The organism is Bacillus sp. FSL P2-0069 (assembly GCF_038593315.1).
GTDB lineage: Bacteria > Bacillota > Bacilli > Bacillales > Bacillaceae > Bacillus > Bacillus safensis.
This window is the reverse complement of record NZ_CP151984.1, coordinates 1-57,671: the sequence shown is the minus strand read 5'-3', so window position 1 is coordinate 57,671 and position 57,671 is coordinate 1. Positions and strand designations below refer to the sequence as shown.

Here is a 57,671-nt window from a genome sequence, read left to right as displayed (position 1 = left end):
TAATATCTCCATTGACAAAATCTCCAGCTGGGGTTAATGGAATCTGCCCTGAGCTGTAAAACATGTTATTGACAATAATTCCTTGAGAGTAAGGTCCAATGGCTGCTGGTGCATGTTTGGTTTGAACAACTTTTGTCATATCAATCTCTCCCATTCAAATACATGTTTAATCAAAGCTTACGCTTTCGGATGAAAAAACTCGTGGAAATTGCCTTCATTGATCTCAATGATTTTTTGCTTCATATCAATGGTTGAAAGCTTTAACAATGAGACATATTCATCGACAAGACGTTCATCTACGCCTTCATCTTCTAAAAGAACACCGATCCCTGCAACATTTGCATTAAATTCCTCAAGCAAATTCATCATGCCGTTAATGGTTCCGCCCGCTTTCATAAAGTCATCAATGATCAGCACATTGGAGCCTTTATCTAAGCTGCGCTTTGCAAGGGACATGGTTTGAATTCGGTTAGACGAACCTGACGCATAATTAATACTGACTGTTGATCCTTCGGTTACCTTATTATCTTTTCTAACGATCACAACAGGCACATTTAAATAACCCGCAACAGAATAGGCAATTGGAATACCCTTTGTCGCAACGGTCATGACGACATCAATCGCACGGTCCGCAAAGATGGTCGCAAACAGCTTACCGATTTTCGCAAGAATCGATGGATTGCCTAAAACATCGGTTAAATATAAATAACCGCCAGGAAGTACACGTTCAGGAGTTGATAATGCCTCTCCGATATCGTTTACTACGTCATCTGCTTCTTTTAGGTGAATTTTAGGAATATATTTCACTCCGCCAGCAGCGCCAGGTACAGTAAGCAATGTGCCTATTCCCTGCTGTTCGAAGGTCTGTTTGATAATCGTTAAGTCTTCACTAATGGAGGACTTTGCAGATTGATAACGTTCTGCAAAAAAAGTTAAAGGTACTAGTACGTGCGGGTGGGCTAACAAATAATTTGTTAAGTCCACCAATCTGCCGCTTCGACGAAACTTCATGAACTTACCCCCAGAACCCGAATAATTTATGAATAATATAACTTAATATACGGATTTAATCAAGGGCATTTTGTTCGCCGATCATGCGGACAGCGTATACTTGATCACAAAATCCTCTCAGTCCGTTATATATTCTTTGTACCTTCGATTCATATTGAATCAAGCCAAATACAGTTGGGCCGCTTCCACTCATTAATACAGCATCAGCACCGAAACGCTTCATCTGTCTTTTGATCATATCTACTTCCGGATACATCTTTAATGTCACAGACTCCAGAACGTTACCGAGTGAGCCGCACATCTCTTTATAATCTTTCGCTTCAATGGCTTCAATCATACGCTGTACATTTGGGTGTTCTACTTTGCTTGCGTCATATTGTCTATAAACTTCAGCTGTAGATACCCCAATCACCGGCTTCGCTAAAATCACCCAGCAATGCGGCGGTGTCGCGATATGCTTCAGTTTTTCTCCACGTCCTGTCGCTAGTGCTGTGCCTCCGTGTACACAAAAAGACACATCTGAGCCGATCTCCGCTCCAAGCTCAGCTAGTTCATCTAACGTGAGATTCAACTTCCACAAACGGTTTAAACCGCGAAGCGCTGCTGCAGCATCACTGCTGCCTCCAGCTAAACCTGCTGCAACAGGTATTGTTTTTGTGATGACAATCGATACTCCTTTTTGAATACCGAACCTTGTTTTGAGTAATTTAGCCGCCTGATAAGCCAAGTTACGCTGATCATCTGGCACAAATCGATTATGAGATGATACACGGATTTCGTCTTTGTCCAGCTCCGTCAGCTCAAGTCGATCTGCAAGGTCTATTGTTGTCATCACCATCTCTACTTCGTGATATCCATCCGGTCTTTTTCCATGAACATCAAGTGAGAGATTAATTTTTGCCGGTGCTTTTTCTAAAATACGCAAACATTTCACCTACTTCTCCATCTAAACATAAGTATCAATATTGTATCACATTTGATGGATCTGATGAATATTGGCTTTTACGCCCAGCACACTGACTTTTTCAGCAAAAAAAGCCAGAGACACCTGAGGTATCCCTGACCATTTTTCTATCGTTGATTCTCATCCTGAGCCATGTGCTGCTGAGCTAATTCGATGGCACGTTTGACCATATTACCTGCGTCACGCGCACGAATTTCTCCCCAGCCTCCATTTTTGACGGTATCATAAAATCCAAGATCCTTCGCCAGCTCGTATTTGAACTCATCTGACATAATGCCTCGGCGTCTACCCAAACGAAACAGCCCCTTTAGTCGAGAATTCGAATCAGTGCCACTGCTTTTGTGGCTTTCTTATTTTGTATCGAATCCTTTCTTTTACCCCTTTCAAAAAATGGACAGACTCCCATTCAGAAAAAAAGGCAAAACAAAAAGCAGTAAACAAGAAGTTCACTGCCCATTAATAGGCGACTGAGCTAGCGGTATCATCGAACGTTAATTCGACCGTCTCAGTCAGTATATCTGCATAACTGTAAGAAACTCTTTCAAACGAATTCTCATCTTGATCTAATTGAATCACAAATACAGAAGGGTACGTTTCAGCTAAAATGCCCGAACGCTCAATTGTTTTACGGCGGCCTCCGTTAGCCTTTAACGTCAAACGTTTACCTAAGTTACCATCAAGCGATCTTTTGATGTCGGACAAAGTCTTCGCCATTGCATCCACCTCACTGAGATAATTATACAACAACGGCCCATTTTTGTCAAATAAAAATTAAATTATATCAACCAACACGAGCCATTGTCAACAAAATAATTTTGACAAACTTCTACCTTTTCTCCTCCCTATTTTTCTCAAATTCCGGTGAATTATGTATCCGTTTGAAATTTCTTTTTACACATAAAAAAAACCAGACTGAAATCAGTCGGGTTATGTCGATTCATGGTCTTTTTTATATGGCATACCTACCCTTAAAACACCCTTCGTCTCGATGCCTCCGAGACCTTTTTCTCTTGTTAATGTATTACGAAGCACATCCCACACATTGATTCGATCTACAAATGGAGTGAAGCTGATCTTCGCAACGATATAGACGGGATCGAGCGCATGGATGTTCACACGTGAAGGTGAGCTTGCAAAATTGGCACCTGCTTGGATCAATGATTCGAAATGAGATTGACAGGCGCCTGCAAAGATCACAAGCTGATCTAAATGAGGAATTTTCTTTCTTGCTTTTTGAACCGTCTCAACGAAATGACGAGAATGGCGATAGGCACCGATATCATTTACGCCGCCCTTTTGCTTGGAATACGCATCATGCCCTGTAATGACCAAAATATCAGGCCGATATTGATCAAGTAACGAATCGATCACGCTTGGCATTTTCTTCTCATGACAATGCACTCCGTACACAGGTACACCAATTCGTTCATATACATCTAAGCATTTCTTTAAGTATGAAGCATCTCCATCTAAATGAAGGACCTTTCCAGGCATGTGAAAATACTGCTCCTGATGCTGATATTGTCCAGATGTATAATACTCTTGTTTTTCACGCAGCAGCTGATAATCCTGTCTTAGTAAGTCGAGCGATTCGTTAATTTTCCGTTCGTCGTCCTTTTCCCTTGTCAGCTGCTCCTCTTTTTGAATTAAGACGAGATCCGACATCTTAGCATCAGCAATCAGCCTTACTTCATTCCCATGCAATATGGCAGTGGCTTCGTGCTGATCTGTCTCATCAATTCGAATGATTCGAAACATAATATCCATTTGATAGGATGCCCTCGTCACCATATCTCCTATTTGAAATTGCATGCTGTTCACTCCACAATCAGGCTCATATCCTGTTGGTATCGTCTTTCATATATGCTGTTCTTTCTAGCCTATGCCCGAACAGTTGAAGTGGTGAAAAACAAAAGAAAAAAGCCCTTACGATAGGGCTTTTTGTAAAACATTCGACAAACGGGCAAATTCCTCAATGGATAATGATTCTCCGCGGCGCTTTCCATCAATATCTGCTGTTTGAAGTGCTTCTTCGATGATGGCTTTATGTTTTTTTCCATCAGGGAGATTGTTCATCAAATTATTCATCAATGTTTTCCGGCGCTGGCCAAAGCTTGCTCGGATCAATTGAAAGAAAAACGCATCATTTTCTACTGAGACAGCAGGCGTTTCACGAACAGTCAGCTTAATCACAGCCGAATCAACATTGGGCTGAGGAACAAAAACCGTTTTAGGCACAACCATCACCGTTTTTGCTTCGGTATAATATTGAACTGCGATAGACAGTGAATTATATTCCTTTGATGAAGGGGCAGCTGCCATACGATCTGCTACTTCTTTTTGCAGCATGACCACAATCCCTTTCAATGGAAGGTTTTCTTCAAGCAATTTCATAATAATCGGTGTTGTCACGTAATATGGAAGGTTGGCTACGACCATCACTTCTTTACAGTCAGCAAAATTCTCCTCGATGACCTTTCTCACATCGGCTTTTAATACATCTTGATGAATGATCGTGACATTATCATATGGAGAGAGCGTATCGTTTAAAATAGGCAATAAACGCTGATCGATTTCAAAAGCGGTGACTTTCTTTGCACGTTTAGCGAGCTGCTCTGTCAATGCGCCGATACCAGGCCCAATTTCAATGACGCCGGTCTCATCTGTAACCTCTGCGTGATCAACAATGCGATCTAAAATATTTGTATCAATTAAGAAGTTCTGCCCTAAGCTCTTTTTAAAAGAGAAACCGTACTTCTTCAGTATTTCCTTCGTTCTGACGGGTGTCGCAATATCTTTATTCATCGGCTTCCTCCTGCATGACGGTCTTTAAGGCCGCAATAAAATCATGTTTGGTTATTTGGAACATGTGAAGGCGCTTTTGCAGCTGCTTCGCATTGGTATATCCTATATTTAAAAGCACTCCTAGTCGTTCGCGGCGGCGTTTCGATGCTTCGCCTCCGATAAGGCCTGCGTCAAATAAGTCATCTAAAGTAATGTCACTTTCCGTTACTTCCATTTCTTCATGGACATGGGCAAGACATTCCCGAATACTGTCCAAGGAAGCATGCTCGACACCAATTCCTTTATCCCGCTTCGCCTTCGCAAGATGTTTTGGCAAAAAAGCGTGCTTACAGCCAGGAACTGCCTCTGCGATGGTTTTACGGATCTTCTCACCAGGAAAATCAGGATCTGTTAAAATAATGACCCCTCTCGTCTCCTGAGCAAGACGCACTTGTTGAATGACTGTATCGCCAATGGCAGATCCGTTTGTTTCGATCGTATCTGCATCCACTGCCATCTTCACTCTGGCAGTGTCATCACGACCCTCCACCACAATGATTTCTTTGATTTTCATGTATTCCTCCGCTTGCAAAAACAATCTACATTTTTTGGTTAAAAAAACGAAACCTTTCATGCTGCTTTTGCGTCTAATTAATTAGAAAACAGTGCTTCTATTATAACCAAAAAAACAGAGGGTGCGCAAAGCCCTCTGTTCATATAAATGATTTGATGTGTTTATTTGAGTACTCTAATTTTTACTCGTTTATTTCCCCATTGATAAGCTGCCGACTTACTTGGGACGAACACATCAATTTTATTCCCTTTTATAGCAGATCCAGTGTCTGATGCAACGGCATATCCATAGCCTTCCACATACACTTTTGAGCCCAGCGGAATGACACTCGGATCAACTGCTATAACCTTTGCACCTGGATTTGCTTTTAAATTAAAGCCTGTAGACGTTCTGCCCGTACATCCAGCACAGCTCGCTGTATAGGCTGTTGATGCCACATAAAATTCTTTTCCTGACGATTCATTGCTTCGTGAAACCGCAGGGGACGCTGTAGGTTCCTTTTTGGCCACTTGTGTACCAATAGCCACTAATCGGTCCTTACTATCTTTTTCGGTCACTTCTTTAATCAATTCTTTAGACACCACTTTGCCGTTTTCTTTCACAATGGCATAGTGCTTCTTCAATTTACCTTCTTCACCTTTTTTAAGTACCTTCTCTTTCCCTTTTTCAAGAGAATGATCCTTTTTATGTTTGGTATCAAAAGCAATTTTCTCTTCCACTACATCGGTGACCTTTTCCACCCGAGTGATCTTTATATCTGCGCTCTTTTTAGAAAGGTTACTATGTAACGCAGGCTTGATCTTATCGTGCTTCTTGAGCTTTAGCTCTTGTTGCTTTAAAAAGTCAGCGACCGTAGTCGAAGTGGTCCACACTTTTTTATCTTTTCCTCCATCATTTAAGCTGACCTGGAAGGCCTGCTGAACCACAAGATTCATATCCTTTTTTAACTTGTCATTCTTTCCTGGTGTTACTTGATCGTGCTTCCCTATATCTATCTTCTCATTCTTCAATAATGCTCCAACCGTCTGATCTGTAGTCCATATCGTTTTCTCTTTCCCATCTAGGGTCAGATGAACCGGTATAGCCGCATCATACACAATGTTCATATTGTCTTGAATCTTTGTATTTAGACTTGGAGAGATATGATCCTCCGCCTTGGTCCTTATTCCAAGGTCTGAAAGCAGCTGTGCTACTGTCTCTTCATGTGTACGAATTGTCTTCTCTTTACCATTGATTGAAATGGTAATAGACTGCTTAGTGAGCTCATGCGCACCGTAAGCCGTTCCAGTTCCAGCTAAAAGCAAGCAAACCACTAGTAATAAAACCTTGCCTTTTCCTAGCTTCACAGAAAACAGATTTTTCATTTTTTGTACGATGAAAAACGCCTCCTTCTCCTCGGAGAGATTATATAGAGTATCTCAAAACCTGTCAACCCTTCCACCCACTGTACAAAAATGCTCGATTGTAAACCTATTATGGGAGATTTATGGAAGGAAGGGAAGAAAGACTTATCGACAACTTATCCTATGAGGAGGCGCAAACGTGTAGAACTTTTTCGTTATGTTTCACAATTGGACAAGCTTAAACAAGGATTGACATCATATACTGTCAGTTTATACGGAAAACTTTTTTTGCATTTTTTGTTGTCAATTCAGCAAGCTCTTCAAAGCTGATTTCTCTCAGCTCCGCAATCTGTTCCGCGATATATTTGACATAACTTGGCTCATTACGTTTCCCTCTAAATGGCACTGGCGTTAAGTATGGGCAGTCTGTTTCAATCAAAAGCTTGTCACTTGGTATCTCCTTTACAACTTCCTTTGGCTTTTTGGCATTTTTAAATGTCACGGGTCCACCGAATGAAATATAAAAGTTCATCTCCATACACGCTTTTGCAGTTTCCAGACTGCCAGTAAAGCAGTGCATAATACCTCCAACCTCAGCTGCTCCCTCTTCCTTTAAAATCGTCACGACATCTTCCGTTGCGTCACGATTATGAATAACGATTGGAAGCTTCACTTCCTTCGCAAGAGCAATTTGGCGTCTAAATACTTCCTTTTGCACATCTTTTGGCGACTTGTCCCAATAGTAATCCAGACCCATTTCTCCAATTGCAACCACTTTTTCGTGTTGAGATAAATCTTTGATCCAAGCCAAATCCTCATCTGTCATATCAATAGCATCGACTGGATGCCAGCCGATAGCTGCATATATGAAATCATACTCTTCAATTAATTCCATCGCTCTCGTAATTGTCGGGCGGTCAAACCCTACCACCACGATTTTCTCAACTTTTTCGCTTTTCGCTCTTTCGATCACCTGCTCTAAGTCTTCATTGTATTGTTCTGCATTTAAGTGGGCATGTGTATCAAATAACATGGTTGATTGCTCCTTTCGACAATTCTCCTAAAAAACAAAAGGTGTTCGACGAAATGTTACACGTGGAACACCTTTGTTAATTTATAAAATTTTTGTTCCATTTGCTAGAGATTGATCTACTTCAAGAACCTGCAATTTCCCGCCAGTTTCTCCAGTTAAAATCATTCCCTGGGAAATTTCCCCTCGGAGTTTAACTGGTGTAAGATTCGCTACGCAAACAAGCTTCTTCCCTACTAATTCCTCTGGTTGATAGTGCTTGGCAATCCCAGAGACTATTTGTCTTTTTTCAAATCCAAAATCAAGCTGAAGCTTTAAGAGACGATCCGCTTTTTTCACTGGGGCTGCTTCCAATACCTGTGCAACTCGAAGATCAACTTTTGAGAAATCATCAAATGCAATTTCTGCTCCCAGCTCAGGTAATTCCGTTTCTTCGATTTCCACTTTTTCTTCTTCTACCTTAGGTGCACTTCCCTGCATTTTTTCTTTAATGTAGGCTACTTCTTCTTCAACCTCTAAACGCGGGAACAAAGGCTCTCCTTTTTGTACCGTCGCTTGTTGAATCGCACCAAATGATAGGATACTATCCCAGCTTTTGAGCTTCTCTTCTTCAATCCCAAGCTGGAAGAAGATTTTCTCAGGTGTTTTCGTTAGGAATGGCGTTAAGAGTACTGCAGTGATTCGAAGTGATTCTGCTAAATGATACATAACAGAATGCAGTTCTTTTCGTTTTGTTTCATCCTTTGCCAGCACCCATGGAGCTGTTTGATCAATATATTTATTGGTTCTGCTGATTAATGTCCAAACATTTGAAAGAGCCACAGAGAATTCAAGATTTTCCATCGCTTCTTCATAGGCTTTGACTGTTTGTTCAGCTACTGCTTTCAGCTCCTCATCAAACTCATTAACAGGACCCTTATAGCTGCTTAAAGTGCCGTCAAAATATTTTTGCACCATCGCAACTGTACGATTAAGCAAGTTACCTAAATCATTGGCAAGGTCATAGTTTACACGTTCCACGAATCCTTCTGGTGTAAACACACCATCCGCACCAAATGGTACTTCGCGAAGCAGATAATAACGAAGGGCATCGAGGCCATAGCGATCAATTAATGTGACCGGATCTACCACATTCCCTTTTGATTTAGACATTTTGCCATCTTTCATGAGCAGCCAGCCGTGTGCAAAAATTTGTTTCGGCAGAGGCAGATCTAATGCCATCAGCATAATCGGCCAATAAATCGTATGGAAGCGTACAATTTCTTTTCCTACGAGATGAACGTTGGCAGGCCAATATTTTTTATATTTTTCATCTTGATCTGTTCCATAGCCAATCGCAGTTAAATAGTTGAATAATGCATCAATCCATACATAAATGACGTGTTTTGGATTGTTAGGAACTTTAATTCCCCAATCAAAGGTTGTTCTTGATACTGCTAGATCCTCTAAACCTGGTTTAATGAAGTTATTAATCATTTCATTCTTTCTTGATTCAGGCTGAATAAACGATGGATTTTTTTCGTAATAATCGAGCAAACGGTCCGCATACTTACTCATGCGGAAGAAATATGATTCTTCTTTAATTAATTCAACAGGGTGGCCGCTGTCAGGGCTTTTCCCGCCAATGACTTCCCCTTTCTCATTACGCTCAACATCAACAAGCTGTGTTTCTGTATAGAATGTCTCATCAGGAATACTGTACCAGCCCTCATATTGATCTAAATAAATATCTCCTTGATCAAGCAATTTTTGAAAGACTTGCTCAATGATTTTCGTATGTCTTTTTTCCGTTGTACGGATGAAGTCATCATTAGAAATGTCGAGTTTCTTCCATAAAGATTGAATGTCTTCTACGACTGGATCTAAATACTCGATCGGTGTGATATTTTGTTCTTCAGCTTTTTGCTGAATTTTTTGTCCGTGCTCATCTGTACCCGTTAAATACATCACATCATAGCCTTGAAGACGTTTATAACGAGCCATAGCATCTCCTGCTACTGTCGTATAAGCATGTCCAATATGTAATTTTCCGCTCGGATAGTAAATAGGTGTTGTCAGATAAAACGTTTTTTTCTTTTCTGGCATGTCGGAACCTCCTGCGTGTGTGTAAATGTCAAAAACTCCCGCCCAATGGACGAGAGCGGTTATCATCATTACATGAAAATGTGTCAGATCAATTCATTCAATTTTGCACTTGTGCTTTCTCTATGATACCATCTTAGCCTTTAAGATCAAGCATATATACATAGAACAAGATGAAATGATCGAAAAAGATGAGTTTTTCGAAAAAAACGACAAACCCGTCGACATTTTGTCGAATATTGTCGTATGAAATCTATTTCCAGATTTACAATTGGCTAAATTAGGGCAAAAGTCTTGTTAATCTGATCTCGTCATTTCTTATATTTTCATAGAAAAAGCCTACAAAATCCTTATACACCAGTAGTTTCAAGGTCTTTTGACTTTAAGAGTCATATTTTACAAACAATAGTAAACAAAATGATTGACGATTTATGGAAACCTTGTTATGCTAGGAATGTAAGGAATTTGTCGAATAATGACGAAGATAATATTATATTAAGAATAAGTTCTTTTTGGGAGGAGAATGAAGATGAAATCTACAGGTATTGTACGTAAAGTTGACGAATTAGGACGCGTGGTGATTCCAATCGAACTTCGCCGTACGCTAGGAATCGCTGAAAAAGACGCTTTGGAAATTTATGTTGATGATGAAAAAATTATCCTAAAAAAATATAAACCAAACATGACTTGCCAAGTAACAGGTGAAGTATCAGACGATAACCTTAAGCTTGCTAATGGTAAATTAGTTCTTAGCCGTGAAGGTGCAGAGCAAATCATTAACGAAATTCAAAACCAACTTCAATCACAAAAATAAGGTTCATATAAAAAAGGTTCTTGCACCGTTTGCAAGAACCTTTCTTTATTGTTCAATATGAAAGGCATCGTATATCGTGCGCTTTGGCACACCACGTTCGACAGCTGTACGTTTAATGGCTTCCTTCGACGTTAATCCTTCCTCTATGTAATGGATCACATGTTCTTTTTCAGATAAGGACGTCCACCAAGCTTCTTCATTCAGCTCTTCTTCAGCTTGATCATTTCCTTGTACCACAAGACAGAATTCACCTCGGATTTGATTCTCCGCAGCCCATGTCAGCACAGACTCTAAATCTCCACGAATAAACTCTTCGAATTTTTTCGTCAGTTCTCTCGTAATTGCGATGTTCCGATTCCCCCACACTTCCTTCATCAAAGTCAGCGTTTCTTTTAATCGATGGGGTGCTTCATAGAAAATGATCGTTTCTTGGCGTTTCTTCAAGGCTTCAAGCTGCTTTTTCTTTTCTTTTTTTTGACGGTCGAGAAAACCGTAAAAGAAAAATGGCTGAGGCGCGATTCCTGATGCAATGAGTGCCGTTAGTGCAGCATTAGCGCCAGGTAACGGAATGACATAGCCCCCAATGCTAGTAAAATCTCGAACCACTTCGGCCCCTGGATCTGAAATCGTCGGTAAACCGGCATCACTCACGAGTGCGATATTTTTCCCTTCTTTTAGCCATTCGATTAACTTGTGGCCGCTGCTGTCTTTGTTATGCTCATGATAGCTGGTTAAGGGTGTATCAATTTCGTATACATGACAAAGCTTTTTCGTTTGCCTTGTATCTTCTGCGGCAATATAGTCTACATCTTTTAATGTTTGTATCGCTCGGAACGTCATATCTTCTAGATTTCCGATCGGGGTTGGGACAAGATAAAGAATCCCCATACCAGATTGACCATCAAAGCTTTTCTGTGTCTTTTTCATGTGCCGTCTCCTTTTCTATTCGCATTTCTTCTATATAAATGTCTTTCTTTTTCCGCGTCCACGTTTTGAAACGATATTCTTGCTGCATGGCTTCTCTTTTGGTTGCAAAACATTCATGATAAAAAAGCTCAACCGGCCGTCTCGCTCTTGTATACTTTGCTCCCTTTCCACTATTGTGGGTCATCAATCTCTTTTGTAAATCATTTGTATAACCCGCATACAGGCTGCCATCTGCACATTTTAATACATAGAAGTAATGATTATGCTTCTCCATACAGTATCGTCCTGATTTCATCTGTATACTCCTGATCTTCCCCATAAACAAAAAGAGGCGGGAGAATTTTCAGATCTGGTTTTCCATCTTTTATGCCCTCTACCAAGATGGTATTGGCTTCTTTCCCTTGTTTGGGATAAACAAATTGAATTCGTTTTGGCTCAATTCGGTATTTCTTCATTAATTCCACAATCTCAAGCAGCCGTCCTGGTCGATGAACCATCGCCAGTTTTCCCCCTTGCTTTAGCAGCGTGGAAGAAACACGAATAACATCTTCTAATGTACAATGAATTTCGTGCCGTGCAATCGCCAAATATTCATTTTCATTGATTTCATCCTTAAAAAGTGTTTTAAAATATGGCGGGTTACATGTAATCACATCAACTTTATGGTTGCCGTAGCGTTCCGGCATATCATTCAAATCACCATGAATCAATTCAATCTGGTGCGCAAGTTGATTATACTCCACACTTCTTTTTGCCATATCAAACAGCCGTTCTTGAATTTCAACACCCGTAATCGAGGCCTTAGAACGAGTCGAAAGCAGCAATGGCACGATACCGTTTCCGGTACAAAGATCAATGATCTCCCCTTTTTGGATCGGTACATACGCAAATTTAGCTAATAATACTGCGTCCAATGAAAAGGCAAACACAGTTTTACTTTGTATAATCTTCATATCTTCGGCGAGCAGGTAATCTAAACGTTCATCTTCTCTTAACGAAACCATGATGTATCCTTTCTTTTCCTGTGAAAAAGGCTCCCGGTTCAGCGGAAGCCTTTTCTCATTTTTTATTTAAAAATGACAGACAGAACAAACAGTCTCCCTCTTTACGAATGCTTCCATAATGTACATTACAAATATGGAAGCCCTCCTGATATAACCGGGCCAGGTTATCATGACCTTCTCCTATATCAGAATGACTTGGCTTCTGGGCAGAATCATTCTCTGCCTCAGACGATTTGTCTCGATCCGACTGATCCAGACGTTCACGCAAGTGCTGATTCTCCATCTGCAGCTGATGATTTTCTTCAATCACTTCACCGATATGATTTTTCAAATCACCTAACTGGCGATAAAGAGAACCGATTTGTTCTTCTAAATTAATCACCGTATCAAATAGTTCCTTTTTATCCAAGGTGGCACACCTCGTTACTCAGTTGTTTGTGCAGATACAACGCCTTCTTGTAATAATTCTTCCCATGTATATTCTATCACTTTTTCTTGCCCGGTTAATTCAACTTGCAAAATTCGTTCTAAAATATTGAGCCCTACTACCTTGGCAGAGCCATTAGACGTTTGAATCGTTTCGCCGATATCCGGTAATTGTTCCTTCGCTGTTTCATACTCATCATTCTCATATTTCAAGCAGCACATCAAACGGCCGCATAGTCCGGAAATTTTTGTCGGATTTAACGACAGGTTTTGATCCTTTGCCATCTTAATCGACACTGGTTCAAAGTCTCCTAAGAATGTCGAACAGCAAAGCATTCGCCCGCAAGGACCAATGCCGCCAAGCATTTTTGCCTCGTCTCTTACGCCAATCTGGCGAAGTTCAATTCTCGTTTTGAAAATTGATGCAAGATCCTTCACTAGCTCACGGAAATCAACTCTGCCATCTGCTGTGAAGTAGAAGATGACCTTGTTTCGGTCAAATGTAAATTCAACATCGACCAATTTCATTTCCAGCCCATGTTCACTTACCTTCTGAAGACATGTATCAAAGGCTGTCATCGCTGCTTCTTTGTTTTCCTCAACGATGAGCCGGTCTCGTTCGTCTGCTACACGAATGACTTTACGCAGAGGGAGAACCACATCGTGTTCATCTACTTTTTTGTTGGCGATGACCACTTGTCCGTACTCAACCCCTCTGACCGTTTCTACAATGACACAACTATCATTTTCTATATGAAATCCATTAGGATCGAAATAATAGATTTTGCCCGCTTTTTTAAAGCGAACACCAATTACGTTGTACAAGCTTATCCCTCCTGCAACATCAACACCAATTGCTCCATCAGCCCTTGGGCATTCACGTTGGATTGAAGTCTCTTTTTCGCTTCTAATACAGCAAGGATCTGGCTGGTCACCATCTGCTGTGTGGAATGCAGCGCATGCTGCTTCATTGTCTGGAATAAGTCTTGATAAATGACTTTATCTTCATTTCCTATTTGAATCGACAATACATCACGATATATAAATAAAAGCATATCCAGACCTGTTTCTTGAAGGTCTTTCTCTTTGAAAAAAGGCATCCATTGATCCTGTATATAAAAAAATGCATGTTCTTTTCGCTGGTGTAAGACTTCATACAATTTTATCACTTTCGCTCTAGACTCTGCAAACTGATCATTTCGACTTAATTCGAGTGCTTCTGCTAAATTATTGGTTAAATTCGACAAAAGCCTTGCGAGATGCTGAGATACGCCTTCTTGTAAAAGCTGCTGCTCCAAGGATTGCGGCTGCAGCGGCTGAAAGCTGAGCATCTGACATCTTGAAATAATCGTATCCAGCATTTTATGCGATTGCTCAGTGATTAAAACCGCCATCGTTTCCCGATTAGGCTCCTCTAGGAACTTCAATAAACTGTTCGCGGCATTGACCGTCATTTTGTCCGCATGAAGAATAATATACATTTTCCGGTGAGATTCTACACCGGCTTTTGTAAATTCCTCTTGCAGTGCCTGCACTTGCGCCTTCTTAATTGATTGGCCATCAGGCTGCACAAGATGTAAATCGGGATGGTTTCCTGATGCAATCCTTTTGCAGTTTTGACAGGATTCACATGGTTTCACTCCTGATTCCAAGCAAAAAAAGCTTTTAGCCAAAAGTATCGCTGCATCCAGTTTTCCGGTTCCTTTTTTTCCTTCAAATAAGTAGGCGTGCGCAAGTCGGTCTTTATCAATACTATTAAAAATCAGCCGCATGACGCGCGGCTGCAAATCATTCATGTCATCCCAGCTAATTGCCATGTTATCACTCTCTATGTGTAAAGGTTAATCAATAAACCTTTTATTTCTCCAATACGTTCAAGCAAATCAATAGATGGTTTTTCTTGATCCATCATTTCCTCGGTTAATTCAATCAGCTTTTCATCTAAGGCTTTGACCAAAGCAAGTGTACGTGTGTTTCCATAAATGTCAAAGCTCCTTGATGTTTCTATATTTAATCCATTATCGACTGTCTCTTTCACAAAGCGCTTCACCAGACCTTTAAACCTAGCCAAATCCTTTAGGTTTCGTGACTTTGCGAGCTTTTTTCCGAACACTTCGATATCACTCAGCATGACCGTCAGCTGTTCTAAGCGCAGTTTGCCGCTTTGCGTCTCCATCGAAGCTTTAAAGGAGGCAGATGTCTGGCTTCCTTTCATCGCTTGGAGTTCACGCTTTTCTAAACGCAGCCGCATATCTTGATTAATTTTCACAGCAACCCATCCTTAAAATTGATGAAATTGTTCAACTGGCAGAATAAAAACAGTAGCTCCGCCAACTTCAACCTCAACAGGGTATGGTACGTATGAATCTGCATTTCCGCCCATTGGGGAGACAGGCGCGATCATTTGATCACGTTTACGGCAATTTTCTTTTATAAGCTGTAATGCTTTATCCACTCGGACATCATCACAACCAATAATAAAAGTCGTATTCCCAGACTTTAAAAACCCACCAGTTGAAGCTAATTTTGTCACGCCGAAATGATGTTCAGTCAATATTTTCAACAACTTGCTGCTATCTTGGTCCTGTACAACGGCAACAATTAATTTCATTTGATTGGCCTCCTTTATTTTAGGCACAGATGACATGCCGATGTCTTCCTCTATATTATAACAACGATTGGGAATTAGGTCATATTTGATTTTGCTTTAATGTGTCCTGAATCAATTGAAGGACTTCTTTATAGACAGCCTGCATCGGTTGAGACGCATCCACTACACGGAATCGTTCTGGCGATTGTGCAATAAGCAGTTCATAGCCTTCTCTGACAAGCTGGTGGAAATTCAGCGTCTCCATGTCTAATCGATTCTTTTCTCTTCCCTGGTTGGCATCAATTCGCTTTAGCCCTTCCTCAGGTGTAATTGAAAAATAAATGGTCATTTGCGGCATCGTGCCATTGATAGCAAAGTCGTTAATTGACTTTACTTCTTCAATCCCAAGCCCTCTCGCATAGCCTTGATAAGCAAGGGAGCTATCAACAAAACGATCACATAAAACCGTCTGCCCGCGCTGTAATGCCGGTTCTACCTTCTCAGCCAAATGCTGCCTTCTTGCGGCTGCATACAGCAAAGCTTCTGTTTTCGCATCCATTTTTGTGTTTTTTTCATTTAAAATGACTTCACGAATCTGCTCTGCAATGTCAATGCCGCCAGGCTCACGTGTCGCCATCACTGCATATCCTTGGCGTTCCATTTCTTCATACACTTTTCGAATCACTGTCGTTTTTCCAGCACCCTCTGGCCCTTCAAACGTAATAAACATACCGCTCATAGTGTCTCCTCTTCTATATAAACATATAATTTTCTCTGATGAATCACCTGACTGGCTTGAACATGAACCTGATGTCCAAGCAAACGGCTTAAAGCCGCAATCTGATCGATTTCAATACGCTCTCCCTTAACGATCAAAGGAATACCCGGTGGATATGGAATAACCGATTCTGCACTAACCCGTCCTGCTGCACGTTCAAATGGGACGGCTTCTATATCCTGTCTATGCTCCTCGTTGTCATCAGCCAGCGCCTCTCTTTGGAAATGATCTTTTCCTTTGAGCAATGAATTGCTTTGATTAAGAACCTGCTCTATTCGTTTAAAAGGTATATCCTTCTTCTGTTCAAAACCAAAGACAAGTAAAACCTGATGTTCGTCCGCAAGCTCTGGGTGAACCTCCACTGATTCAAAAACTCGTTTTAGTTCATAACCAGTCAGCCCTTTTGTTGATCGAATCACACATTTTAATGGATCGTTAGAAAGCAATTCAGACTCGACCACTTCAAGCTGAGGTATACGGTTGAACTCATTTTTCAGCTCTGCCAGCCCTTTCATGATTCCATCCAAGATCCCTTTTTTCTTGATCTCCTCGACATAAGCTCTTGCCACATCTAATGAGGCCATAATTGGATAGGATGGAGAACTGCTTTGAAGCATCGTGAGGAATGTTTTCAAACGTTTTGCATCCATTCGCTCCCCCTGTAGATGAAGGTAGGATCCCATCGTCATGGCCGGAAGGGTTTTATGTGCTGATTGTACCACCACGTCAGCTCCATAGGAAAGAGCAGATGGGGGAAAAGCGCCGCCTAATACAAAATGTGCACCATGTGCCTCATCAACCAAAACGATCATGCCTGCTTCGTGGCACATGTCAATCAGCTTTGATAAATCAGCTGCATGTCCGTAGTAGTTCGGATAAGTCAAAACGATCGCCCGGCAATTAGGATGTTTGGCTATGGCTTTTTTGACTGTTTCATCCGTCACATGTGTTGGAACATACAGGTGTGGATCTACCTCAGCTTCTATCATAATAGGCGTGGCTCCTGCAAGCTCAATCGCATGGTAAACAGACTTATGACAATTTCGCTGGACGAAAATCTCATCTCCCGCACGACAGGCTGCCATCACCATCGCTAAATTTCCGACAGTTGTCCCATTCACAAGGAAAAAGCTTTGATCTGATCCATATAGCTTTGCCAATAAATGTTCAGCCTCTTGTATCACACCAGTTGGATGATGGAGATCATCTAACCCTTCAAGCTCTGTTACATCCAGCTGAAGAATTGAGTCATAATAAGTCCGTGCCTCATCAAAAAAGACATCTCCATTGTGATGTCCTGGAACGTGGAAAGAATAAGGTTTCTTTTCCGCATGTTGTGCTAATGCTGTATATAAAGGTGTTTTCAAACAAATCGATCCTTTTCACTTTAACGATATCTTATGTCTATTATAACGTTCATACAAGGGAACCGAAAGATGGATTCTCATTCCTTAATTGGCTGGTGATTCGTCAGCTGCTGTTCTGCCTCATACATTCTGTTTTTCAATTGGGCTCGCTCTTGGCTTCCATGCTCTTTCACCTGTAACGTTTCCTGTAAGGTTTCAGCTAATTGGCGTTGAACCTTTTTCAACGTATCTATAGGTGCAAAAGCTGCCTCTTCAAGAAGCTCCCCCTGCTGCTTTGATACCTGTTCATATGTTTTTTTGATTCGATTCTCAAGAGCTGAATTGGCACGCTGCTGAATATGCGTTAACGCAATCGACATTTGGTTGATCCATAGAGGAATAGATGCAGAAACAGTTGATTGAATGTGATTGGCCAATGTATGATTCGTATGCTGGATCATTCGAATTTGGGCATTACATTGCAACGCAATTTGCCGGCTTAGCAGCAAATCATATTTCCGTTCTTTCAACCTCTCCATATATTCTTCTGCATTGACTTCCTGACTCATCAATTGCTCCTCTATAGTCCGATTACCAGTCTGCTCCGTTTCTGATATGATCTGCTTCTCTAAATCTGTCATTTTCGCTTCAACTGCTGCAACCTGCAGCGTCATCTCTTGGAAAAAGGTTTGATTTTCTTCAAATAAACGCTCTAATAACATGTGATCGGAAATTAATCCGCCTTTTGCGTAACGAAGCCTTGCTGATAATCTCTCGATCTGTGATTTTGCATGTTGAAAACGCGATATGATTTCCTGAGTAGAACGCTTCTCCCGCCGAAATAACTTCGAAAAAAAGCCCTGCTTCTTTGGCAGTAAGTCCTCCGGTTCTACTACATGGAGCTGGTGCAAAAAGTCCTCAAGCACGTCTCCTATTTGATCGATATCTTTTTTCTCAACATATTTCATCATTTGTTGTGATTGTTCCAATAATCGTTCCTGAACACGTGTACCATAGAAAAGCAGCTTTTGCGGATTGTCAGGGATTTGCTCAGCACGCTGCAAGGCTTCTTGTTTCTCCTCATCAGATAAGGTATCAAACACTTGAAACTGAAGATCTGTAGTGGCAGCAGATGATGTTGGGATGTGATCTTCTGGTTTCATTACGTTTGACTCCTTTCATTATTTCTTTATCATTTTATCTGCCACTTCAAGCTCAATATGAAGGGCTTCTATGTCTCTTCCTAATACTTGCTGCAAATCATTCGTCAATTGCTTTTGCAGTTCTGTCAGCGTCACCCGAGTTTGGCTCAGTGTCATTTCCAGCTCATGACTGCGTTCAGGCTGGTTATACAATAATGCATATTTTTCAGTTAGTTCAACGACAGAATCCAAGGTTTCGAAATAAAAACGCTGTGCATCATAAAATCGGGTCGGCTCTTTTTTTGTAATCATATAGATTCGTCGTGCAAGTCGGAGAATTTCATAATTATGTTTGATCGTCTGTACGTTCTTCACAGCAAATAAAGCCTTCTTTAAACGTACGAGCTTTTGTCCTGCTTCTTTTAAATGCTGTTTGATATATACATAATCACTACGAGACAGTCCGTGTTTCTTTAAAAACAACTGGAAAGCAACCCATCTGCTCCCTGCAAACATCACGCCCCACCCCATCATCGCATACAGTATCGATAGTCCAACATGATGATGGAAAACCCCAATACTGACGGTTAAAATCACAAGCGAAAAAAAAGTAGAGAGGATGGCCCATATAAATGTATAAAAAATTGATTTCATGTTCATCGACTCCTATGAATAATCAGGCTCTCTGTTTATCTTATTATTAATTACGGATGATGTCCAAACTAAGTTCCAAAAAACAGGCCCAATCCTCCATAGATCATAAAAAAAGACCATCTAATGGTCTATGAATACAAAGGCGGTGTATGAAGATTTTTTAGCTTTCTAACATAATCGGCATAGCTAGGATCCGAGGTCGATGTAGAAATTAACTTTCTCTCACATTCTCGGCACAAAAACTGATGATATAAATAAATTCCCTTTGTTTTTTTCTCTTCACAAATCAAACAAATCGCTTCTCGCTCTTTTTTGCTCATTGTGACACCTCCACTTATAGCTTCAGTATGCCCTAGCGCTTTCAATTGTATACAAAATTAAGAATGTTTTAGATGGTAGTTTAGTATATGTATCCATGTCAGATCGAGTGTTTGTTCCTTTTCTTAAAAAACAAAAAAGACCAGTTCCGACTGGAACTGATCCTTATAGAAGCTTGGCGGCGTCCTACTCTCACAGGGGGAAACCCCCAACTACCATCGGCGCTGAAGAGCTTAACTTCCGTGTTCGGTATGGGAACGGGTGTGACCTCTTCGCTATCGCCACCAAACCTGATGGAGAGAATGTTCTCTCAAAACTAGATAACAATGTTCATGCTTCACATTAGAATATAGGTTAAGTCCTCGATCTATTAGTATCTGTCAGCTCCACGTGTCACCACGCTTCCACCTCAGACCTATCAACCTGATCATCTTTCAGGGATCTTACTTCCTTGCGGAATGGGAAATCTCATCTTGAGGGGGGCTTCATGCTTAGATGCTTTCAGCACTTATCCCGTCCGCACATAGCTACCCAGCGATGCCCTTGGCAGAACAACTGGTACACCAGCGGTGCGTCCATCCCGGTCCTCTCGTACTAAGGACAGCTCCTCTCAAATTTCCTGCGCCCGCGACGGATAGGGACCGAACTGTCTCACGACGTTCTGAACCCAGCTCGCGTACCGCTTTAATGGGCGAACAGCCCAACCCTTGGGACCGACTACAGCCCCAGGATGCGATGAGCCGACATCGAGGTGCCAAACCTCCCCGTCGATGTGGACTCTTGGGGGAGATAAGCCTGTTATCCCCGGGGTAGCTTTTATCCGTTGAGCGATGGCCCTTCCATGCGGAACCACCGGATCACTAAGCCCGACTTTCGTCCCTGCTCGACTTGTAGGTCTCGCAGTCAAGCTCCCTTGTGCCTTTACACTCTGCGAATGATTTCCAACCATTCTGAGGGAACCTTTGGGCGCCTCCGTTACATTTTAGGAGGCGACCGCCCCAGTCAAACTGCCCACCTGACACTGTCTCCCTGCCCGATAAGGGCAGCGGGTTAGAAGGTCAATACAGCCAGGGTAGTATCCCACCGATGCCTCCACCGAAGCTAGCGCTCCGGTTTCCAAGGCTCCTACCTATCCTGTACAAGCTGTACCAACATTCAATATCAGGCTGCAGTAAAGCTCCACGGGGTCTTTCCGTCCTGTCGCGGGTAACCTGCATCTTCACAGGTACTATAATTTCACCGAGTCTCTCGTTGAGACAGTGCCCAGATCGTTGCGCCTTTCGTGCGGGTCGGAACTTACCCGACAAGGAATTTCGCTACCTTAGGACCGTTATAGTTACGGCCGCCGTTTACTGGGGCTTCAATTCGCACCTTCGCTTACGCTAAGCGCTCCTCTTAACCTTCCAGCACCGGGCAGGCGTCAGCCCCTATACTTCGCCTTACGGCTTCGCAGAGACCTGTGTTTTTGCTAAACAGTCGCCTGGGCCTATTCACTGCGGCTTCTCGGGGCTTTAACACCCTAAGAAGCACCCCTTCTCCCGAAGTTACGGGGTCATTTTGCCGAGTTCCTTAACGAGAGTTCTCTCGATCACCTTAGGATTCTCTCCTCGCCTACCTGTGTCGGTTTGCGGTACGGGCACCTCTCACCTCGCTAGAGGCTTTTCTTGGCAGTGTGGAATCAGGAACTTCGCTACTAAATTTCGCTCGCCATCACAGCTCAGCCTTTACGGGAAACGGATTTGCCTATTTCCCAGCCTAACTGCTTGGACGCGGATATCCAATACCGCGCTTACCCTATCCTCCTGCGTCCCCCCATTGCTCAAATGGTGAGGAGGTGGTACAGGAATATCAACCTGTTGTCCATCGCCTACGCCTTTCGGCCTCGGCTTAGGTCCCGACTAACCCTGAGCGGACGAGCCTTCCTCAGGAAACCTTAGGCATTCGGTGGACGGGATTCTCACCCGTCTTTCGCTACTCATACCGGCATTCTCACTTCTAAGCGCTCCACCAGTCCTTCCGGTCTGGCTTCACAGCCCTTAGAACGCTCTCCTACCACTGTTCGTAAGAACAGTCCGCAGCTTCGGTGATACGTTTAGCCCCGGTACATTTTCGGCGCAGAGTCACTCGACCAGTGAGCTATTACGCACTCTTTAAATGGTGGCTGCTTCTAAGCCAACATCCTGGTTGTCTAAGCAACTCCACATCCTTTTCCACTTAACGTATACTTTGGGACCTTAGCTGGCGGTCTGGGCTGTTTCCCTTTCGACTACGGATCTTATCACTCGCAGTCTGACTCCCAAGGATAAGTCATCGGCATTCGGAGTTTGACTGAATTCGGTAACCCGGTAGGGGCCCCTAGTCCAATCAGTGCTCTACCTCCGAGACTCTTACCTTGAGGCTAGCCCTAAAGCTATTTCGGAGAGAACCAGCTATCTCCAGGTTCGATTGGCATTTCACCCCTACCCACACCTCATCCCCGCACTTTTCAACGTGCGTGGGTTCGGGCCTCCATTCAGTGTTACCTGAACTTCACCCTGGACATGGGTAGATCACCTGGTTTCGGGTCTACGACCACGTACTCATGCGCCCTATTCAGACTCGCTTTCGCTGCGGCTCCGCATCTTCTGCTTAACCTTGCACGGGATCGTAACTCGCCGGTTCATTCTACAAAAGGCACGCCATCACCCGTTAACGGGCTCTGACTACTTGTAGGCACACGGTTTCAGGATCTATTTCACTCCCCTTCCGGGGTGCTTTTCACCTTTCCCTCACGGTACTGGTTCACTATCGGTCACTAGGGAGTATTTAGCCTTGGGAGATGGTCCTCCCGGATTCCGACGGAATTTCACGTGTTCCGCCGTACTCAGGATCCACTCTGGAGAGAACAACATTTCAGTTACAGGGCTGTTACCTTCTTTGGCGGGCCTTTCCAGACCTCTTCGCTTATATCGTTCCTTTGTAACTCCGTATAGAGTGTCCTACAACCCCAAGAGGCAAGCCTCTTGGTTTGGGCTGTTCCCGTTTCGCTCGCCGCTACTCAGGGAATCGCATTTGCTTTCTCTTCCTCCGGGTACTTAGATGTTTCAGTTCCCCGGGTATGCCTTCTCATACTCTATGTATTCAAGTATGGATACTACTCCATTACGAGCAGTGGGTTTCCCCATTCGGAAATCTCCGGATCAAAGCTTGCTTACAGCTCCCCGAAGCATATCGGTGTTCGTCCCGTCCTTCATCGGCTCCTAGTGCCAAGGCATCCACCGTGCGCCCTTTCTAACTTAACCATTTCTTACTTTAGAAAGAATCACTATGTGTGATGAACTTTGCATTGCATTCAATGTGAATGTATTACTTATTGTTATCTAGTTTTCAAAGAACACGTTGGTGGAGCCTAGCGGGATCGAACCGCTGACCTCCTGCGTGCAAGGCAGGCGCTCTCCCAGCTGAGCTAAGGCCCCGATTTAATAGAAGATGGTGGGCCTGAGTGGACTCGAACCACCGACCTCACGCTTATCAGGCGTGCGCTCTAACCAGCTGAGCTACAGGCCCATCTTTCATATCGAAGATATGATGTTGTAGGATCTTTTGCAAGTTCCTTCAAAACTAAACAAGACGAAAACGTACGCTGCTCCATATATCCTTAGAAAGGAGGTGATCCAGCCGCACCTTCCGATACGGCTACCTTGTTACGACTTCACCCCAATCATCTGCCCCACCTTCGGCGGCTGGCTCCATAAAGGTTACCTCACCGACTTCGGGTGTTGCAAACTCTCGTGGTGTGACGGGCGGTGTGTACAAGGCCCGGGAACGTATTCACCGCGGCATGCTGATCCGCGATTACTAGCGATTCCAGCTTCACGCAGTCGAGTTGCAGACTGCGATCCGAACTGAGAACAGATTTATGGGATTGGCTAAACCTTGCGGTCTTGCAGCCCTTTGTTCTGTCCATTGTAGCACGTGTGTAGCCCAGGTCATAAGGGGCATGATGATTTGACGTCATCCCCACCTTCCTCCGGTTTGTCACCGGCAGTCACCTTAGAGTGCCCAACTGAATGCTGGCAACTAAGATCAAGGGTTGCGCTCGTTGCGGGACTTAACCCAACATCTCACGACACGAGCTGACGACAACCATGCACCACCTGTCACTCTGTCCCCGAAGGGAAAGCCCTATCTCTAGGGTTGTCAGAGGATGTCAAGACCTGGTAAGGTTCTTCGCGTTGCTTCGAATTAAACCACATGCTCCACCGCTTGTGCGGGCCCCCGTCAATTCCTTTGAGTTTCAGTCTTGCGACCGTACTCCCCAGGCGGAGTGCTTAATGCGTTAGCTGCAGCACTAAGGGGCGGAAACCCCCTAACACTTAGCACTCATCGTTTACGGCGTGGACTACCAGGGTATCTAATCCTGTTCGCTCCCCACGCTTTCGCTCCTCAGCGTCAGTTACAGACCAGAGAGTCGCCTTCGCCACTGGTGTTCCTCCACATCTCTACGCATTTCACCGCTACACGTGGAATTCCACTCTCCTCTTCTGCACTCAAGTTTCCCAGTTTCCAATGACCCTCCCCGGTTGAGCCGGGGGCTTTCACATCAGACTTAAGAAACCGCCTGCGAGCCCTTTACGCCCAATAATTCCGGACAACGCTTGCCACCTACGTATTACCGCGGCTGCTGGCACGTAGTTAGCCGTGGCTTTCTGGTTAGGTACCGTCAAGGTGCGAGCAGTTACTCTCGCACTTGTTCTTCCCTAACAACAGAGCTTTACGATCCGAAAACCTTCATCACTCACGCGGCGTTGCTCCGTCAGACTTTCGTCCATTGCGGAAGATTCCCTACTGCTGCCTCCCGTAGGAGTCTGGGCCGTGTCTCAGTCCCAGTGTGGCCGATCACCCTCTCAGGTCGGCTACGCATCGTCGCCTTGGTGAGCCATTACCCCACCAACTAGCTAATGCGCCGCGGGTCCATCTGTAAGTGACAGCCGAAACCGTCTTTCATCCTTGAACCATGCGGTTCAAGGAACTATCCGGTATTAGCTCCGGTTTCCCGGAGTTATCCCAGTCTTACAGGCAGGTTACCCACGTGTTACTCACCCGTCCGCCGCTAACATCCGGGAGCAAGCTCCCTTCTGTCCGCTCGACTTGCATGTATTAGGCACGCCGCCAGCGTTCGTCCTGAGCCAGGATCAAACTCTCCGAAAAAATACAAAACCGAAGTTTTGCTTTTCGCCAGTTTGACTGACTACCTATGAAGTTTCATAGGATTTTTTTATAAAAACTCGAATTAACAGGTACGTTTTGTCTTGTTTAGTTTTCAAAGAACTTGTTTACCGCTTCAGAAGCGACTAGAACATCTTATCACATCCAAGTTGTTAGTGTCAACAACTTTTTTGTTATTATGTTTTTTCGTTTCTTCGTCATCAGCGACGTATATTAATTTACCACCCTATCCAATCAAAGTCAACAATATTTTTCATTAAATAATAAACTTTTCAATGACGATTAAAGCTGCTACGCCCGGAATACCCAATAAACCACTAATTCCACTCGTTACAGGGTTAATAGAGACATGTAATCCTAGACTCTCGCCAAATAGGTTGAGGCAAAATAAAAAAAGAGCGCCTGCTACAAACTTCACTCCGATAAGCCCTAACCATTTGAATGGATTCGCCTGCACACCTGACATAAACAACAATAGCACAGCTAGCAAAATTGACCCGATCACAATAACAGGTTCCATAATCCTCTCATCTCCTCTTCATATGAATAGTACAAGCATATGAGAGGACTATGTATAATAGACCTGCTATTTCCAGTTGTTTAAACGTAAATTCCTCTTTTTCGCTTCTCTCAGATAGAAAAAGTACTTCGCTTGAGCAAGCTTTAATTCGAATAGAATGTCCGGTGAAGGCTCAACGCTATTTGCGACAAGCTTTTTTTGTCTGTTCCATTCTTCCTTTTGCTTAAAAAGCTGTTGAATTAATTTCTCATCGAATTCTTTTCGAATTGATTTTCTGCGAAGAAAACCCATGTACCGTACTTCTCCTTCCTACATCTCACGTCTGCCTTCTAGAGCCTTAGACAGTGTAACTTCATCCGCATACTCTAAATCCCCGCCTACTGGAAGTCCGTGAGCAATGCGAGAGAGTTTAATTCCTGATGGTTTTAACAATCTGGAGATATACATGGCTGTTGCTTCTCCTTCAATGTTTGGATTGGTTGCAAGGATCACCTCTGTCACTTGATCGTCTTGCAATCTTTTTAATAGGTCAGGAATTTTAATATCCTCTGGGCCAATTCCGTCCATTGGCGAAATGGCACCATGAAGCACATGATATAAGCCGTTGTATTCTTTCATTTTTTCCATTGCGATTACATCTTTTGGATCCTGCACTACACAGATAACAGATTGATCTCTTCTTGTATCTTCACAAATATAGCAAGGATCTTGGTCTGTGATATGACCGCATACCGAACAATAAGTTAAATTACGCTTTGCATTTACAAGCGCCTTCGCAAAATCTAGTACGACATCTTCTTGCATACTAAGAACAAAAAAAGCCAGACGGACCGCAGTTTTCGGTCCGATTCCTGGCAATTTCATAAAGCTGTCAATCAGCTTTGATATTGGTTCAGGATATTGCATCTTCAGTTATTCCTCCTAGAATAAACCTGGCATGTTCATTCCTTTTGTGAATTGACCCATCGTTTCATTCGTTAGCTCATCGACTTTTTTCAATGCATCGTTTGTCGCAGCAAGTACAAGATCTTGAAGCATATCGATATCTTCTGGATCAACAACTTCTTCATTAATTGCTACATCAACGACTTCTTTTTGTCCATTTACTTTTACAGTGACCATACCGCCACCAGCTGTACCTTCAAGGACTTTTTCTGCAAGCTCTTCTTGAGCCTTCGCCATATCCTTTTGCATTTTTTGCATTTGTTTCATCATTTTTTGCATATTTCCCATTCCACCGCGCATATGAACACCACTCTCTTTCATTTTTATTAATCTTTAATTTCAATTAAATCGGTTCCTACTAATTTCTTTGCTTCCGCAATCAATGGATCCTCTTCAGAAGAAGTTTCCTGACCATCTGCTTGTTCATCCGGCTGATGATCTCTTAAAAATTCTTCTCTTATTTTACCCCATTGAGCGTCAGGAACGCCAACTAATTCCACTCTTTTTCCTAACATAGACTCTAGCAGTTGTTCAAGATTGGTCCGAACACCACTTTTATCTTCAGCAACCATTTTACAATGTATTTCAAATTTGAATTTTAAAACAAAGGCATGCGAAGCAGCCGCAACTGGCTCACTGTCCGTTAATAACGCAGCGTGAGACACCTTATTCTGCTGTTTCAACTGGGCAAGGAGCTCTCCCCATTTGCCTTTAATTTTTTCTAACTCAGGCCGTTTCGCTTCTTTTAGAATCTCATGAATTCGGCCGACAGGAGCACGATAGCCATTTTTGTTACTTGTTTGTGGTCGAGGCGCTTCCTTTTTTTCTTGAGGACTATGAGATGGAGACATTGGTACACCTTCGGCTCTTAGCCTTGATAGTTCCTGTTCCAGCCTGTTTATTTTATCTGTTAGCGCCGTTAAATCAGCGTCAGCATGACCTTGTGTCAATCCTGCTGTTGACTGACACAGCTTTACAACAGCTACCTCAAAGAAAATCCTTGGATGATTTGTCCATTTCATTTCTTGGTGGCTTTTATTCAGGACTTCAATTGTTTCATACAGAAATTGAGGTGTCACACGATCTGACAGCGCCACGAAACTTTCGTCGACCTTTACCTTTTCAAGGACCCCCTCGAGATCTGGTGCCGTTTTATAAAGCAGCATATCTCTAAAGTAAAAAATCATATCCTCTATTAATTTAGCAGCATCTTTCCCCTGCTGGAGCAACTCATTTAATGTATCTAACGCTGTCGCAATATTTTGATCAAAAATTGCTTCAGCAAGCTGACTAATGAAATGCTGAGATACAGCACCTGTAATGAGCAGCGCATCATCAATTGTCAATTGTTCACCACTAAATGAAATCGCTTGATCCAAGAGACTTAGTGCATCACGCATACCGCCATCAGCTGCACTAGCAATAATCTCGAGCGAACCCTCCTGTACGTTAAGGCCTTCTGCATCTACAATTTTCTCCATTCTTCCAACAATATCTTTAGTCGTGATTCGTTTGAAATCAAATCGCTGACAACGAGATATGATGGTAAGAGGAATCTTATGGGGCTCTGTGGTAGCCAAAATAAAGATACAATGAGCAGGCGGTTCTTCCAGCGTTTTAAGGAGGGCATTAAATGCCCCGATAGAGAGCATATGTACTTCATCTATAATATAAACCTTATACGTAACCGCCGAAGGAGCAAATTTCACTTTATCACGTATATCACGGATTTCATCTACCCCGTTATTCGAGGCAGCATCTATTTCAATCACGTCTGAAATTGAACCGTTTGTAATCCCTTTACAGGCATCACATGCATTACACGGCTCACTAACAGGTGACTTTTCACAGTTCACTGCCTTAGCAAAGATTTTGGCAGCACTTGTTTTACCTGTTCCTCTAGGACCTGAAAATAAGTAAGCATGAGAAAACTTTTTCTGCAAAAGGGCATTTTGCAACGTTTTTGTGATGTGTTCTTGTCCAACAACATCCTCAAAAACTTGAGGTCTGAACACTCGATATAAAGCTTGATAACTCACAAATACGCCCTCCTCCATTTATCATCTTTTTCATTATACATGATGCACCGATCAATTCAAAAGCACACCTTTATTTTCTAATATGCCAAAAAGATGATTTCAACTATAGATTTTCTACTTTCCATGCATTAAAAACGTATTTTCTAGCTTTGTAAAAAAACCCGAAACCCCAAACAGAACACCAGTTCTTGTTACGATTAGTGAAAAAAACAAATGGCTCCAAAAAGACTTTTTATCTATTTGTATAACCAAAGCAGTTCAGCTATTCTTTGAACAGCAACAAAAAACTCACCTAGTTAAACTAGATGAGTTACATTTAATATTGATTTACCGTGCACCTTCTGTCGATTCGCTACCCCAAGCGTTACTTAAACAGTTAGCTCGGCCCAGGCAACCCTGCGGCACATGAGAGGTTTCACTTAATGCTGCTTCCTTCCGGACCTGACATGGTTCATGAATTCCCATTGCGCAGGACCCAGACGTCAACACCACTTATTTAAGGCAGACCTTGAAGTAAACGAACCTCGAGAAGGGATTCGGCCTCGCTAGAGCGGATTGCGAGTACAGGGCACCGCTACCTCCCCGCTTAGCACGGCAAAATGAATATTAAATTGTTAGTGACGCAGACATAAGTATACCTTCTTATAGCTCAAATTGCAAACGGCATCCATTCATTTACTTTTGGCTTGTTTCTTTCGCTGACGGAGATTTCGGAAGAACTGACTTAACAGCTCACCACACTCATTTTCAAGTACACCACCGATGACCTCAGACTGATGATTGAACCGTTCATCATCCAGTAAATTCATTAAAGTACCTGCGCATCCACCTTTTGGATCGTATGCACCAAAAACGACCTTTTTCACTCTAGAGAGAACAATAGCACCCGCACACATTGGGCATGGCTCAAGCGTAACGTAAAGCACAGCATCTTCTAAACGCCAGCTCCCTGTCGCTTTACATGCTTCATCAATAGCAAGTAATTCTGCATGTGCAATCGAACGCTGCTCACTTTCCCTTAAATTATGAGCCCGGCTCACAATTTGATCATCAACAACAATGATCGCACCAATCGGCACTTCCCCTATTTGTTCTGCTTTTAAGGCTTCAGAAATGGCTTCTTGCATAAACTGTTCATCTTTCGTCATAGCACGGCTCTCTTTTCATGTTTTTTAAAAGGAAATTGAGGTTAACATATTATCACAATCTTTTAAAGGGGGTCTTATTTTGTCAAAGCACCAAAAGGCGCTACTTATTATCGACATGATTAATGATTTTGATTTTGAAATGGGACATGTGCTTGCAGAAAAAACAGAGCAAATGACCAATAAAATTTTAGCTCTTAAACAACATGCTTTCAAGGAAAATTGGCCAATCATTTATATCAACGATCACTACGGACTTTGGAAGGCTGATATCCAAGCTGTTCTGGAAACATGCAAAAACGAAAGAAGCGCTCCTATTTTAGAGAAAATGACACCATCTAAAGATAATTACTTCTTAATTAAACCTAAGCATTCTGCCTTCTACGGTACTGCACTAGAGACACTCTTAAATGAATTAGGTGTTGAGGACATTATTCTAACTGGAATTGCCGGAAACATTTGCGTTTTGTTCACTGCAAATGACGCATACATGCGAGAATACAATCTAATTGTACCTAAAGATTGTATCGCTTCAAACGACGACAGAGATAACGACTACGCTTTAACAATGATGGAGAACGTTCTTCTAGCCAAAATCACTACCGCTAAGGAAATCACGAATGAAAATCAAACATGATTTAGCCATAACCCTCATAAATTGTTAGCAATAACAAAGGGGGCGTTGACTATTCAAATTTATGTTGTCAAAAGAGGAGATACTTTAAACGACATTGCTATGCGTTTTAAAACGACAGTCAATGAAATCATCCGTACTAACGAAATCGAAACACCAAATCAACTCGTCATTGGACAAACAATTGTCATTCCAATTAGAGGTCAATTTTATGAGGTCAAACAAAATGACACACTATATCAAATTGGTAGACGGTTTCAAATCTCAGTGGAAGAATTGGCACGCGTGAACAGAATTCGGCCTGAAGCAATACTGCCTGTTCGTTTCTTGCTCTATATTCCACAAAGACCGAAAAGGAACATTAATTCCAATGCTTATATTGAACCACGGGGAAATCAAGTCAGTGAAAACTTAAAGCAGGCAGCTAGAGAGGCCTCCCCATACTTAACCCATTTAGACATCTTTAGTTTTCAAGCACAAAGAGATGGGACACTGCGAGAACCACCGTTAGACCAACTACCCCAGATTGCCGCTCAGAACAGAACTGTATTAACCATGGTGGTGACAAATCTAGAGAATGAAAAATTCAGTGATGAACTTGGGCGTATTCTTTTAACTAACCAATCTGTCAAAACGGCATTTTTAGATGAAATTGTTCGTGTTGCCAAAAAGTATCAATTCAAGGAAATCCATTTTGATTTTGAATATTTACGCCCTGTTGATAAAGATGCTTATATTCAATTTTTAAGAGAAGCAACAGCCCGTTTCCATCAAGAAAGATGGACAATATCTGTTGCACTTGCACCAAAAACAAGTAGTCAGCAAAAGGGCAAATGGTATGAAGCCCATGACTATGAAGCGATCGGTAAGATCGTCGATCATGTTGTGCTGATGACCTATGAATGGGGGTACAGCGGTGGCCCTCCACAAGCTGTCTCTCCAATTGGGCCTGTCCGCCAAGTCATTGAATATGCACTAACTGTCATACCGGCCAATAAAATTGTAATGGGGCAGAATTTATACGGCTATGATTGGACACTTCCTTTCGTCCAGGGCGGCCCCATCGCCAAAGCCGTCAGTCCTCAACAAGCAATTGCACTAGCTAGAGAGCACAATGTCTCTATCTTATACGACGAAACAGCACAAGCACCCCATTTTCGTTATACAGATGCCAACAACAAAGAGCATGAGGTCTGGTTCGAAGACGCTAGATCGATTCAAGCAAAATTCAATCTCATCAAAGAGCTAAAATTGAACGGCATTGCTTATTGGAAATTAGGTCTATCTTTCCCACAAAATTGGCTCTTATTATCAGATCAATTTAATATTGAAAAAAGAACGACATCGTAATCCATTCACTCTATCAATTAGAAGGGGTATGGTACAATATACATTGGTTTGACAACTTTAACTTTATAGATAGAGGAGAACGCCTATGTATCCTGCCCCTTTTATTGCAGTGGAAGGCCCAATTGGAGCCGGAAAAACAACTTTGGCTACAATGCTTGCGAAGGAATTTCAATTTCCTTTAGTAAAAGAGATTGTAGAAGAAAATCCATTCTTAGATAAATTTTATGAAGATATGGAACAATGGAGCTTTCAGCTTGAGATGTTCTTTTTATGCAATCGGTTCAAACAGTTAGAATCAATTGAAGAAAACTATGTGAATAAACAGCAGCCGGTTGTCACTGATTATTACGTCTATAAAAATATGATATTTGCAGAAAGAACCTTATCAAAAAAGCACATGGATAAATACAGAAAGATCTATCACCTGCTAACAGATGATCTTCCTAAACCAAATGCCATGATCTATATAAAAGCCAGCCTTCCCACCTTACTTGAAAGAATACAGATGAGAGGACGCTCTTTTGAAGAAGACATTGACCCAGCTTATTTAAAAACACTCATTGAAGATTACGAGCTGGCCATTGAACATTTAAAACAGACTGAGCCAGGGCTTCCCATCATTACAATTGAAGGAGATCATACAGACTTCGTTTCCTCACAGCAAGATTACCAGCAAATTGTACAGAACATAAAGGAGCAAGTGCTATGAACAATATCAAAATACCAAAGGACGCAGTCATCACAATTGCCGGGACTGTTGGTGTCGGCAAATCAACTATGACCAAAACAATAGCGGACAAGCTAGGGTTTCAAACCTCTCTTGAAAAAGTAGATGATAACCCATATTTAGAGCCTTTTTATTCAGATTTCCAAAGATGGAGCTTCCACTTACAGGTCTATTTCCTAGCTGAGCGTTTTAAGGAGCAAAAGCGGATTTTTGAATCTGGCGGAGGATATGTACAAGATCGTTCCATTTATGAGGACACTGGCATTTTTGCAAAAATGCATGCGGACAAAGGTACGATGTCTGAGGTCGATTATGAAACGTATACAAGCCTATTTGAGGCGATGGTGATGACACCTTACTTCCCTCACCCTGATGTCCTCATCTATCTACACGGAGATTTAGATCATATTTTACATCGTATTGAAGAACGCGGCAGAGAGATGGAAACTCAAACTGACCGGGCTTATTGGGAAGAAATGTACACTCGATACACGGAATGGATCGAACAATTTGATTTATGCCCAGTGATTAAAATTAATATTGAAGATTACGACTTACTTCATGATGAAAGCTCACTTGATCCCATTCTTCATGAAATAGCTTCTGTTATTCAAAAAAATCGCAATAAAACAAAATAAAAAAAACCGCTGCATTCGCGAAATGCAGCGGTTTGACAATTTCCAATTTTTATGCTTGCGTTCAATTCAACTAAGGTAAAAAATCAATATGGCGGAGGAAGAGGGATTCGAACCCCCGCGGGCTTTGACACCCCTGTCGGTTTTCAAGACCGATCCCTTCAGCCGGACTTGGGTATTCCTCCGTATCGACAAGAATTAATATACCATATCATTTTATTTGAAGTCAACACCTTTTCGTAAAAAAATTTCAATATGTGATTTTTGCATGATGTTTGCCTATAAAAAAGCAGCCATTGACGGCTGCTCTTGATCTATTTCGTATCCTGTCTAATTTCTTCAATAAACTGATTCATCTCTACTTTAAACTCATTTAATGACTCGATAATCTTCGTAAAGTCTGTCACTTGTTTGGCTTGTTCATTTGTTGAGCTGCTGATTTGTGAGATGTTTTCAGACAAAGTGCCAATGCTGTCTTGGATTTCTTTTAAAAATGTATTAATGGTTTCAGCCGCTTCCTTCGAGCCATCTGATAATTTGCGAACTTCATCAGCAACGACAGCAAACCCTTTTCCGTTCTCACCTGCTCTTGCCGCTTCAATTGCAGCATTTAAACCAAGCAGATTTGTTTGTCTAGCAATTCCGCCAATGGTTTTGACGACTTCTTCAATATTCGCAGATTTCTCTTCCGCTCTTCCTGCCTGTTCGCTTATTTCTAAACTTGTGGCAGCCAGTTCTTGTGAATGTGCAGCAATTTGCTCAATTCCACCTTGGAGTTCTTTCGCTACTTTATTGATTTGCTCCATATAACCGCTTAATTTCTTTTCGCGATGATGTGAATATGCCACTAAAAAAGAGCCGATTACTTTTCTATCTTCATCAAAAATCGGGTAACCTTTTACGGCAATTTCATAACCATATAAATGCTCTGGTAAATGACCGTCATATTCTTGTCCTCTTAATGTCGTCGCCACATTTTGGTCTTCTGGGTTCAATGGGTCTCCAACTTTCATACCAAAATCTATTGTGTTAGACGGGTAATAACAAAGTATCTTCTCTGTATCTGTGATGCCGAAAAGAATACTTTCATCTAGTACCTTTCTAAGTAAATGAGCCATTTCAACATAATAGTCAAGCCTATTCAAGGTTATTCCTTCTTTCCTAGAAGCTTTTAATTTTTTTATCGGCTAAATTCAGGAAAACTGTAGGACTTTTGGTAAAAAGAAAAAGATGCCTTGACGGCATCTTATTTCATCACTTCTTTATTTCCCATATAAGGACGCAGTACTTCAGGAATGATTACTGTGCCGTCCTCTTGTTGATAGTTTTCTAAAATAGCCGCTACGGTTCTTCCTACCGCTAATCCAGATCCATTTAATGTGTGGACATGTTCTGGCTTCGCTTTAGGTTCTGGACGGAAACGAATGTTTGCACGTCTTGCTTGGAATGCTTCGAAGTTACTGCAAGAAGAAATTTCACGGTACGTATTCTGGCTAGGAATCCACACTTCGATATCGTATTTCTTCGCAGCTGTGAATCCTAAATCTCCCGTACACATGCTCATGACACGGTATGGCAGGTTCAATAGCTGAAGAACTTTTTCTGCTTGATTTGTTAGTTTCTCTAATTCTTCATAAGAATCTTCTGGTCTGACAAATTTAACAAGCTCTACCTTGTTAAATTGATGCTGACGGATGAGTCCGCGTGTATCTCTTCCGGCAGATCCTGCTTCTGATCTAAAGCAAGCACTGAATGCTGCATAGTTGATTGGCAGCTGTTCACCTTCGAGAATTTCGTCACGATGCATGTTCGTAATTGGCACTTCAGCTGTTGGAATGAGGAAGTAATCTTCTTCACGTATTTTAAAGGCATCCTCTTCGAACTTTGGAAGCTGACCAGTTCCTGTCATGCTCGCTCTGTTGACCATATAAGGTGGAAGCACTTCAGTAAAACCAAACTCATCCACATGTAAATCAAGCATAAAGTTATACAATGCGCGCTCTAAACGTGCGCCAAGCCCTTTATAAAAAACGAAACGGCTTCCTGTCACTTTTCCTGCACGTTCAAAATCAAGGATTTTTAGCTCATCAGCTACGTCCCAATGTGGTTTTGGTTCAAATGAGAAGGCTGGCTGTTCGCCCCATTTTCTCACTTCCACGTTGTCGTCTTCTGTTTCACCAACTGGTACAGAGTCATGGGGGATATTTGGAATTGAGAACAGGATGTGCTGCAGGCTTTCTTCTACTGTTCTTAGCTCATCATCCAGCTTCTTGATCTCATCTCCTACCTCACGCATTTCTTGAATAATGTGATCGGCGTCTTTCTTTTCTCTTTTTAGAACGGCCACTTGCTGTGATACTTCATTTCTTCGGCTCTTTAATTCTTCTGTTTTCCCGATTAATTCTCTTCTTTTTTGATCTAGCTCACCAAACTTATCAAAATCCGCTAAATCTTCGCCTCGGTGTGCTAATTTTTCTTTGATTTGATCAAAGTCCGTGCGCAGTTGTTTAATATCCAGCATGTGTAACACTCCTTTTTTTATCGAAAAATAAAAAGAGCCCTCATCCCATGAAAGGGACGAGAGCTCTCGCGTTGCCACCCTGATTGAAAACATGCAAAGGCATGCTTTCCTCTTTCCTCTGTAACGGTATCACCGTAAATGCTTACTTCTCTAGTTTCAGCATTTCGCTCAAGGATGGATTCAGAATGCATCTTTCACCGATTCTCACCAACCATCGGCTCTCTGAGAAAGAGGGGCTTCTTACTATTTCCCGTCAACGCTTTTTCGATCTTTGATTGTGATTTTAATGTACTATAAGTTTTATCTCTTTTCAACCGTTTTATACAGCAAGCTTCGTTTTGTAGGACTTCACCATGTCTACAAACAGCTGTGTTAACCGGTGATCGTCTGTCAGCTCTGGATGAAAGGAGCAGCCTAAGATATTGTTTTCTTTCGCCATCACAATCCTGCCATCATATTCAGCCATGATTTCTACGTCATCATCTGCGCTGATGATATGAGGCGCACGGATGAATACCCCTGTAAACGGCGCATCCAGTCCTTTTACTTCTAAATCTGCTTCAAAGCTGTCTACCTGTCTGCCAAAAGAATTCCGTGCAACAGATACATTTAACAGTCCAAGATGAGCATCTTCTCGATCTTCGATATGCTTTGCCAGCATAATCAAACCGGCACATGTCCCGAAAATCGGTTTCCCTTGAGCAGCGAACGCTTTGATCGGGTCAATGAATTGGTACGTATCCATGAGTCTTCTCATCGTCGTACTTTCTCCACCAGGGATAATCAAACCGTCAACGGATTTTAGCTCTTCTACACGTTTGATGATCTTTCCTTCTGCGCCGCAGGCTTCAATCGATTGAATATGCTCTCTCACCGCTCCTTGAAGCCCTAGTACACCAATTGTCAGCATGTTCGTTTGTGCTCCCTTAATTACCAGCCACGCTCTTGCATACGTTCTTCTGGCAGTAGATTTGAAATTTCAATTCCTTTCATAGCTGTTCCAAGCTCTTTTGAAAGTTCTGCAATGAGACGGTAATCAGTGTAATGAGTCGTTGCTTCAACAATTGCTTTTGCAAATTTAGCTGGATTGTCTGATTTGAAAATACCAGATCCGACAAATACACCGTCTGCTCCAAGCTGCATCATTAATGCAGCATCTGCTGGTGTCGCAACGCCTCCTGCTGCAAAGTTCACAACTGGCAGCTTGCCGTCTCTTTTGATTTGTAGCAATAATTCATAAGGCGCGCCAAGATTCTTGGCTTCTGTCATCAGTTCATCTTCACTCATAGCCGATACTTTACGAATCTGAGCATTGACCTTTCTCATATGACGAACAGCTTCTACGATGTTGCCTGTCCCAGGTTCTCCTTTTGTGCGAAGCATAGAAGCGCCTTCTGCGATACGGCGGGTTGCCTCACCTAAATCGCGGCATCCACAGACAAAAGGTACTGTGTATTCATTTTTATTTAAATGGAATTCCTCATCTGCGGGCGTCAGCACTTCACTCTCATCGATATAATCAACACCAAGTGCTTCAAGAACACGAGCCTCGACGATGTGGCCGATACGTGCTTTTGCCATGACTGGAATCGTTACTGCATTTTGTACTTCCTCTACGATTCTTGGGTCTGCCATACGGGCAACACCGCCTGCAGCACGGATATCAGCTGGTACTCGTTCTAGTGCCATGACTGCCACTGCACCTGCTTCTTCTGCAATTTTTGCCTGCTCCGCATTGACGACATCCATAATGACGCCGCCCTTTTGCATTTCTGCCATTCCACGTTTCACTCGTTCAGTTCCCTTATTGCTCACAATAGTTTCCTCCCATTTGTCTATTCGATTCATTCAACATCTTTATCATACAAGCGAGGAAGTATAACAATAAAGAGAATAGTATAACAATTCAACCAGCCGATAAAAAAGAATAAACCCTTGTATATAAAGGGTTTTCAGCTAAAAACATGTCATTTTCTCTATCAAGTGAGATTTACATGCTATAATGCAACTATAACAATTAAAAATCATGTATAACAATTTTGTTTTCAATGGAGGGGTTTCATGCATATTGATATCCATCGACACTCTGATACATCTCTTTCAAATCAAATTTACTTTTCAATCATCGATCACATTCAATCGGGTTTGCTTCAGCAAGGAGAAAAGCTGCCAACTGTTCGTGATTTAGCTAAACAGCTCAATGTGAGTCTTGTCACGGCAGCTAAGGCATACACCCGATTAAAAGACGACGGGTACTTAACGACGGTGCAAGGTAAAGGAACTTTTGTGAATGAGCAGCAAGAGCAGACAGAGACCCCGGTTCCATCATCTACCTTTTTCGATTGGCAGTTGTCGATTCCAGATTATTTACCACGATCTCAATTCGCTCAGTATCACTATGTCGAAGAAGCCATTAACCTTTCTTCCTCTATGATCGATCCAGGGCTTTTGCCAAACCGGTATTTAGAAAAAGAAATGCAGCATGTACTAGCCAGACATCCTCAAATCATGTCGAAGTATGGAGAAATACAAGGTGATCTTCAGCTGCGACAAGTCATTCAGTCCTTTTTAGAAAAGTTGGATGTGCCCTCTACACCTGAAAATATCCTTGTAACAAGTGGTTCTCAGCAAGGGCTTGATTTGGTGGCACGTACGTTTATTGGTCCGGATGATGTGGTTGTCATGGAAGCACCGACCTATCCTGGGGCCATTGATGTCTTTATGGGCAGAGGAGCAAGAATCATTACCGTCCCTGTCGATCATGAAGGAATGAACATGAAGCAGCTTCAAAGCATTTGTGATAAATATAAACCGAAGCTGATCTATACGATTCCTACTTTCCACAGTCCAACAGGAGCCAGTATGTCGATGAAGCGTAGAAAACAGCTTCTCTTACTGGCTCAAAGCATTGATTGTCTCATTGTAGAAGATGACCCTTATCGTGAGCTTTATTTTGAAAAGAAGCCGCCAGCACCTATTAAAAGCTTGGACCATGATGGACACGTCATTTATTTACGAGGATTAAGTAAAACACTGGCTCCAGGATGCAGAATAGGGATTATCACCGCATCAGGCTCGATATTTAACCGCTTATTAGCTGCAAAGGCCAATAATGACTTAGGCAGCCCTCTCCTCACACAAAAGGCCATATTGCCGTTTCTGACATCGAAGAAAATGATTGATCATACGAAGAAGCTAAGAACCGCCTTGAAGGTGAGACGCGATTTGATGATGGATGTGTTAACGAAGCACGCACCGAAAGATGTAACGTGGCAAATTCCACAGGGCGGTCTCAATTTATGGCTCAGCTTTCCTTCCTGGGTCGATACACGAGCACTGTTACATGAGGCCCGTAAGCAGCAAATTACTTTTCTACCTGGCTCTGTCTGCTATCCTGGAGAGCCGAAACAGAATTATATCCGCCTCAGCTTTTCTTATGTGAATGAAAAAGCACTGGCCGAGGGCGTGGAAAAGTTATGTGGTATTTTTCAGCAAGCCTTGTCCACTCCTCAAAATCAGAAGCAATCGCTCTTCTTTTAACGATAAAAAAACTGCTCTCATGTATAGAGAGCAGTTTTTTTATTAGAACCAGCCTTTTACTGTGTCAACGATTCCACCCCAAATGCCAGCGAAGAATCCACCTACACCACGCATTGCAAGGATGAACCAGTTTGCTTTTTCATCGCTTGTTTTCGTCACAAGCTCAACACCTGATTGGTCTTTATTTAAATAGCCGTAGTCCTTCTCATCACCAGAATAAGAAGTCGTCAGCATGCCAACCTTCGTTCCTTTTTTAATAGGAGCTTCTAGTTTCTTTTTCTCGATATTTACTTTTGCTTTATAGCTCTTTTCATCACCATTTTTTACTGGCACAGAAAATGCTTCTTTCGTCACAACAGGTACTTCTTTATCTTTGCCTTTATCCACTTCGATGTTTTCATGTCCTTTAATTTGTTGACCTTTTTTGTACATTTCTTTCATCGTGAAGTTTTTAAACGCATAGTCGAATAGTTTTTTTGCCACGTCGAAACGTGCTGTATGAAGATTACCTTTTGCATTCAAGATAACTGCGATGACACGCATGTCACCTTGTTTTGCTGTACCTGTGAAGCTAGAACCGGCTGAATCTGTAGATCCTGTTTTCAGCCCGTCTACACCTTTATATTCCTTCACAAGTCCTTTAAGCATGAAGTTCCAGTTAGGCATGTCCATTTCATCGTCAGTGCCTTCTCTGAACTTTGTTTTCGCAATACTTGCTGTTTCAAGAATTTCTGGATGGTCTTTGATGAGATGCTGTGCAAGCAAAGCCATATCTTTTGCAGATACTTCACTTTCTTCATCAGGACCTGTACCTTTTGGCTGTTGGCCATGTAAGTCTTTATTTTCCAGACCAGTTGCATTCACGAATTTGTAGTTTGTTAAACCAAGTTCTTTTGCTTTTGCGTTCATTTTTTCAACAAACTTCGATTCTGATCCAGCGATCACTTCTGCTAAACCAATCGCTGCTGCATTTGCCGAATAAATAGCCGTTGCTTGATAAAGTTCTTTTACTGTATACGAACCATCTTTTCTCAAAGGAACGTTGGATAAGCTGCGGTCCTGAGAAATTTCGTATACATAATCATCTGGCGTATACTTTTGATCCCATTTCACTTTTCCTTCAGCAATTGCCTCTAGTAATAGATACTCTGTCATCATTTTTGCCATACTTGCAATAGGCAGTCTTTGATCTGCGTTTTTACTATAAAGAATTTTACCTGTAGAAGCTTCAATAAGGATCGCTGCTTTCGCATTCACACTGAATGGATCTTCAGCAGCTTTTGCTTTGGACATTGGTGTAAATGCTGTAACAATCAATGCCAATGCAAGGATAGAGACCATAAGCTGTTTCATCATCTTGCTGTTCAATCGTCATACCTCCGTATTCATCTTTTTTCGACGTTTTTCATATATATGTAATCCACAAGGGCTTATCTCAACACAACAGTATAAATTTTATCACAATAAAGACAAAAAAAATAGACAGAGTCATAGACCCTGTCAAATGTAATTTGATTGTCACAATTTATCAAGAAATTGTGTAGTTTGGTGATTCTTTTGTAATTTGTACATCATGTGGATGACTCTCACGAAGTCCTGCACCCGTCATACGAATGAATTGTGCTTCTTCTCTAAGAGTGCGTAAATCTTGCGTTCCACAATAGCCCATACCAGAACGAATACCGCCAACTAGTTGATACACTGTATCAACGACTGGCCCTTTGTATGGTGTACGGCCTTCGATACCTTCAGGAACGAATTTTTTATTATCTTCTTGGAAGTAACGATCTTTACTTCCTTTTTCCATTGCAGCGACAGAACCCATACCACGATAAACTTTGAAACGTCTACCTTGGAAAATTTCTGTTTCTCCTGGGCTTTCAGATGTACCAGCTAGAAGGCTTCCCAGCATAACAGCATGTCCGCCAGATGCTAATGCTTTCACGATATCACCTGAATATTTAATTCCACCATCTGCAATAATAGCTTTACCATGTTTTCTTGCTTCTGTTGCACAGTCATAGATCGCTGTGATTTGTGGTACACCGACACCTGCAACAACACGTGTTGTACAAATAGATCCTGGTCCGATACCAACTTTCACAATATCTGCTCCTGCTTCAAACAATGCTTTAGTTGCTTCAGCTGTTGCAACATTACCAGCAATGATGTTAAGAGAAGGATACGTTTCACGGATTTTCGATACAGTGTTTAGAACACCTTGAGAATGACCGTGTGCTGTATCAATGACAATGACATCCACATTGGCTTCGACTAATTTTTTCACACGTGTCATTGTATCGCCAGTGACACCAACAGCGGCACCAACAATTAAACGGCCATGTGCATCTTTAGAGGAGTTAGGGAATTCAATCACTTTTTCAATATCTTTGATTGTGATAAGTCCTTTTAACGTTCCTTCGTCATCTAAAAGAGGTAATTTTTCAATCTTGTACTGCTGTAGGATTTTTTCAGCTTCTTCTAATGTTGTACCAACAGAAGCTGTCACAAGTTCCTCTTTTGTCATCACGTCGCTAATCTTCATTGAATAATCCGAAATAAAACGAAGGTCACGGTTCGTAATAATACCAACAAGCTTTTGGTCTTGTTCGTTGTTGACAATCGGCACACCTGAAATACGGTATTTACCCATCAAATGCTCTGCATCAAATACTTGATGCTCTGGTGTTAAGAAGAATGGATTTGTAATAACGCCGCGCTCTGAACGTTTTACTTTATCCACCTGTTCTGCTTGCTGTTCAATGGACATGTTCTTATGAATAATACCAAGACCACCTTGACGTGCCATTGCAATCGCCATTTGTGATTCCGTCACTGTGTCCATTCCCGCACTGATAATTGGAATGTTTAGCTTTAATGTGCTTGTTAGCTCCACTGATAAATCGACATCACGCGGAAGTACTTCAGACTTTGCTGGAACAAGCAAAACATCGTCAAACGTCAAACCTTCTTTTGAAAATTTACTTTCCCACATTAGTAAATCCCCCTCTTTTCGGCAAAATATTATATGTAGATTATCAACTAGCAAACAGCATGTCAAGGAAGCAACAAACAGTTGCAATTTTTAGAAAATATAAAGAGAGTTGAGGAAGAAGATGAAAAGTTCAGGATGGAAGGATTTAAAACGTTTTTACTCGCTCGAAACCTCCCAAAAGTTTCTATTTCAACAATATGAGAAACGGAACATTCAAGATGCAAACCAGCAAGCCTATAAAAACTGTGAACGATTTATTTACTTTCTAAAACATGGCCATACGTTCTATGAACAGGCAGCGATCGCGCCTCTAGAACTTAAACCCATTTTATTGTTTTATGGAATGGCACAGCTGCTTAAAGCATGTTTGCTGACAGTTGATCCCCATTATCCTTCTCAAACCTCTGTTTTAGCTCATGGCGTAACATCGAGAAAGAGAAAGAAACAGCATTACCGTTTTAGTGAAGATGAGGTAAAAATCCAAAGAAATGGGCTATGTATGCATGTGTTAAAGCATCTATTTCAATTAAATGGTCTTGAAGATGAACGATTTACGATGATCCATCTCCTGTCTAAAATACCTGAAATGAGTCATATTCTTGAGTTTCAAAAGCAGCCCTCGACATTAGTTAAAGTAGAAAAGGCTAATGGAATGATGATTCAAGATCATATTCCATTACTTTATAACATGTCTGCTGAACGCTTTATTGAATACTTTGAGTTCCATACAAGCTGGAAACTCAAACAGAGAGAGGCTAAAAAACTAACGTTTGATGTATTTCTTGAAGAAAACCCAGCTCTTGCTACTCATCTTCATTATGATTTAGAAATGGATCAATGGTTTATACCGTCAACACGAGATGCTTTTCTAGGGATTCCTGAAATCATCAGCCATTACTTATTGATGTATAACCTTAGTATGATTGCCCGCTACGAAACAGAATGGTGGTACGAGCTGCTGTCTCAATACATTAGCGATGATTACGTCATGATTGAACGCTACATGGAGATTGCAGAAGAGAAGTTCCCAGCATACATCATGATGCTGTTAGAAGAAAAAACAAAAAAGACCAGTTCCGACTGGAACTGATCCTAATAGAAGCTTGGCGGCGTCCTACTCTCACAGGGGGAAACCCCCAACTACCATCGGCGCTGAAGAGCTTAACTTCCGTGTTCGGTATGGGAACGGGTGTGACCTCTTCGCTATCGCCACCAAACCTGATGGAGAGAATGTTCTCTCAAAACTAGATAACAATGTTCATGCTTCACATTAGAATATAGGTTAAGTCCTCGATCTATTAGTATCTGTCAGCTCCACGTGTCACCACGCTTCCACCTCAGACCTATCAACCTGATCATCTTTCAGGGATCTTACTTCCTTGCGGAATGGGAAATCTCATCTTGAGGGGGGCTTCATGCTTAGATGCTTTCAGCACTTATCCCGTCCGCACATAGCTACCCAGCGATGCCCTTGGCAGAACAACTGGTACACCAGCGGTGCGTCCATCCCGGTCCTCTCGTACTAAGGACAGCTCCTCTCAAATTTCCTGCGCCCGCGACGGATAGGGACCGAACTGTCTCACGACGTTCTGAACCCAGCTCGCGTACCGCTTTAATGGGCGAACAGCCCAACCCTTGGGACCGACTACAGCCCCAGGATGCGATGAGCCGACATCGAGGTGCCAAACCTCCCCGTCGATGTGGACTCTTGGGGGAGATAAGCCTGTTATCCCCGGGGTAGCTTTTATCCGTTGAGCGATGGCCCTTCCATGCGGAACCACCGGATCACTAAGCCCGACTTTCGTCCCTGCTCGACTTGTAGGTCTCGCAGTCAAGCTCCCTTGTGCCTTTACACTCTGCGAATGATTTCCAACCATTCTGAGGGAACCTTTGGGCGCCTCCGTTACATTTTAGGAGGCGACCGCCCCAGTCAAACTGCCCACCTGACACTGTCTCCCTGCCCGATAAGGGCAGCGGGTTAGAAGGTCAATACAGCCAGGGTAGTATCCCACCGATGCCTCCACCGAAGCTAGCGCTCCGGTTTCCAAGGCTCCTACCTATCCTGTACAAGCTGTACCAACATTCAATATCAGGCTGCAGTAAAGCTCCACGGGGTCTTTCCGTCCTGTCGCGGGTAACCTGCATCTTCACAGGTACTATAATTTCACCGAGTCTCTCGTTGAGACAGTGCCCAGATCGTTGCGCCTTTCGTGCGGGTCGGAACTTACCCGACAAGGAATTTCGCTACCTTAGGACCGTTATAGTTACGGCCGCCGTTTACTGGGGCTTCAATTCGCACCTTCGCTTACGCTAAGCGCTCCTCTTAACCTTCCAGCACCGGGCAGGCGTCAGCCCCTATACTTCGCCTTACGGCTTCGCAGAGACCTGTGTTTTTGCTAAACAGTCGCCTGGGCCTATTCACTGCGGCTTCTCGGGGCTTTAACACCCTAAGAAGCACCCCTTCTCCCGAAGTTACGGGGTCATTTTGCCGAGTTCCTTAACGAGAGTTCTCTCGATCACCTTAGGATTCTCTCCTCGCCTACCTGTGTCGGTTTGCGGTACGGGCACCTCTCACCTCGCTAGAGGCTTTTCTTGGCAGTGTGGAATCAGGAACTTCGCTACTAAATTTCGCTCGCCATCACAGCTCAGCCTTTACGGGAAACGGATTTGCCTATTTCCCAGCCTAACTGCTTGGACGCGGATATCCAATACCGCGCTTACCCTATCCTCCTGCGTCCCCCCATTGCTCAAATGGTGAGGAGGTGGTACAGGAATATCAACCTGTTGTCCATCGCCTACGCCTTTCGGCCTCGGCTTAGGTCCCGACTAACCCTGAGCGGACGAGCCTTCCTCAGGAAACCTTAGGCATTCGGTGGACGGGATTCTCACCCGTCTTTCGCTACTCATACCGGCATTCTCACTTCTAAGCGCTCCACCAGTCCTTCCGGTCTGGCTTCACAGCCCTTAGAACGCTCTCCTACCACTGTTCGTAAGAACAGTCCGCAGCTTCGGTGATACGTTTAGCCCCGGTACATTTTCGGCGCAGAGTCACTCGACCAGTGAGCTATTACGCACTCTTTAAATGGTGGCTGCTTCTAAGCCAACATCCTGGTTGTCTAAGCAACTCCACATCCTTTTCCACTTAACGTATACTTTGGGACCTTAGCTGGCGGTCTGGGCTGTTTCCCTTTCGACTACGGATCTTATCACTCGCAGTCTGACTCCCAAGGATAAGTCATCGGCATTCGGAGTTTGACTGAATTCGGTAACCCGGTAGGGGCCCCTAGTCCAATCAGTGCTCTACCTCCGAGACTCTTACCTTGAGGCTAGCCCTAAAGCTATTTCGGAGAGAACCAGCTATCTCCAGGTTCGATTGGCATTTCACCCCTACCCACACCTCATCCCCGCACTTTTCAACGTGCGTGGGTTCGGGCCTCCATTCAGTGTTACCTGAACTTCACCCTGGACATGGGTAGATCACCTGGTTTCGGGTCTACGACCACGTACTCATGCGCCCTATTCAGACTCGCTTTCGCTGCGGCTCCGCATCTTCTGCTTAACCTTGCACGGGATCGTAACTCGCCGGTTCATTCTACAAAAGGCACGCCATCACCCGTTAACGGGCTCTGACTACTTGTAGGCACACGGTTTCAGGATCTATTTCACTCCCCTTCCGGGGTGCTTTTCACCTTTCCCTCACGGTACTGGTTCACTATCGGTCACTAGGGAGTATTTAGCCTTGGGAGATGGTCCTCCCGGATTCCGACGGAATTTCACGTGTTCCGCCGTACTCAGGATCCACTCTGGAGAGAACAACATTTCAGTTACAGGGCTGTTACCTTCTTTGGCGGGCCTTTCCAGACCTCTTCGCTTATATCGTTCCTTTGTAACTCCGTATAGAGTGTCCTACAACCCCAAGAGGCAAGCCTCTTGGTTTGGGCTGTTCCCGTTTCGCTCGCCGCTACTCAGGGAATCGCATTTGCTTTCTCTTCCTCCGGGTACTTAGATGTTTCAGTTCCCCGGGTATGCCTTCTCATACTCTATGTATTCAAGTATGGATACTACTCCATTACGAGCAGTGGGTTTCCCCATTCGGAAATCTCCGGATCAAAGCTTGCTTACAGCTCCCCGAAGCATATCGGTGTTCGTCCCGTCCTTCATCGGCTCCTAGTGCCAAGGCATCCACCGTGCGCCCTTTCTAACTTAACCATTTCTTACTTTAGAAAGAATCACTATGTGTGATGAACTTTGCATTGCATTCAATGTGAATGTATTACTTATTGTTATCTAGTTTTCAAAGAACACGTTGGTGGAGCCTAGCGGGATCGAACCGCTGACCTCCTGCGTGCAAGGCAGGCGCTCTCCCAGCTGAGCTAAGGCCCCGATTTAATAGAAGATGGTGGGCCTGAGTGGACTCGAACCACCGACCTCACGCTTATCAGGCGTGCGCTCTAACCAGCTGAGCTACAGGCCCATCTTTCATATCGAAGATATGATGTTGTAGGATCTTTTGCAAGTTCCTTCAAAACTAAACAAGACGAAAACGTACGCTGCTCCATATATCCTTAGAAAGGAGGTGATCCAGCCGCACCTTCCGATACGGCTACCTTGTTACGACTTCACCCCAATCATCTGCCCCACCTTCGGCGGCTGGCTCCATAAAGGTTACCTCACCGACTTCGGGTGTTGCAAACTCTCGTGGTGTGACGGGCGGTGTGTACAAGGCCCGGGAACGTATTCACCGCGGCATGCTGATCCGCGATTACTAGCGATTCCAGCTTCACGCAGTCGAGTTGCAGACTGCGATCCGAACTGAGAACAGATTTATGGGATTGGCTAAACCTTGCGGTCTTGCAGCCCTTTGTTCTGTCCATTGTAGCACGTGTGTAGCCCAGGTCATAAGGGGCATGATGATTTGACGTCATCCCCACCTTCCTCCGGTTTGTCACCGGCAGTCACCTTAGAGTGCCCAACTGAATGCTGGCAACTAAGATCAAGGGTTGCGCTCGTTGCGGGACTTAACCCAACATCTCACGACACGAGCTGACGACAACCATGCACCACCTGTCACTCTGTCCCCGAAGGGAAAGCCCTATCTCTAGGGTTGTCAGAGGATGTCAAGACCTGGTAAGGTTCTTCGCGTTGCTTCGAATTAAACCACATGCTCCACCGCTTGTGCGGGCCCCCGTCAATTCCTTTGAGTTTCAGTCTTGCGACCGTACTCCCCAGGCGGAGTGCTTAATGCGTTAGCTGCAGCACTAAGGGGCGGAAACCCCCTAACACTTAGCACTCATCGTTTACGGCGTGGACTACCAGGGTATCTAATCCTGTTCGCTCCCCACGCTTTCGCTCCTCAGCGTCAGTTACAGACCAGAGAGTCGCCTTCGCCACTGGTGTTCCTCCACATCTCTACGCATTTCACCGCTACACGTGGAATTCCACTCTCCTCTTCTGCACTCAAGTTTCCCAGTTTCCAATGACCCTCCCCGGTTGAGCCGGGGGCTTTCACATCAGACTTAAGAAACCGCCTGCGAGCCCTTTACGCCCAATAATTCCGGACAACGCTTGCCACCTACGTATTACCGCGGCTGCTGGCACGTAGTTAGCCGTGGCTTTCTGGTTAGGTACCGTCAAGGTGCGAGCAGTTACTCTCGCACTTGTTCTTCCCTAACAACAGAGCTTTACGATCCGAAAACCTTCATCACTCACGCGGCGTTGCTCCGTCAGACTTTCGTCCATTGCGGAAGATTCCCTACTGCTGCCTCCCGTAGGAGTCTGGGCCGTGTCTCAGTCCCAGTGTGGCCGATCACCCTCTCAGGTCGGCTACGCATCGTCGCCTTGGTGAGCCATTACCCCACCAACTAGCTAATGCGCCGCGGGTCCATCTGTAAGTGACAGCCGAAACCGTCTTTCATCCTTGAACCATGCGGTTCAAGGAACTATCCGGTATTAGCTCCGGTTTCCCGGAGTTATCCCAGTCTTACAGGCAGGTTACCCACGTGTTACTCACCCGTCCGCCGCTAACATCCGGGAGCAAGCTCCCTTCTGTCCGCTCGACTTGCATGTATTAGGCACGCCGCCAGCGTTCGTCCTGAGCCAGGATCAAACTCTCCGAAAAAATACAAAACCGAAGTTTTGTTTTTCGCCAGTTTGACTGACTACCTATGAAGTTTCATAGGATTTTTTTATAAAAACTCGAATTAACAGGTACGTTTTGTCTTGTTTAGTTTTCAAAGAACTTGTTTGTCACTCTCTTAAAGCGACCACTTAAATATATCATATATCTCTATCAACAGTCAACATTTTTCTTGAAAAACATTTTATTTTTTTAAGAAGTTTCCACTGTAAAAGAGATAAAAAATAGAGCCTCTTTTTGCTCCTTTGAAAGATTAACACATATCTATGAAAAAAGCATTATAAATTTCAAAAAAACATGAGTTTTTTTAGAAAAAAATAAAGCCGGTGAAAAACCGGCTTTATTTTTACTCAGATTGCTCTTGATCTGACTCTATAGTTTCTACGTTTTCTTCACTATTCTCTTCATCATCTTCTTGTGATTGTTCAACTAATGCCACTGTAGCGACATGTTCATCATCACCTAGACGGATCAGGCGGACACCTTGAGTGACTCGGCCTGTTGTTGAAATGTCTGAAACGGCCATACGAATGATCACGCCGCTTCCTGTAATAATCATCAAGTCCTCTTCAGCTTCAGCATTCGTCGCCTTCACTGCGACAAGCGGACCATTGTTGTCAGTGATTTTACATGTTTTAAGACCTTTACCGCCCCGACTTTGAACACGGTATTCTTTTTCAGGTGTTAACTTACCATATCCTTTTTCGGTGACAATCAATACGTTTGCATCTGGCTCAAGGATTTCCATCCCAACGACGATGTCATCTTCAGAAAGCGTAATTCCTTTCACGCCAGCTGCCGTACGCCCCATTTCACGAACATCTGTCTCGTCGAAACGAATCAGCATACCTTTTTTCGTACCAATGATGATTTGTTTTTCTCCATTGGTTAAACGGACAGCCATCAGTTCATCTTCGTCACGAAGACTTAATGCGATAAGTCCATTGTTTCGAATGTTGGCAAACTGAGACAATGAAGTTCGTTTTGATACACCATGTCTTGTTGTAAAGAAGAGATACGAATCTTCATCAAATTCGCTTACTGGAATAATGGCATTAATCCACTCTCCCTTTTCTACTTCAAGCAGGTTAATAATCGGAATCCCTTTCGCTGTCCGTCCGAATTCAGGAATCTCATATCCCTTCGCACGATAGACCTTCCCTTTATTAGAGAAGAAGAGGATCGTATCATGGGTAGATGTTGAAATCAGCTGTTCTACGAAATCATCCTCATTGGTTCCCATTCCCTGAACACCTTTACCGCCTCTTTTTTGACTGCGGTATGTTGATGCAGGCAGACGCTTGATATAACCATTATGAGTCAGCGTAATCACGATGTTCTCAACAGGAATCAAATCTTCGTCTTCAATTGTTTCAATACCTGCTGTCACAATTTCAGTACGGCGCGTATCATTGAAACGTTCTTTGATTTCTGTTAATTCTTCTCTAATGATTTCAAGAACTTTTTCATTGTCTGCTAAAATGGCTTTCAACTCAGCAATCAAATCAACAAGCCCTTTGTATTCTTCTTCTATCTTTTCTCTTTCCAAACCAGTTAAGCGCTGAAGACGCATATCAAGAATGGCCTGTGCTTGTTTTTCGGACAAGCTATAGTTCTCCATTAAGCCATTTCTCGCGATTTCAGCAGTTTGAGAGCTTCTAATTAATGCAATGACTTCATCTAAGTGGTCAAGAGCGATTCTTAAACCTTCTAGAATATGAGCTCTTGCTTCAGCTTTACGAAGTTCATATGCTGTTCTTCTGCGAATAATCACTTTTTGATGCTCTAGATAATATTCAAGACATTGTTTGAGGGACAAGACTTTAGGCTGTCCATCGACAAGTGCCAATAAGTTGATTCCAAATGATGTTTGGAGTGTCGTTTGTTTATAAAGATTGTTTAATAGAACGTGGGCGTTCGCATCTCTTCGCAGTTCAATCACAATCCGCATTCCATTACGATCAGACTCGTCACGCAGATCTGTAATGCCATCGATCTTTTTATCGCGCACAAGATCAGCGATTTTTTCGATCAAACGGGCTTTGTTGACCTGATATGGAATTTCATTGATGACAATCCGCTGCTTACCGCTGGATGTTTCTTCGATGATAGACTTAGCACGTAATGTAATAGAGCCCCGGCCTGTTTCATATGCCTTACGGATTCCGCTTCGGCCAATGATTTGTCCCGCAGTTGGGAAGTCTGGTCCTGGAATGATCTCCATTAGTTCCTGTGTTGTCATTTCTGGACTTTGACTAATTGCCAGTACACCATCAATCACTTCACCTAGCTGGTGAGGCGGAATGTTGGTTGCCATCCCTACAGCGATACCTGTTGCCCCGTTGACTAATAAGTTCGGGAAACGAGCAGGCATGACGATTGGTTCTCTTTCACTGCCATCGTAGTTATCTTGATAATCAATCGTATCCTTGGTGATATCACGAAGGATTTCCATTGAAATTTTAGATAGACGCGCCTCAGTATAACGCATTGCTGCTGCACTGTCTCCATCGACAGAACCAAAGTTTCCGTGTCCTTCAACCAGCATATTTCGATAGTTGAAGTCTTGCGCCATACGAACCATCGCTTCGTATACAGCGCTGTCACCGTGAGGGTGGTACTTACCGATAACTTCTCCAACGATACGTGCAGATTTCTTAAATGGTTTATCACTTGTCATACCTAGGTCATTCATCGCATACAAAATTCTTCGATGCACGGGCTTCAATCCATCTCGCACATCTGGTAATGCACGCGAAACAATAACACTCATTGCATAATCTAAAAAGGACGTACGCATTTCTTGACTAATATTCACTTCGCGTACATTTGGTGTATGTTGTTCACTCACTATAAGAACCTCCCTTTACGTATCACATGAAATAAATTATGTGGGAGTAAAATATGTATTTATCTTCACAAGACTATTCTTCATTATATCAATAATCTCGGCTTTATACACATTAATTTACTAGAAAATCAACGAAAACACGGAAAACCAGGACATTCGTTTCACACCCCTGTTTCTTGAAAAACAACCTTATTCCAAACAAGAAATAAGGTTGTTCTCAGGAGGGATTCATCTAAATATCAAGGTTTTTCACGTATTGTGCATTTTCTTCGATAAAGTTCCGTCTCGGCTCTACTTTATCTCCCATCAGCATTTCAAATGTCTCATCAGCATCGATCGCATCCTCAAGTGTGACTTGAAGAAGTGTTCTCGCATCAGGGTCCATTGTTGTTTCCCAAAGCTGAGTAGCATTCATCTCTCCAAGACCTTTATAACGCTGAAGTCCAGGCTTTGGTGTTTGAGGTAGTGATTTTAACAGCTCATCCAGCTGTTTATCGTTATACACGTACTCCACACGTTTTCCTTGCTGCACTTTATATAAAGGCGGCTGCGCAATATACACATAACCGTTTTCAATGATTTGACGCATGTAACGATAAAAGAATGTTAAGAGAAGCGTTCGGATATGCGCTCCATCTACATCGGCATCTGTCATGATCACAACTTTGTGATAGCGTGCTTTCTCTAAAGTGAAGTCTTCTCCAATTCCAGTTCCTAACGCTGTAATCATTGCACGAACCTCGTTGTTCGATAAAATTTTATCTAAACGAGCTTTTTCTACGTTTAGGATCTTCCCTCTTAACGGTAAGATCGCTTGGAAGTGACGATCACGGCCTTGCTTAGCAGATCCGCCCGCAGAATCTCCCTCTACAATATAGAGCTCAGAGATGGAAGGATCTTTAGAAGAACAGTCCGCCAGTTTCCCAGGTAAGCTGGAGACTTCCAGCGCACTTTTACGTCTTGTCAGCTCACGAGCCTTTTTGGCAGCCATTCTTGCACGAGCTGCCATCAGTCCTTTTTCCACAATTTTTTTCGCAGAATCAGGATTTTCAAGCAAGAATTTCTCAAGTGCTTCTGAGAAAAGGGAGTCTGTGATGGTTCTCGCTTCTGAGTTCCCAAGCTTTGTCTTCGTTTGTCCTTCGAATTGAGGGTCTGGATGTTTGATGGAGATAATGGCTGTTAAGCCTTCTCGCACATCTTCACCACTTAAATTCGCATCCCCATCTTTGAATACGCCATTTTTACGAGCATAGTCATTGATGACACGCGTTAGACCGGTTTTAAAGCCAGCTTCATGTGTTCCGCCTTCATACGTGTTGATATTGTTGGCGAAGGAATAGATATTGCTTGTATAGGAATCGTTATATTGTAATGCTACTTCAACTGTGATTCCGTCTTTCTCACCTTCGATGTACACAGGTTCTTCATGAACGACTTCTTTTGAGCGGTTTAAATGTTCTACATAGCTCTTAATACCGCCTTCGTAGCAGTATTCATTTCTCCGCTCTTTGCCTTCACGCAAGTCTTCTATGATGATGTTTACACCTTTTGTTAAGAAAGCTAACTCACGAACACGGTTAGCAAGTGTATCGTAATCAAATTCAATGGTTTCCGTGAAAATTTCTGGATCTGGCACAAAGTGGGTTGTTGTCCCGGTTACATCTGTTTCACCAATAACCTCTAAATCTCCCACTGGAACACCGCGTTTGAACTGCTGATAATGAATTTTTCCGTCACGGTATACGGTCACGTCTAAGGTAGTAGATAATGCATTTACAACAGATGCCCCTACACCATGCAGACCGCCAGATACTTTATAACCGCTGCCGTCAAATTTACCGCCAGCGTGAAGAACAGTCATAATGACCTCTACGGCAGGACGCCCCATTTTCTCATGAATTCCAACAGGAATCCCGCGGCCATTATCTTTTACTGTAATGCTGTTATCCTTTTCAATTTGCACTGTAATGTCTGTACAATAACCAGCTAATGCCTCATCAATACTGTTGTCGACAATTTCCCATACAAGATGGTGAAGTCCTTTTGCATTGGTTGACCCAATGTACATTCCTGGACGTTTTCTAACAGCTTCTAGTCCTTCAAGCACCTGTATCTGATTTTCATCATAACTATTATGTTGCTGTTCCATTGCCACGTACATTCACCTACACTTTTCTTAAACGATATATTTATATGAATTGAGCTTTTAGACTTCAATTTCAATCACAAACGAAGCACGTTTTTTGAGCGTGCTTGAGGAAAGAGGAGAGTAATAAACAGACTCAGTTGTGACGACAATGGATTTGGGTGTCCCTTGTGATAACGAAATGATATGTTTCTCCTGTTTTTGTAGAAATTCTTCTACAACAGAAGACGACCTCATTTTGTAATCAACAATTGCGACAATCTCTCGTGTAGAAACAACACAATCATCACCTAAATGAATATACAAGACTCACACCTCATTTATCAGTCAATTACTTTTCCACTGGCTACTCTGAAAATTTCCGCTTCTTTCAGGGTGGCGTGATCGATGCCTTCAACACTTGTTGTGGTGACGAAGGTCTGTACTCGCCCCTGAATGGTATGGAGCAAATGAGACTGTCTGTAATCATCAAGTTCAGATAACACATCATCAAGTAGAAGAATAGGATATTCTCCGATTTCTTCATGTATCAGATCAATTTCTGCCAGCTTTAGTGAAAGAGCTGTTGTTCTTTGCTGCCCTTGAGAGCCATATGTCTGAACATCCCGGCCATTCACAAAGAAAAGCAGGTCATCTCTGTGAGGTCCCCACAGTGTCACCCCTCGGTCTATTTCTCTCTCTCTTAGTTTCTGAAACGATTCTTCATAGCTATTCTTTATTTTCGACAAGTCTGACGCTTCTGATACCTCTATTGCCGTCTGGTATTGGAGCGTGAGTGTTTCTAGCTCTCTAGAAATCCCAAAATGCAGCGGCTGCGCCCATTTTTCGAGCTGTTTCGTAAAAGTCAGTCGTCTTTTGACCACTTTCGCTGCCGCATCAATCAACTGCTCTGTTAAAATCTCCAGCATCGCTTGATCCGATTGCTTTCTTGTCTGCAATTGTTTCAAGTAATGATTCCGCTGAGAAAGGATTTTTTGATAGAGCGATAAATCATGCAAGTAGACAGCAGAAACTTGTCCAATCTCCATGTCGAGGAATCTTCTGCGGATTTGCGGGCTGCCCTTCACAAGACTTAAGTCCTCTGGCGCAAACATGATGGTGTTTAATGCACCAACATAATGACTGAGCTTCTGTTGTTCAATGTGATTGACCTTGCCCTTTTTCCCTTTTTTTGAGATCACGAGCTGCATTGGGAGTGGACCATTTTTTTTAATGACTCTACCTTCTATTTTAGCATAGTCTTGGTCCCATCGGATAAGTTCTTTATCATTTGACGTACGATGAGACTTTGCCATCGACAATACATAGATCGCTTCCATCAAGTTCGTTTTACCTTGGGCATTCTCGCCGATCATGACATTCACCTTATTGTCGAATTGAAGCTCGGTGTGTTCATAGTTTCGGTATGAAGTTAACGCCAGACTTTGAATGTACATGTATTGTCACCCGTTTCTAATTCACAACTTGAAATGTGCCGTAACCTTCAATCTCGACAACATCTCCTGGGTATAGTTTGCGTCCCCGTCTATTATCTGGCTCTTGATTAATGAACACCTCATGTTCACTTAAAAACCATTTCGCCATTCCGCCAGATTGGATGACTTCGGCTAATTTCAAAAACTGCCCTAATGTAATCATTTCTGTTTCAATGGTTATAAGATTAGGCATTGTATCGACCTCTTTCAATATCACTAATATCTAATTGTACTAAAAAACAAGACAAGAAGGAAAGGGGGAAAGCCAACTGGGATGAAAGAAAGCATGGAAAACGAGAAGAAAAGCTGCTGTGCACTCACACAGCAGCCATTTTAGATTGAATTAATACGTTCTTACCGGAAGAATCAATTGCAAGATAGAATCATCATTCGGCGTACGCAGCAGGAACGGTCTCATTGCACCAGTAAAGCTTACATGAATATCTGTTCCCTCTAATACTTTTAACGCATCCAGCATATATTTTGGACTGAAGGAGATTTTAAGATCTTCCCCTTTAATGTCATCTGCTTGAACCGTCTCCACCACTTTACCGATCTCAGGTGAATTAGAAGAGATTTCAAGGCTTTGTTCAGGATCAGCTGACAGTTTCACGACATTATTACGTCCTTCTCTTGCCAAAAGTGATGCACGATCAATGGCTTGAAGGAACTCTTTCGTGTTGACCACGACATCCGTTTTACTTTCTTGCGGGATCAGACGAGCTGTATCTGGATAATTTCCATCCAGCAACCTTGAGAAGAACAGCACATTTTGTGCTTTAAAAAGAACTTGGGTTTCTGTAATGACGATGCTCACAAGATCTTGTCCATCATCAAGAATTTTACTTAGCTCTGTTAAACTCTTCCCTGGAATCACGACATTATACGAACTTTCCTCGTTAATATCTAGCTTCGCTTTTCTTAAAGCAAGACGGTGGCTATCCGTCGCCGTGCATATTAATTCACCTTTTTCCACCTTCCAGTTTACACCTGTCAAGATAGGTCGTGTTTCTGAGGTGGACACTGCAAAAACAGTTTGACGAATTAAGTTTTTAAGCAGATCTGTCGGAATTTGAAATGCATGATGCTCTTCAATTTGTGGAAGATGCGGATATTCTTCAGCATCTAAACCGTTTAGGTTAAATTCCGCTGAACCAGAGCGGATGATCGTCAGGTGATTTTGTTCTACTTCAATTTCGACAGTAGACATAGGCAGTTTCTTTACAATTTCACTAAAGAAGCGGGCTTGAAGCACAATACTTCCCGGACGATCAATGGTGATAACCTCTAAATCTCCATCTCTTTGAGGAATGAAAGATTCAATTGAGATATCAGAATCGCTTCCTGTTAGAGAAACCCCTTCATCAGACGCAACAATTTTAATCCCTGTCAAAATAGGAATCGTTGTTCTAGAGGATACAGCCTTTAATACATCTTGGACACTTTGGACAAGACGATCTTTTTGAATCGTGAATTTCATAGTGGTCCTCCTAAATTTTCTTAATGACATGTATATATATTTTATTAATAAAAATCGTAGAAGTAATAGTAGGGCTTGTGAATATGTGGATAAGTCATGAAAAAGAAAGGAAAGACAGCCTATCCACATGTGGACAGACTGTGTATGACTATGCTCTAGTTATTCACATTTTCCCGTACTCATTATATCAGCTTGGTTATTTTAATTGTTCTTTGATCTCTTTGACATGCTGCTGAAGCTGTTCATCTTCAACAATTAATTTCGAAATCTTCTCATGAGCATGAATGACAGTCGTATGATCACGACCGCCAAATTCTTCTCCGATTTTAGGCAGAGAGGAATCGGTCATTTCTCTGGAGAGGTACATGGCAATTTGTCTTGGATAAGCAACTGACTTCGTACGTTTCTTTGCTTTGAAATCCTCTAATCGAATATTAAATTGCTGCCCTACAATTCTTTGAATATCTTTAATTGTAATGACCTTAGGCTTTGATGAAGGAATGATGTCCTTTAGCGCCTCAGCTGCTAGATCTGCATTAATGTCTTTATTAATTAAAGATGAATAAGCAACAACACGAATCAAAGCACCCTCCAGCTCACGAATGTTGCTGTCGATTTGATTGGCAATGTACAGCATGACTTCATTTGGAATGTCCAAGCCTTCTGCCTTTGCTTTTTTGCGCAGAATTGCGATGCGCGTTTCTAGATCTGGCGGGGTAATGTCTGTAATTAAGCCCCATTCAAATCGAGAGCGTAATCTGTCTTCAAGTGTCGGAATTTCCTTCGGAGGCCGGTCACTAGAAATGACGATTTGCTTACTTTCTTCGTGAAGTGTGTTGAATGTATGGAAAAACTCTTCTTGTGTTTGTTCTTTTCCTGCTAGAAATTGAATATCATCTATCAAAAGCACATCTACATTCCGATAGCGGTTACGGAAGTCGACAGCTTTGTTATCTCGAATTGAGTTGATAAATTCATTAGTAAATTTTTCAGATGATAGATAGACCACTTTGGCCGATGGATTATGGTCGATCACGTAATGACCAATCGCATGCATCAAGTGAGTCTTTCCTAAACCAACGCCCCCATAAATAAAAAGCGGGTTATATGCTTTTGCTGGTGCTTCCGCGACTGCAAGTGAAGCGGCATGAGCAAAACGGTTGCCTGAACCAATAACAAAAGTATCAAATGTATATTTTGGATTCAGCATATTTTGTGGAATGTCAACGGGCTCTTCTTTAGACATTTTTTTGATAGGAGACTTTGGCATGGCTTCCTCTTCGTCCTGATTTTGAGGAATAATAAATTTAATGCTGAGCTCTTCACCTGTTAGTTCATAGATGGTATCAGCAATTAAGTGAAGATATCTTGACTCAAGCCAATCTCTAGCAAATTCATTAGGTGCCGTAATTGTAAGCGTATCTCCCTGAAGAGAATGGGCTTTTGTCGATTTCATCCATGTCTCAAAACTGGGTTTGCTCAATTTTGTCTCTATTTTTTGAAGTGCTTTATTCCACAGATCCAAAATATTTTCCAT

50 protein-coding genes, 5 tRNA genes, 6 rRNA genes, 1 other RNA gene and 1 other annotated feature (1 of these 63 running past the window's edge) are annotated in these 57,671 nt (G+C 42.7%); of the genes, 7 read left to right on the top strand and 55 right to left on the bottom strand.

Annotation, left to right across the window (positions count from 1 at the left end):
* From ridA to metG, 11 genes are all read right to left on the bottom strand, one after another.
* On the bottom strand, positions 1-139 hold the 5' end (the start) of the coding sequence (ridA, locus tag NSQ34_RS00310; protein WP_024425639.1) for a 2-iminobutanoate/2-iminopropanoate deaminase. It extends 239 nt beyond the left edge of the window; the window shows 139 of its 378 coding nt (coding positions 1-139); its start codon is at positions 137-139; the stop codon falls past the left edge of the window.
* Between the two features lie 38 nt (positions 140-177).
* On the bottom strand, positions 178-1,011 hold the full coding sequence (gene purR, locus NSQ34_RS00305) for a pur operon repressor (protein WP_024427197.1): 834 nt from the start codon (positions 1,009-1,011) through the stop codon (positions 178-180).
* Positions 1,012-1,066: 55 nt separating this feature from the next.
* Complete coding sequence (ispE, locus tag NSQ34_RS00300) at positions 1,067-1,936, bottom strand: 4-(cytidine 5'-diphospho)-2-C-methyl-D-erythritol kinase (RefSeq protein ID WP_061109541.1); 870 nt, start codon at positions 1,934-1,936, stop codon at positions 1,067-1,069.
* 146 nt (positions 1,937-2,082) lie between these two features.
* The gene (locus NSQ34_RS00295) at positions 2,083-2,268 is read right to left on the bottom strand and encodes a small, acid-soluble spore protein, alpha/beta type (protein ID WP_012008653.1); all 186 of its coding nucleotides are present in this window, start codon (positions 2,266-2,268) and stop codon (positions 2,083-2,085) included.
* 163 nt (positions 2,269-2,431) lie between these two features.
* Positions 2,432-2,689 carry a Veg family protein gene (locus NSQ34_RS00290; protein WP_003217979.1) on the bottom strand — a complete coding sequence of 86 codons (258 nt, stop codon included), beginning with the start codon at positions 2,687-2,689 and terminating at the stop codon, positions 2,432-2,434.
* Positions 2,690-2,902: 213 nt separating this feature from the next.
* Positions 2,903-3,787, bottom strand: a complete 885-nt coding sequence (gene yabG / locus NSQ34_RS00285; RefSeq protein WP_024427198.1) for a sporulation peptidase YabG — start codon at positions 3,785-3,787, stop codon at positions 2,903-2,905.
* 114 nt (positions 3,788-3,901) lie between these two features.
* A complete protein-coding gene (rsmA, locus tag NSQ34_RS00280; RefSeq protein ID WP_024427199.1) occupies positions 3,902-4,780 on the bottom strand; it encodes a 16S rRNA (adenine(1518)-N(6)/adenine(1519)-N(6))-dimethyltransferase RsmA in 879 nt (292 codons plus the stop codon).
* Positions 4,773-5,333 carry a ribonuclease M5 gene (gene rnmV / locus NSQ34_RS00275; RefSeq protein WP_024427200.1) on the bottom strand — a complete coding sequence of 187 codons (561 nt, stop codon included), beginning with the start codon at positions 5,331-5,333 and terminating at the stop codon, positions 4,773-4,775. The genes rsmA and rnmV overlap by 8 nt, the downstream gene beginning before the upstream one ends.
* A gap of 161 nt (positions 5,334-5,494) precedes the next feature.
* Complete coding sequence (locus tag NSQ34_RS00270) at positions 5,495-6,697, bottom strand: G5 and 3D domain-containing protein (RefSeq protein ID WP_041105711.1); 1,203 nt, start codon at positions 6,695-6,697, stop codon at positions 5,495-5,497.
* Between the two features lie 244 nt (positions 6,698-6,941).
* Positions 6,942-7,709 carry a TatD family hydrolase gene (locus tag NSQ34_RS00265; RefSeq protein WP_024425634.1) on the bottom strand — a complete coding sequence of 256 codons (768 nt, stop codon included), beginning with the start codon at positions 7,707-7,709 and terminating at the stop codon, positions 6,942-6,944.
* Positions 7,710-7,790: 81 nt separating this feature from the next.
* Entirely contained in the window at positions 7,791-9,791 is a 2,001-nt protein-coding gene (gene metG / locus NSQ34_RS00260; RefSeq protein WP_048239539.1) for a methionine--tRNA ligase, read from the bottom strand.
* Positions 9,792-10,311: 520 nt separating this feature from the next.
* Here metG and NSQ34_RS00255 point away from each other — a divergent pair.
* On the top strand, positions 10,312-10,602 hold the full coding sequence (locus tag NSQ34_RS00255) for an AbrB/MazE/SpoVT family DNA-binding domain-containing protein (RefSeq protein WP_087975202.1): 291 nt from the start codon (positions 10,312-10,314) through the stop codon (positions 10,600-10,602).
* Positions 10,603-10,647: 45 nt separating this feature from the next.
* Here the strand turns inward: NSQ34_RS00255 and rsmI are convergent, their stop codons facing one another.
* The 25 genes from rsmI to tadA all read right to left on the bottom strand — a co-directional run bounded on the left by rsmI (position 10,648) and on the right by tadA (position 29,647).
* Positions 10,648-11,529: a 16S rRNA (cytidine(1402)-2'-O)-methyltransferase gene (gene rsmI, locus NSQ34_RS00250; protein ID WP_098677772.1), complete on the bottom strand. Its 882-nt coding sequence runs from the start codon at positions 11,527-11,529 to the stop codon at positions 10,648-10,650.
* Positions 11,504-11,803, bottom strand: a complete 300-nt coding sequence (locus NSQ34_RS00245; protein WP_098677773.1) for a GIY-YIG nuclease family protein — start codon at positions 11,801-11,803, stop codon at positions 11,504-11,506. The genes rsmI and NSQ34_RS00245 overlap by 26 nt, the downstream gene beginning before the upstream one ends.
* On the bottom strand, positions 11,790-12,533 hold the full coding sequence (locus tag NSQ34_RS00240) for a tRNA1(Val) (adenine(37)-N6)-methyltransferase (protein ID WP_098677774.1): 744 nt from the start codon (positions 12,531-12,533) through the stop codon (positions 11,790-11,792). The genes NSQ34_RS00245 and NSQ34_RS00240 overlap by 14 nt, the downstream gene beginning before the upstream one ends.
* A gap of 55 nt (positions 12,534-12,588) precedes the next feature.
* The gene (yabA, locus tag NSQ34_RS00235) at positions 12,589-12,942 is read right to left on the bottom strand and encodes a DNA replication initiation control protein YabA (RefSeq protein WP_024425629.1); all 354 of its coding nucleotides are present in this window, start codon (positions 12,940-12,942) and stop codon (positions 12,589-12,591) included.
* Positions 12,943-12,956: 14 nt separating this feature from the next.
* Positions 12,957-13,784 carry a stage 0 sporulation family protein gene (locus NSQ34_RS00230; RefSeq protein ID WP_024425628.1) on the bottom strand — a complete coding sequence of 276 codons (828 nt, stop codon included), beginning with the start codon at positions 13,782-13,784 and terminating at the stop codon, positions 12,957-12,959.
* A 2-nt stretch (positions 13,785-13,786) separates the two neighbouring features.
* Positions 13,787-14,776, bottom strand: coding sequence for a DNA polymerase III subunit delta' (gene holB / locus NSQ34_RS00225; protein ID WP_120206887.1), 990 nt, complete (start codon positions 14,774-14,776; stop codon positions 13,787-13,789).
* Positions 14,777-14,787: 11 nt separating this feature from the next.
* Positions 14,788-15,228: a YaaR family protein gene (locus NSQ34_RS00220; protein WP_024425626.1), complete on the bottom strand. Its 441-nt coding sequence runs from the start codon at positions 15,226-15,228 to the stop codon at positions 14,788-14,790.
* A gap of 12 nt (positions 15,229-15,240) precedes the next feature.
* On the bottom strand, positions 15,241-15,570 hold the full coding sequence (locus NSQ34_RS00215) for a cyclic-di-AMP receptor (RefSeq protein ID WP_024425625.1): 330 nt from the start codon (positions 15,568-15,570) through the stop codon (positions 15,241-15,243).
* Between the two features lie 79 nt (positions 15,571-15,649).
* Positions 15,650-16,288: a dTMP kinase gene (tmk, locus tag NSQ34_RS00210; protein ID WP_034284135.1), complete on the bottom strand. Its 639-nt coding sequence runs from the start codon at positions 16,286-16,288 to the stop codon at positions 15,650-15,652.
* Positions 16,285-17,694: an aminotransferase class I/II-fold pyridoxal phosphate-dependent enzyme gene (locus NSQ34_RS00205; protein WP_254001531.1), complete on the bottom strand. Its 1,410-nt coding sequence runs from the start codon at positions 17,692-17,694 to the stop codon at positions 16,285-16,287. The genes tmk and NSQ34_RS00205 overlap by 4 nt, the downstream gene beginning before the upstream one ends.
* Before the next feature lie 77 nt (positions 17,695-17,771).
* Entirely contained in the window at positions 17,772-18,836 is a 1,065-nt protein-coding gene (locus NSQ34_RS00200; RefSeq protein WP_061109537.1) for a toxic anion resistance protein, read from the bottom strand.
* Between the two features lie 18 nt (positions 18,837-18,854).
* Entirely contained in the window at positions 18,855-19,469 is a 615-nt protein-coding gene (locus tag NSQ34_RS00195) for a 5-bromo-4-chloroindolyl phosphate hydrolysis family protein (protein WP_061109536.1), read from the bottom strand.
* 128 nt (positions 19,470-19,597) lie between these two features.
* Positions 19,598-19,789, bottom strand: a complete 192-nt coding sequence (locus NSQ34_RS00190) for a sigma factor G inhibitor Gin (RefSeq protein ID WP_024425620.1) — start codon at positions 19,787-19,789, stop codon at positions 19,598-19,600.
* 171 nt (positions 19,790-19,960) lie between these two features.
* A 5S ribosomal RNA gene (gene rrf / locus NSQ34_RS00185) occupies positions 19,961-20,076 on the bottom strand.
* A 61-nt stretch (positions 20,077-20,137) separates the two neighbouring features.
* A 23S ribosomal RNA gene (locus tag NSQ34_RS00180) occupies positions 20,138-23,068 on the bottom strand.
* A 98-nt stretch (positions 23,069-23,166) separates the two neighbouring features.
* A tRNA-Ala gene (locus NSQ34_RS00175) sits at positions 23,167-23,242 on the bottom strand.
* Positions 23,243-23,256: 14 nt separating this feature from the next.
* A tRNA-Ile gene (locus tag NSQ34_RS00170) sits at positions 23,257-23,333 on the bottom strand.
* Positions 23,334-23,428: 95 nt separating this feature from the next.
* A 16S ribosomal RNA gene (locus NSQ34_RS00165) occupies positions 23,429-24,977 on the bottom strand.
* The 16S, 23S and 5S rRNA genes sit together here with 2 tRNA genes alongside, the layout of an rRNA operon.
* Before the next feature lie 274 nt (positions 24,978-25,251).
* Positions 25,252-25,515 carry a pro-sigmaK processing inhibitor BofA family protein gene (locus NSQ34_RS00160; RefSeq protein ID WP_034284261.1) on the bottom strand — a complete coding sequence of 88 codons (264 nt, stop codon included), beginning with the start codon at positions 25,513-25,515 and terminating at the stop codon, positions 25,252-25,254.
* 66 nt (positions 25,516-25,581) lie between these two features.
* A complete protein-coding gene (locus NSQ34_RS00155; RefSeq protein WP_024425764.1) occupies positions 25,582-25,806 on the bottom strand; it encodes a YaaL family protein in 225 nt (74 codons plus the stop codon).
* 18 nt (positions 25,807-25,824) lie between these two features.
* Entirely contained in the window at positions 25,825-26,421 is a 597-nt protein-coding gene (recR, locus tag NSQ34_RS00150) for a recombination protein RecR (protein WP_003218094.1), read from the bottom strand.
* Between the two features lie 15 nt (positions 26,422-26,436).
* Entirely contained in the window at positions 26,437-26,760 is a 324-nt protein-coding gene (locus tag NSQ34_RS00145) for a YbaB/EbfC family nucleoid-associated protein (protein WP_008342011.1), read from the bottom strand.
* A 26-nt stretch (positions 26,761-26,786) separates the two neighbouring features.
* Positions 26,787-28,499, bottom strand: coding sequence for a DNA polymerase III subunit gamma/tau (dnaX, locus tag NSQ34_RS00140; protein WP_046314485.1), 1,713 nt, complete (start codon positions 28,497-28,499; stop codon positions 26,787-26,789).
* Positions 28,500-28,829: 330 nt separating this feature from the next.
* Positions 28,830-29,094, bottom strand: an RNA gene (gene ffs / locus NSQ34_RS00135) — signal recognition particle sRNA large type.
* A gap of 76 nt (positions 29,095-29,170) precedes the next feature.
* A complete protein-coding gene (tadA, locus tag NSQ34_RS00130) occupies positions 29,171-29,647 on the bottom strand; it encodes a tRNA adenosine(34) deaminase TadA (RefSeq protein ID WP_034284264.1) in 477 nt (158 codons plus the stop codon).
* A gap of 79 nt (positions 29,648-29,726) precedes the next feature.
* Between tadA and NSQ34_RS00125 the strand changes: the two genes are divergently transcribed.
* The 4 genes from NSQ34_RS00125 (at position 29,727) to NSQ34_RS00110 (ending at position 32,993) form a co-directional block, all read left to right on the top strand.
* Complete coding sequence (locus tag NSQ34_RS00125; protein WP_034284265.1) at positions 29,727-30,281, top strand: isochorismatase family cysteine hydrolase; 555 nt, start codon at positions 29,727-29,729, stop codon at positions 30,279-30,281.
* Positions 30,282-30,326: 45 nt separating this feature from the next.
* Positions 30,327-31,628, top strand: coding sequence for a glycoside hydrolase family 18 protein (locus NSQ34_RS00120; RefSeq protein ID WP_046314483.1), 1,302 nt, complete (start codon positions 30,327-30,329; stop codon positions 31,626-31,628).
* Between the two features lie 85 nt (positions 31,629-31,713).
* Entirely contained in the window at positions 31,714-32,337 is a 624-nt protein-coding gene (locus NSQ34_RS00115) for a deoxynucleoside kinase (RefSeq protein ID WP_061109572.1), read from the top strand.
* Complete coding sequence (locus NSQ34_RS00110) at positions 32,334-32,993, top strand: deoxynucleoside kinase (protein WP_034284267.1); 660 nt, start codon at positions 32,334-32,336, stop codon at positions 32,991-32,993. The genes NSQ34_RS00115 and NSQ34_RS00110 overlap by 4 nt, the downstream gene beginning before the upstream one ends.
* Positions 32,994-33,082: 89 nt before the next feature.
* Here NSQ34_RS00110 and NSQ34_RS00105 read toward each other — a convergent pair.
* The 5 genes from NSQ34_RS00105 to pdxS all read right to left on the bottom strand — a co-directional run bounded on the left by NSQ34_RS00105 (position 33,083) and on the right by pdxS (position 37,326).
* Positions 33,083-33,175, bottom strand: a tRNA-Ser gene (locus NSQ34_RS00105).
* Between the two features lie 129 nt (positions 33,176-33,304).
* The gene (locus NSQ34_RS00100) at positions 33,305-34,135 is read right to left on the bottom strand and encodes a methyl-accepting chemotaxis protein (RefSeq protein ID WP_284384783.1); all 831 of its coding nucleotides are present in this window, start codon (positions 34,133-34,135) and stop codon (positions 33,305-33,307) included.
* Between the two features lie 101 nt (positions 34,136-34,236).
* Positions 34,237-35,511: a serine--tRNA ligase gene (gene serS / locus NSQ34_RS00095; RefSeq protein WP_024426746.1), complete on the bottom strand. Its 1,275-nt coding sequence runs from the start codon at positions 35,509-35,511 to the stop codon at positions 34,237-34,239.
* Positions 35,512-35,560: 49 nt separating this feature from the next.
* Positions 35,561-35,777, bottom strand: a binding site (T-box leader).
* 53 nt (positions 35,778-35,830) lie between these two features.
* A complete protein-coding gene (pdxT, locus tag NSQ34_RS00090) occupies positions 35,831-36,421 on the bottom strand; it encodes a pyridoxal 5'-phosphate synthase glutaminase subunit PdxT (protein ID WP_081123863.1) in 591 nt (196 codons plus the stop codon).
* A gap of 20 nt (positions 36,422-36,441) precedes the next feature.
* Positions 36,442-37,326 (bottom strand): pyridoxal 5'-phosphate synthase lyase subunit PdxS, encoded by an 885-nt coding sequence (gene pdxS / locus NSQ34_RS00085; RefSeq protein WP_039175840.1) that lies wholly within the window; start codon positions 37,324-37,326, stop codon positions 36,442-36,444.
* 246 nt (positions 37,327-37,572) lie between these two features.
* Here pdxS and NSQ34_RS00080 point away from each other — a divergent pair, with 246 nt between their 5' ends.
* A complete protein-coding gene (locus tag NSQ34_RS00080) occupies positions 37,573-39,051 on the top strand; it encodes a PLP-dependent aminotransferase family protein (protein ID WP_254001529.1) in 1,479 nt (492 codons plus the stop codon).
* A gap of 42 nt (positions 39,052-39,093) precedes the next feature.
* Here NSQ34_RS00080 and NSQ34_RS00075 read toward each other — a convergent pair whose 3' ends face one another.
* Positions 39,094-40,419, bottom strand: a complete 1,326-nt coding sequence (locus tag NSQ34_RS00075; protein ID WP_065214475.1) for a D-alanyl-D-alanine carboxypeptidase family protein — start codon at positions 40,417-40,419, stop codon at positions 39,094-39,096.
* 160 nt (positions 40,420-40,579) lie between these two features.
* Positions 40,580-42,046: an IMP dehydrogenase gene (guaB, locus tag NSQ34_RS00070; RefSeq protein ID WP_024426749.1), complete on the bottom strand. Its 1,467-nt coding sequence runs from the start codon at positions 42,044-42,046 to the stop codon at positions 40,580-40,582.
* Between the two features lie 121 nt (positions 42,047-42,167).
* On the opposite strand from guaB, the gene NSQ34_RS00065 reads away from it, so the two are divergent.
* On the top strand, positions 42,168-43,136 hold the full coding sequence (locus NSQ34_RS00065) for a YaaC family protein (RefSeq protein ID WP_024426750.1): 969 nt from the start codon (positions 42,168-42,170) through the stop codon (positions 43,134-43,136).
* An 11-nt stretch (positions 43,137-43,147) separates the two neighbouring features.
* Here the strand turns inward: NSQ34_RS00065 and rrf (NSQ34_RS00060) are convergent.
* From rrf (NSQ34_RS00060) to dnaA, 12 genes are all read right to left on the bottom strand, one after another.
* Positions 43,148-43,263 (bottom strand): 5S ribosomal RNA (rrf, locus tag NSQ34_RS00060).
* A gap of 61 nt (positions 43,264-43,324) precedes the next feature.
* Positions 43,325-46,255 (bottom strand): 23S ribosomal RNA (locus NSQ34_RS00055).
* A 98-nt stretch (positions 46,256-46,353) separates the two neighbouring features.
* Positions 46,354-46,429: transfer RNA gene (locus NSQ34_RS00050), tRNA-Ala, on the bottom strand.
* A 14-nt stretch (positions 46,430-46,443) separates the two neighbouring features.
* A tRNA-Ile gene (locus NSQ34_RS00045) sits at positions 46,444-46,520 on the bottom strand.
* 95 nt (positions 46,521-46,615) lie between these two features.
* Positions 46,616-48,164: ribosomal RNA gene (locus NSQ34_RS00040) — 16S ribosomal RNA — on the bottom strand.
* A 364-nt stretch (positions 48,165-48,528) separates the two neighbouring features.
* Positions 48,529-51,033: a DNA gyrase subunit A gene (gyrA, locus tag NSQ34_RS00035; protein WP_034283649.1), complete on the bottom strand. Its 2,505-nt coding sequence runs from the start codon at positions 51,031-51,033 to the stop codon at positions 48,529-48,531.
* A gap of 232 nt (positions 51,034-51,265) precedes the next feature.
* The gene (gyrB, locus tag NSQ34_RS00030) at positions 51,266-53,182 is read right to left on the bottom strand and encodes a DNA topoisomerase (ATP-hydrolyzing) subunit B (RefSeq protein WP_041118480.1); all 1,917 of its coding nucleotides are present in this window, start codon (positions 53,180-53,182) and stop codon (positions 51,266-51,268) included.
* 57 nt (positions 53,183-53,239) lie between these two features.
* A complete protein-coding gene (locus tag NSQ34_RS00025; RefSeq protein WP_034283648.1) occupies positions 53,240-53,485 on the bottom strand; it encodes an extracellular matrix/biofilm biosynthesis regulator RemA family protein in 246 nt (81 codons plus the stop codon).
* 17 nt (positions 53,486-53,502) lie between these two features.
* The gene (gene recF / locus NSQ34_RS00020; protein WP_041105878.1) at positions 53,503-54,615 is read right to left on the bottom strand and encodes a DNA replication/repair protein RecF; all 1,113 of its coding nucleotides are present in this window, start codon (positions 54,613-54,615) and stop codon (positions 53,503-53,505) included.
* A gap of 16 nt (positions 54,616-54,631) precedes the next feature.
* On the bottom strand, positions 54,632-54,847 hold the full coding sequence (gene yaaA / locus NSQ34_RS00015; RefSeq protein ID WP_008360916.1) for a S4 domain-containing protein YaaA: 216 nt from the start codon (positions 54,845-54,847) through the stop codon (positions 54,632-54,634).
* A 150-nt stretch (positions 54,848-54,997) separates the two neighbouring features.
* Positions 54,998-56,134 (bottom strand): DNA polymerase III subunit beta, encoded by a 1,137-nt coding sequence (dnaN, locus tag NSQ34_RS00010; protein WP_024424074.1) that lies wholly within the window; start codon positions 56,132-56,134, stop codon positions 54,998-55,000.
* A gap of 196 nt (positions 56,135-56,330) precedes the next feature.
* A complete protein-coding gene (gene dnaA / locus NSQ34_RS00005) occupies positions 56,331-57,671 on the bottom strand; it encodes a chromosomal replication initiator protein DnaA (RefSeq protein ID WP_024424073.1) in 1,341 nt (446 codons plus the stop codon).

Coding starts and splice junctions, on each gene's coding strand:
- pdxT (WP_081123863.1), bottom strand. CDS start 36,421: ATGCTGACAATTGGTGTACTAGGGCTTCAAGGAGCGGTGAGAGAGCAT.
- tmk (WP_034284135.1), bottom strand. CDS start 16,288: ATGAGCGGTATGTTTATTACGTTTGAAGGGCCAGAGGGTGCTGGAAAA.
- NSQ34_RS00160 (WP_034284261.1), bottom strand. CDS start 25,515: ATGGAACCTGTTATTGTGATCGGGTCAATTTTGCTAGCTGTGCTATTG.
- NSQ34_RS00270 (WP_041105711.1), bottom strand. CDS start 6,697: ATGAAAAATCTGTTTTCTGTGAAGCTAGGAAAAGGCAAGGTTTTATTA.
- NSQ34_RS00065 (WP_024426750.1), top strand. CDS start 42,168: ATGAAAAGTTCAGGATGGAAGGATTTAAAACGTTTTTACTCGCTCGAA.
- rsmI (WP_098677772.1), bottom strand. CDS start 11,529: ATGAAAAAGACACAGAAAAGCTTTGATGGTCAATCTGGTATGGGGATT.
- NSQ34_RS00240 (WP_098677774.1), bottom strand. CDS start 12,533: ATGGTTTCGTTAAGAGAAGATGAACGTTTAGATTACCTGCTCGCCGAA.
- purR (WP_024427197.1), bottom strand. CDS start 1,011: ATGAAGTTTCGTCGAAGCGGCAGATTGGTGGACTTAACAAATTATTTG.
- dnaN (WP_024424074.1), bottom strand. CDS start 56,134: ATGAAATTCACGATTCAAAAAGATCGTCTTGTCCAAAGTGTCCAAGAT.
- NSQ34_RS00080 (WP_254001529.1), top strand. CDS start 37,573: ATGCATATTGATATCCATCGACACTCTGATACATCTCTTTCAAATCAA.
- NSQ34_RS00290 (WP_003217979.1), bottom strand. CDS start 2,689: ATGGCGAAGACTTTGTCCGACATCAAAAGATCGCTTGATGGTAACTTA.
- NSQ34_RS00110 (WP_034284267.1), top strand. CDS start 32,334: ATGAACAATATCAAAATACCAAAGGACGCAGTCATCACAATTGCCGGG.
- NSQ34_RS00115 (WP_061109572.1), top strand. CDS start 31,714: ATGTATCCTGCCCCTTTTATTGCAGTGGAAGGCCCAATTGGAGCCGGA.
- yaaA (WP_008360916.1), bottom strand. CDS start 54,847: ATGCCTAATCTTATAACCATTGAAACAGAAATGATTACATTAGGGCAG.
- tadA (WP_034284264.1), bottom strand. CDS start 29,647: ATGACGAAAGATGAACAGTTTATGCAAGAAGCCATTTCTGAAGCCTTA.
- dnaA (WP_024424073.1), bottom strand. CDS start 57,671: ATGGAAAATATTTTGGATCTGTGGAATAAAGCACTTCAAAAAATAGAG.
- NSQ34_RS00155 (WP_024425764.1), bottom strand. CDS start 25,806: ATGGGTTTTCTTCGCAGAAAATCAATTCGAAAAGAATTCGATGAGAAA.
- yabG (WP_024427198.1), bottom strand. CDS start 3,787: ATGCAATTTCAAATAGGAGATATGGTGACGAGGGCATCCTATCAAATG.
- NSQ34_RS00145 (WP_008342011.1), bottom strand. CDS start 26,760: ATGCGCGGTGGAATGGGAAATATGCAAAAAATGATGAAACAAATGCAA.
- NSQ34_RS00190 (WP_024425620.1), bottom strand. CDS start 19,789: ATGAGCAAAAAAGAGCGAGAAGCGATTTGTTTGATTTGTGAAGAGAAA.
- rsmA (WP_024427199.1), bottom strand. CDS start 4,780: ATGAATAAAGATATTGCGACACCCGTCAGAACGAAGGAAATACTGAAG.
- recF (WP_041105878.1), bottom strand. CDS start 54,615: ATGTACATTCAAAGTCTGGCGTTAACTTCATACCGAAACTATGAACAC.
- recR (WP_003218094.1), bottom strand. CDS start 26,421: ATGCAATATCCTGAACCAATATCAAAGCTGATTGACAGCTTTATGAAA.
- holB (WP_120206887.1), bottom strand. CDS start 14,776: ATGGCAATTAGCTGGGATGACATGAATGATTTGCAGCCGCGCGTCATG.
- NSQ34_RS00215 (WP_024425625.1), bottom strand. CDS start 15,570: ATGAAATTAATTGTTGCCGTTGTACAGGACCAAGATAGCAGCAAGTTG.
- metG (WP_048239539.1), bottom strand. CDS start 9,791: ATGCCAGAAAAGAAAAAAACGTTTTATCTGACAACACCTATTTACTAT.
- NSQ34_RS00265 (WP_024425634.1), bottom strand. CDS start 7,709: ATGTTATTTGATACACATGCCCACTTAAATGCAGAACAATACAATGAA.
- NSQ34_RS00195 (WP_061109536.1), bottom strand. CDS start 19,469: ATGAAATCAATTTTTTATACATTTATATGGGCCATCCTCTCTACTTTT.
- serS (WP_024426746.1), bottom strand. CDS start 35,511: ATGCTGGATATTAAACAACTGCGCACGGACTTTGATCAAATCAAAGAA.
- NSQ34_RS00245 (WP_098677773.1), bottom strand. CDS start 11,803: ATGGAGAAGCATAATCATTACTTCTATGTATTAAAATGTGCAGATGGC.
- gyrB (WP_041118480.1), bottom strand. CDS start 53,182: ATGGAACAGCAACATAATAGTTATGATGAAAATCAGATACAGGTGCTT.
- NSQ34_RS00255 (WP_087975202.1), top strand. CDS start 10,312: ATGAAGATGAAATCTACAGGTATTGTACGTAAAGTTGACGAATTAGGA.
- guaB (WP_024426749.1), bottom strand. CDS start 42,046: ATGTGGGAAAGTAAATTTTCAAAAGAAGGTTTGACGTTTGACGATGTT.
- rnmV (WP_024427200.1), bottom strand. CDS start 5,333: ATGAAAATCAAAGAAATCATTGTGGTGGAGGGTCGTGATGACACTGCC.
- NSQ34_RS00200 (WP_061109537.1), bottom strand. CDS start 18,836: ATGAAACCAGAAGATCACATCCCAACATCATCTGCTGCCACTACAGAT.